The 56105-nt window shown below is 66.7% G+C and carries 49 protein-coding genes and 1 tRNA gene (1 of these 50 cut by a window edge); 29 read left to right on the top strand and 21 right to left on the bottom strand.

Annotation, left to right across the window (positions count from 1 at the left end; genetic code table 11):
• The first annotated feature begins 173 nt into the window (after positions 1-173).
• Positions 174-353: a hypothetical protein gene (locus ACWIEX_RS10525; RefSeq protein ID WP_454032985.1), complete on the top strand. Its 180-nt coding sequence runs from the start codon at positions 174-176 to the stop codon at positions 351-353.
• 119 nt (positions 354-472) lie between these two features.
• Here the strand turns inward: ACWIEX_RS10525 and ACWIEX_RS10520 are convergent.
• Positions 473-562, bottom strand: a tRNA-Ser gene (locus ACWIEX_RS10520).
• A 440-nt stretch (positions 563-1002) separates the two neighbouring features.
• On the opposite strand from ACWIEX_RS10520, the gene ACWIEX_RS10515 reads away from it, so the two are divergent.
• The 7 genes from ACWIEX_RS10515 (at position 1003) to ACWIEX_RS10485 (ending at position 8400) form a co-directional block, all read left to right on the top strand.
• Positions 1003-2106 (top strand): septal ring lytic transglycosylase RlpA family protein, encoded by a 1104-nt coding sequence (locus tag ACWIEX_RS10515; protein WP_454032984.1) that lies wholly within the window; start codon positions 1003-1005, stop codon positions 2104-2106.
• A 45-nt stretch (positions 2107-2151) separates the two neighbouring features.
• Positions 2152-3372, top strand: a complete 1221-nt coding sequence (locus tag ACWIEX_RS10510) for a D-alanyl-D-alanine carboxypeptidase family protein (RefSeq protein WP_454032983.1) — start codon at positions 2152-2154, stop codon at positions 3370-3372.
• Positions 3373-3382: 10 nt separating this feature from the next.
• Entirely contained in the window at positions 3383-4048 is a 666-nt protein-coding gene (tmk, locus tag ACWIEX_RS10505; RefSeq protein WP_454032982.1) for a dTMP kinase, read from the top strand.
• 87 nt (positions 4049-4135) lie between these two features.
• Entirely contained in the window at positions 4136-5206 is a 1071-nt protein-coding gene (locus tag ACWIEX_RS10500; protein ID WP_454032981.1) for a DNA polymerase III subunit delta', read from the top strand.
• Between the two features lie 21 nt (positions 5207-5227).
• A complete protein-coding gene (metG, locus tag ACWIEX_RS10495) occupies positions 5228-6787 on the top strand; it encodes a methionine--tRNA ligase (protein WP_454032980.1) in 1560 nt (519 codons plus the stop codon).
• On the top strand, positions 6787-7587 hold the full coding sequence (locus ACWIEX_RS10490) for a TatD family hydrolase (protein ID WP_454032979.1): 801 nt from the start codon (positions 6787-6789) through the stop codon (positions 7585-7587). Before metG ends, ACWIEX_RS10490 begins: the two co-directional genes overlap by 1 nt.
• A 9-nt stretch (positions 7588-7596) precedes the next feature.
• Positions 7597-8400, top strand: a complete 804-nt coding sequence (locus ACWIEX_RS10485) for an MBL fold metallo-hydrolase (protein ID WP_454032978.1) — start codon at positions 7597-7599, stop codon at positions 8398-8400.
• 136 nt (positions 8401-8536) lie between these two features.
• Here the strand turns inward: ACWIEX_RS10485 and hmgA are convergent, their stop codons facing one another.
• Complete coding sequence (gene hmgA / locus ACWIEX_RS10480) at positions 8537-9889, bottom strand: homogentisate 1,2-dioxygenase (protein WP_454032977.1); 1353 nt, start codon at positions 9887-9889, stop codon at positions 8537-8539.
• A 76-nt stretch (positions 9890-9965) separates the two neighbouring features.
• Between hmgA and ACWIEX_RS10475 the strand changes: the two genes are divergently transcribed.
• A complete protein-coding gene (locus ACWIEX_RS10475) occupies positions 9966-10400 on the top strand; it encodes a MarR family winged helix-turn-helix transcriptional regulator (protein ID WP_454032976.1) in 435 nt (144 codons plus the stop codon).
• A 76-nt stretch (positions 10401-10476) separates the two neighbouring features.
• On the opposite strand, the gene ACWIEX_RS10470 is transcribed toward ACWIEX_RS10475, so the two are convergent.
• Positions 10477-11169 carry a GntR family transcriptional regulator gene (locus tag ACWIEX_RS10470; RefSeq protein WP_454032975.1) on the bottom strand — a complete coding sequence of 231 codons (693 nt, stop codon included), beginning with the start codon at positions 11167-11169 and terminating at the stop codon, positions 10477-10479.
• Between the two features lie 181 nt (positions 11170-11350).
• On the opposite strand from ACWIEX_RS10470, the gene ACWIEX_RS10465 reads away from it, so the two are divergent.
• Positions 11351-11845 carry a type II 3-dehydroquinate dehydratase gene (locus ACWIEX_RS10465; protein ID WP_454032974.1) on the top strand — a complete coding sequence of 165 codons (495 nt, stop codon included), beginning with the start codon at positions 11351-11353 and terminating at the stop codon, positions 11843-11845.
• A 34-nt stretch (positions 11846-11879) separates the two neighbouring features.
• Here ACWIEX_RS10465 and ACWIEX_RS10460 read toward each other — a convergent pair whose 3' ends face one another.
• Entirely contained in the window at positions 11880-12545 is a 666-nt protein-coding gene (locus tag ACWIEX_RS10460) for a TetR/AcrR family transcriptional regulator (protein ID WP_454032973.1), read from the bottom strand.
• Positions 12546-12869: 324 nt separating this feature from the next.
• Between ACWIEX_RS10460 and ACWIEX_RS10455 the strand changes: the two genes are divergently transcribed.
• The 10 genes from ACWIEX_RS10455 (at position 12870) to pcaG (ending at position 21894) form a co-directional block, all read left to right on the top strand.
• The gene (locus ACWIEX_RS10455; RefSeq protein WP_454032972.1) at positions 12870-13538 is read left to right on the top strand and encodes an amino acid ABC transporter permease; all 669 of its coding nucleotides are present in this window, start codon (positions 12870-12872) and stop codon (positions 13536-13538) included.
• A gap of 7 nt (positions 13539-13545) precedes the next feature.
• Positions 13546-14187 carry an amino acid ABC transporter permease gene (locus ACWIEX_RS10450; protein WP_454032971.1) on the top strand — a complete coding sequence of 214 codons (642 nt, stop codon included), beginning with the start codon at positions 13546-13548 and terminating at the stop codon, positions 14185-14187.
• Positions 14188-14238: 51 nt separating this feature from the next.
• On the top strand, positions 14239-15072 hold the full coding sequence (locus ACWIEX_RS10445) for a transporter substrate-binding domain-containing protein (protein ID WP_454032970.1): 834 nt from the start codon (positions 14239-14241) through the stop codon (positions 15070-15072).
• A 68-nt stretch (positions 15073-15140) separates the two neighbouring features.
• Positions 15141-15872 carry an amino acid ABC transporter ATP-binding protein gene (locus ACWIEX_RS10440; RefSeq protein ID WP_454033493.1) on the top strand — a complete coding sequence of 244 codons (732 nt, stop codon included), beginning with the start codon at positions 15141-15143 and terminating at the stop codon, positions 15870-15872.
• A gap of 46 nt (positions 15873-15918) precedes the next feature.
• Complete coding sequence (gene aroQ / locus ACWIEX_RS10435; RefSeq protein ID WP_257732860.1) at positions 15919-16368, top strand: type II 3-dehydroquinate dehydratase; 450 nt, start codon at positions 15919-15921, stop codon at positions 16366-16368.
• 11 nt (positions 16369-16379) lie between these two features.
• Positions 16380-17444 carry a Gfo/Idh/MocA family protein gene (locus ACWIEX_RS10430; protein ID WP_454032969.1) on the top strand — a complete coding sequence of 355 codons (1065 nt, stop codon included), beginning with the start codon at positions 16380-16382 and terminating at the stop codon, positions 17442-17444.
• Positions 17441-18271 (top strand): shikimate dehydrogenase family protein, encoded by an 831-nt coding sequence (locus ACWIEX_RS10425; RefSeq protein ID WP_454032968.1) that lies wholly within the window; start codon positions 17441-17443, stop codon positions 18269-18271. The genes ACWIEX_RS10430 and ACWIEX_RS10425 overlap by 4 nt, the downstream gene beginning before the upstream one ends.
• Before the next feature lie 14 nt (positions 18272-18285).
• A complete protein-coding gene (locus ACWIEX_RS10420; protein WP_454032967.1) occupies positions 18286-20193 on the top strand; it encodes a bifunctional sugar phosphate isomerase/epimerase/4-hydroxyphenylpyruvate dioxygenase family protein in 1908 nt (635 codons plus the stop codon).
• Positions 20194-20474: 281 nt separating this feature from the next.
• Positions 20475-21194, top strand: coding sequence for a protocatechuate 3,4-dioxygenase subunit beta (pcaH, locus tag ACWIEX_RS10415; RefSeq protein WP_454032966.1), 720 nt, complete (start codon positions 20475-20477; stop codon positions 21192-21194).
• Complete coding sequence (gene pcaG / locus ACWIEX_RS10410) at positions 21178-21894, top strand: protocatechuate 3,4-dioxygenase subunit alpha (RefSeq protein WP_454032965.1); 717 nt, start codon at positions 21178-21180, stop codon at positions 21892-21894. The genes pcaH and pcaG overlap by 17 nt, the downstream gene beginning before the upstream one ends.
• 164 nt (positions 21895-22058) lie before the next feature.
• Here pcaG and mfd read toward each other — a convergent pair whose 3' ends face one another.
• Both mfd and ACWIEX_RS10400 read right to left on the bottom strand, forming a co-directional pair.
• Positions 22059-25607 (bottom strand): transcription-repair coupling factor, encoded by a 3549-nt coding sequence (gene mfd / locus ACWIEX_RS10405; RefSeq protein ID WP_454032964.1) that lies wholly within the window; start codon positions 25605-25607, stop codon positions 22059-22061.
• 179 nt (positions 25608-25786) lie between these two features.
• Positions 25787-26083 carry an FAD assembly factor SdhE gene (locus ACWIEX_RS10400; RefSeq protein ID WP_377848387.1) on the bottom strand — a complete coding sequence of 99 codons (297 nt, stop codon included), beginning with the start codon at positions 26081-26083 and terminating at the stop codon, positions 25787-25789.
• A gap of 156 nt (positions 26084-26239) precedes the next feature.
• Between ACWIEX_RS10400 and recG the strand changes: the two genes are divergently transcribed.
• The gene (gene recG / locus ACWIEX_RS10395; RefSeq protein ID WP_454032963.1) at positions 26240-28339 is read left to right on the top strand and encodes an ATP-dependent DNA helicase RecG; all 2100 of its coding nucleotides are present in this window, start codon (positions 26240-26242) and stop codon (positions 28337-28339) included.
• On the opposite strand, the gene ACWIEX_RS10390 is transcribed toward recG, so the two are convergent.
• A complete protein-coding gene (locus ACWIEX_RS10390; protein WP_454032962.1) occupies positions 28326-29057 on the bottom strand; it encodes a DUF502 domain-containing protein in 732 nt (243 codons plus the stop codon). The genes recG and ACWIEX_RS10390 overlap by 14 nt on opposite strands.
• Before the next feature lie 186 nt (positions 29058-29243).
• Between ACWIEX_RS10390 and ACWIEX_RS10385 the strand changes: the two genes are divergently transcribed.
• Complete coding sequence (locus tag ACWIEX_RS10385) at positions 29244-29630, top strand: YbaN family protein (RefSeq protein ID WP_454032961.1); 387 nt, start codon at positions 29244-29246, stop codon at positions 29628-29630.
• A gap of 7 nt (positions 29631-29637) precedes the next feature.
• Here the strand turns inward: ACWIEX_RS10385 and glmS are convergent, their stop codons facing one another.
• Both glmS and glmU read right to left on the bottom strand, forming a co-directional pair.
• Entirely contained in the window at positions 29638-31464 is a 1827-nt protein-coding gene (gene glmS / locus ACWIEX_RS10380) for a glutamine--fructose-6-phosphate transaminase (isomerizing) (protein WP_454032960.1), read from the bottom strand.
• 120 nt (positions 31465-31584) lie between these two features.
• A complete protein-coding gene (glmU, locus tag ACWIEX_RS10375; protein WP_454033492.1) occupies positions 31585-32952 on the bottom strand; it encodes a bifunctional UDP-N-acetylglucosamine diphosphorylase/glucosamine-1-phosphate N-acetyltransferase GlmU in 1368 nt (455 codons plus the stop codon).
• 308 nt (positions 32953-33260) lie between these two features.
• Here glmU and ACWIEX_RS10370 point away from each other — a divergent pair, with 308 nt between their 5' ends.
• Both ACWIEX_RS10370 and mdoH read left to right on the top strand, forming a co-directional pair.
• Entirely contained in the window at positions 33261-34820 is a 1560-nt protein-coding gene (locus ACWIEX_RS10370; protein ID WP_454032959.1) for an OpgD/OpgG family glucan biosynthesis protein, read from the top strand.
• Positions 34808-36991 carry a glucans biosynthesis glucosyltransferase MdoH gene (gene mdoH / locus ACWIEX_RS10365; protein ID WP_454032958.1) on the top strand — a complete coding sequence of 728 codons (2184 nt, stop codon included), beginning with the start codon at positions 34808-34810 and terminating at the stop codon, positions 36989-36991. The genes ACWIEX_RS10370 and mdoH overlap by 13 nt, the downstream gene beginning before the upstream one ends.
• Positions 36992-37177: 186 nt before the next feature.
• Here mdoH and ACWIEX_RS10360 read toward each other — a convergent pair whose 3' ends face one another.
• The 4 genes from ACWIEX_RS10360 to ACWIEX_RS10345 all read right to left on the bottom strand — a co-directional run bounded on the left by ACWIEX_RS10360 (position 37178) and on the right by ACWIEX_RS10345 (position 40324).
• A complete protein-coding gene (locus ACWIEX_RS10360; protein ID WP_454032957.1) occupies positions 37178-38059 on the bottom strand; it encodes a VOC family protein in 882 nt (293 codons plus the stop codon).
• A 70-nt stretch (positions 38060-38129) separates the two neighbouring features.
• Positions 38130-39299 carry a glutathionylspermidine synthase family protein gene (locus tag ACWIEX_RS10355; protein ID WP_454032956.1) on the bottom strand — a complete coding sequence of 390 codons (1170 nt, stop codon included), beginning with the start codon at positions 39297-39299 and terminating at the stop codon, positions 38130-38132.
• Between the two features lies 1 nt (position 39300).
• A complete protein-coding gene (locus tag ACWIEX_RS10350) occupies positions 39301-39915 on the bottom strand; it encodes a DUF1190 domain-containing protein (RefSeq protein WP_454032955.1) in 615 nt (204 codons plus the stop codon).
• A gap of 7 nt (positions 39916-39922) precedes the next feature.
• A complete protein-coding gene (locus tag ACWIEX_RS10345) occupies positions 39923-40324 on the bottom strand; it encodes a DUF350 domain-containing protein (protein WP_454032954.1) in 402 nt (133 codons plus the stop codon).
• Between the two features lie 105 nt (positions 40325-40429).
• Between ACWIEX_RS10345 and ACWIEX_RS10340 the strand changes: the two genes are divergently transcribed.
• Positions 40430-40855: a GFA family protein gene (locus tag ACWIEX_RS10340; protein ID WP_454032953.1), complete on the top strand. Its 426-nt coding sequence runs from the start codon at positions 40430-40432 to the stop codon at positions 40853-40855.
• Here the strand turns inward: ACWIEX_RS10340 and ACWIEX_RS10335 are convergent.
• The 3 genes from ACWIEX_RS10335 to tpiA form a co-directional block, all read right to left on the bottom strand.
• Entirely contained in the window at positions 40818-42446 is a 1629-nt protein-coding gene (locus tag ACWIEX_RS10335; RefSeq protein WP_454032952.1) for a CTP synthase, read from the bottom strand. The two genes, ACWIEX_RS10340 and ACWIEX_RS10335, sit on opposite strands and share 38 nt — an antisense overlap.
• A gap of 152 nt (positions 42447-42598) precedes the next feature.
• On the bottom strand, positions 42599-43012 hold the full coding sequence (secG, locus tag ACWIEX_RS10330; RefSeq protein WP_061967913.1) for a preprotein translocase subunit SecG: 414 nt from the start codon (positions 43010-43012) through the stop codon (positions 42599-42601).
• 141 nt (positions 43013-43153) lie between these two features.
• Complete coding sequence (gene tpiA / locus ACWIEX_RS10325; RefSeq protein WP_454032951.1) at positions 43154-43918, bottom strand: triose-phosphate isomerase; 765 nt, start codon at positions 43916-43918, stop codon at positions 43154-43156.
• Positions 43919-44095: 177 nt separating this feature from the next.
• Between tpiA and ACWIEX_RS10320 the strand changes: the two genes are divergently transcribed.
• On the top strand, positions 44096-46009 hold the full coding sequence (locus ACWIEX_RS10320) for a peptidylprolyl isomerase (RefSeq protein ID WP_454032950.1): 1914 nt from the start codon (positions 44096-44098) through the stop codon (positions 46007-46009).
• A gap of 2 nt (positions 46010-46011) precedes the next feature.
• Complete coding sequence (gene trpE / locus ACWIEX_RS10315; protein WP_454032949.1) at positions 46012-47526, top strand: anthranilate synthase component I; 1515 nt, start codon at positions 46012-46014, stop codon at positions 47524-47526.
• Positions 47527-47602: 76 nt separating this feature from the next.
• Here the strand turns inward: trpE and ACWIEX_RS10310 are convergent, their stop codons facing one another.
• Positions 47603-48178 (bottom strand): TIGR00645 family protein, encoded by a 576-nt coding sequence (locus tag ACWIEX_RS10310; protein WP_454032948.1) that lies wholly within the window; start codon positions 48176-48178, stop codon positions 47603-47605.
• Positions 48179-48416: 238 nt separating this feature from the next.
• Here ACWIEX_RS10310 and ACWIEX_RS10305 point away from each other — a divergent pair, with 238 nt between their 5' ends.
• Positions 48417-48878: a BA14K family protein gene (locus tag ACWIEX_RS10305; RefSeq protein WP_454032947.1), complete on the top strand. Its 462-nt coding sequence runs from the start codon at positions 48417-48419 to the stop codon at positions 48876-48878.
• Between the two features lie 136 nt (positions 48879-49014).
• On the top strand, positions 49015-49794 hold the full coding sequence (xth, locus tag ACWIEX_RS10300; protein ID WP_454032946.1) for an exodeoxyribonuclease III: 780 nt from the start codon (positions 49015-49017) through the stop codon (positions 49792-49794).
• A 116-nt stretch (positions 49795-49910) separates the two neighbouring features.
• On the opposite strand, the gene ACWIEX_RS10295 is transcribed toward xth, so the two are convergent.
• The 4 genes from ACWIEX_RS10295 to ACWIEX_RS10280 form a co-directional block, all read right to left on the bottom strand.
• Positions 49911-50825: a tetratricopeptide repeat protein gene (locus ACWIEX_RS10295; RefSeq protein ID WP_454032945.1), complete on the bottom strand. Its 915-nt coding sequence runs from the start codon at positions 50823-50825 to the stop codon at positions 49911-49913.
• A 25-nt stretch (positions 50826-50850) separates the two neighbouring features.
• The gene (gene ilvD / locus ACWIEX_RS10290) at positions 50851-52581 is read right to left on the bottom strand and encodes a dihydroxy-acid dehydratase (protein WP_061967925.1); all 1731 of its coding nucleotides are present in this window, start codon (positions 52579-52581) and stop codon (positions 50851-50853) included.
• Between the two features lie 288 nt (positions 52582-52869).
• Positions 52870-53451: a YqaA family protein gene (locus ACWIEX_RS10285; RefSeq protein ID WP_061967927.1), complete on the bottom strand. Its 582-nt coding sequence runs from the start codon at positions 53449-53451 to the stop codon at positions 52870-52872.
• Between the two features lie 302 nt (positions 53452-53753).
• A protein-coding gene (locus ACWIEX_RS10280) for a valine--tRNA ligase (RefSeq protein WP_454032944.1) crosses the window boundary here: on the bottom strand, positions 53754-56105 show its 3' portion. The gene runs 480 nt beyond the window's last position; only the last 2352 of its 2832 coding nucleotides appear in the window; its start codon lies off the right edge, out of view — the gene reads right to left on this strand; it ends in the stop codon at positions 53754-53756.

Raw genomic sequence — 56105 nt, 5'->3', positions numbered from 1 at the left:
GCAGTCCTATTCGCCCACGCGGCATCGAGTCCGCCTCGGGACGGGTGTTCCGATGCGCGATCGCTGCACCGAGCGCCCTCGACGACCGTTCGAAGATCATCTCTGTCCTTGCTCCAGCGCAAAGACGCTTCCGGCCGGGCCGCTACATCTGCCTCGACCAAAGGGGGCACATCATGACTCTGTCCGAAGCAACGCGAAACAAAGCGATATTGGCCGTTCTGATTCTTGCCGGAGTGACCGCGGCGATTGCCGGCGCCACATTCGGCTCCGGCCTATTCCAGGCCATCCTGTTTTCGGTCTTCGCCCTGTCGGCGGTGATCTTGTCGACGTTCCTGATCGTCGCCCTGAATTAGGCATCCGCATGAAGAGGCCGCGCCCGCCATGGCGGAGCGGGCGATCATGGTTTGGCAGCTTGCAGGGTTTCTCTCGCGTCGCGAGCGCCTGGAACGAAGCCGTTGGCCTGGCGGCGTGCTGGCGGAAGGGGTGGGATTCGAACCCACGGTGGGCTTGCACCCACGGCGGTTTTCAAGACCGCTGCCTTAAACCACTCGGCCACCCTTCCGTGCGGCCGTTCAATGCCGCCCGGTGAGAGGATTTGCAAGTGGAAGATGGGGGTGAATGATTCGAGGGACGACGCCCCCGGAAGGTAGGGGATGCGGGCTACCGGTCGTCTGACCGCTTGCTTCCATTTGAGATCCGGACTGGCTCCGGAGCGTGTTCTGTCGGCCACGCTGCACAGAAAAATGATGCCCGCGATCGCCTCGGGTTGACATACGACACTTTTCGAACACTTCTGTGGCCGCCCGACGGCGCAGGGATGGCCTGTTAGCGGTCCGCTTTCCAGCGGATTTTAGCGACTTAACGATCCCTTAATGGAATTGGCCGAAGACTCGGCTCTTCCGCCTATGGCGGCGAGTCGGCAGACTTGTTTTTGGCGCAGAAAGCGGAACTGGCGGTATGACACGAGACGCTCGTTTTTCGACCGAGGAGACCGCCTCCACGATGTCCAGGTCGATGCCGGCGTTCTCTTCCGCTCCCACTGTTGCCCGCGTCGGATGTGTCATCCTCGCCGGTCTGTTCGCCGCGAACTGCGCCGGCAATCAGACGGCCGGGCGCCGTTCCAAGGAGATCGGCGCCTTCTCGCACGCGAAATACGGTACGGCCAGTCCGCGCGTGGTCGCCGAAGGCGAGGAAGTGCCGAAAGGCGGCGGCCGGCAGCTCGTCGGCAAGGCCTATTCGGTCGCCGGCAAGCGCTACACGCCCTTCCAGAAACCGGTGGGTTATTCGCAGGTCGGTACCGCCTCCTGGTATGGCGAGGCGTTCCATGGCCGTCGCACCGCCAATGGCGAGGTCTATGACCGTTTCAGCGTCTCGGCCGCGCATCCGACCATGCCGCTGCCGGCCTATGCCCGCGTCACCAATCTGATGAACAATCGCTCGATCATCGTGCGCGTCAATGATCGCGGCCCCTTTCATGGCGGCCGGATGATGGACGTTTCCCAGAAGACTGCCGACGCGCTCGCTTTCCGCCATCTCGGCACGGCGCGGATCAAGATGGAATATCTGGGCCAGGCCTCGCTCGCCGGCTCCGACGACAAGCTTCTCCTGGCGACGCTGCGCACCGATGGTTCGCCCGCGCCGATCCCGGGCACCAGCGCGCCGACGATGGTCGCGAGCGCCGATCCGGTCGCCACCACGCGCACCCGCAGCGTCGATCTCGACGCGCAGCCGGCAGTCGAGCCGGAGCCGGCTCCTGCCGCCCTGCCGCCCGTCGTGCAGGCCTACGCTCCGCCGCAGCCGCGGACGATCACGCCCTCGACGCCCGTCGTCGCGACCCTGGCCTCGGCCGTCTCCACGCCGGTCGACGAAGCGCCTCTGCGCGCCGCGCCGCTTCCGCCCAGCCGGCCGTTCGATCTCGACACCATTGCCAACGCGGCAAGGCCCGTCGTGGTTCCGGCAGCCCTGCGCACCACCTTGCCGCCGACGCGAGCCAGTGTGGCGAGCCTGTTCGCAGCGCCGGAAAAGAGCGCGGGCGAGCGCCTCGCCAAGACCCATCCGCTCAACCGGCTCGCGCCGCAGACCCTGCAGCCGCTCGCGCGGAACTGATCTCCAGCTTGACCTGATGGCGGGCGCTCTGCTTCACATCGAGGCATGAGCGCCTTTTGCCGTCAGCCAGGGATTGCCGCGTCGCTCCGGGTGGCCAGCCGGTTCGCTGCCGGCCTTGTTCTGACCCTGGGATTGCTCTCGTCAGGCCCTGCCGCCCTGGCCCAGAATTTCCAGTCGCAGGCGCCCTTCGCCGTCCTGCTCGATTCGGATACCGGGGCGGTGCTCTACGAGAAGGCGGCCGACGAGTTGATGGTGCCGGCGAGCATGGCCAAGCTCGCGACGGTGCTCGTCGCCTTCCAGGATCTCAGTGCCGGCCGGCTCTCGCTCGACAGCGAGATCGGCATCTCCGAAAATGCCTGGCGCAAGGGCGGCGCTCCGTCCGGCGGCTCGGCGATGTTCGCCATCATCAACAGCCGGATCAAGCTCTCCGACATCCTGCAGGGCATCATCGTCCAGTCCGGCAACGATGCCTCGATCGCTCTGGCGGAGGCCATTGCCGGCGACGAGGCGACCTTCGCCCGGATCATGACCGAGCGGGTGAGGGGGCTCGGCCTGACGAAATCCGTCTTCCGCAATGCCACCGGCATGCCCGATCCGCAGCAGCGGGTGACGGCGCGCGAGCTCGCGCTGCTCGCCGACCACATCATCAAGACCTACCCCGAGCTCTACAGGATATTCGGCCAGCGCGAATTCACCTGGAACAAGATCCGCCAGCAGAACCGCAACCCGCTGCTGGCGATGGATATCGGCGCGGACGGGCTGAAGACCGGCAATATCGATGAATCCGGCTTCGGCCTCGTCGGCTCCGCCGTGCAGAACGGCCAGCGCCTGATCGTGGTGGTCAACGGCCTGAAGACCGGGCGCGACCGGGCGACGGAGGCCCGCAAGCTGCTCGAATGGGGCTTTCGGGCTTTCGAGCGGCGCGAGATCTTCGCCGCTGGCGAGACGGTGGGCGAGGCCAGTGTCTATGGCGGCGCGAAAGGCCGGGTCGCGCTTCGGAGCAAGGGCGCGGTCAGCCTGCTGTTGCCGCGGGGCGGCACGGAGCGGCTCGCGGCCCGGATCATCTATCGCGGCCCGCTCACGGTTCCCGTTCAGGAGGGGGCGGAGGTGGCGCGGCTCGTGGTGACGCGCGGCGACATCAAGACGCTGGACATTCCGCTCTACGCGGCCGAGAGCGTGCAGGCCGGCACCTTGCAGAGCCGGGCGCTGGATGCGTTGTTCGAGGCCACGACCGGCTGGGTTCGCAAGGCGCTGAGCCGGAGCTGAGCAGGCCGTCATGGGCAAGGGACATTTCATCACGCTCGAAGGCGGGGAGGGCGCCGGCAAGTCGACGCTGGCGCGCGCGCTGAGCGAACGCCTCGACGCGACCGGCCTCACAGCGCGGACGACGCGCGAGCCCGGCGGCTCGCCGAAGGCCGAAGCGATCCGCGAGGTGATCCTCGCGGGGCAGGCGCGCGACTATGGCCCGTTCGCCGAGGCGCTGATGTTCTCGGCCGCGCGGATCGACCATATCGACAGCCTGATCCGCCCGGCGCTGGAACGCGGCGAATGGGTGATCTGCGACCGCTTCATCGATTCGACGCGGGTCTATCAGGGCGTGCTCGGCAAGCTCGACCAGGCCGTGCTGGCCGAGCTGGAGGTCGTGACGATCTCGGGTCTGATGCCTGAGCTTACATTGATCCTCGACCTCGATCCCGAGATCGGATTGGCCCGTGCCGCCAAGCGCCGCCGGCCGGGCGAGGCGATCGACCGCTTCGAAGGCGAGACGCTGGCCTTCCATCGCAATCTGCGCCAAGCCTATCTCGACATTGCAAGCGCCGAGCCGCGGCGCTGCGCCGTGCTCGATGCGGCGCTGCCTCCCAAGGCGCTTGCGGAAGCTGCGTGGCATATCCTGCGCGAGCGCCTGCCCCTAGATCATCGCGCGTCCTATCGGACGCGATAACGATGATCTATCATATTGTTATCGCATCGGATTTGTCCGAAAAGTGGAATCCACTTTTCGGTCCGATGCCATAGACCCGGACACCTGATGCTAGCGACCAGCGACGAACCCGACCGGCTGCCAAACGCGCCGCATCCGCGCGAGACGCTGGCGCTCGTCGGCCATGCCGCGCGCGAACGGACCTTCCTCGATGCGCTGGCCTCCGGCCGGATGCATCATGCCTGGCTGCTCGGCGGGCCGGAGGGCATCGGCAAGGCGAGCTTCGCCTATCGCGCCGCGCGCTTCCTGCTCGCAACGGGCGATCCGCAGGCGAGGGCGGCAAACAGCACCGATCTCGCCATGCCGGAAAACGATGCGGCGACGCGGCGGGTGATGGCGCGATCGCATCCGGACCTGCATGTGCTGCGCCGTATTCCGAAGCCGGACGGCAAAGGCTACACGAGTAACATTCCCGTCGATTCCATCAGGCGCGTGATCGATCGTTTCGGGTCGAGCGCGGCCGAGGGCGGCTGGCGCGTCTGCATCGTCGACTCGGCCGAGGACATGGAGCGTTCGGCCGCCAACGCCCTGCTCAAGCTGCTGGAGGAGCCGCCGCCACGGGCGCTGTTCCTGATTGTCGCCCATGCGCCGGGACGGATGCTGCCGACGATCCGCTCGCGCTGCCGGCTGCTGAGCTTCGATCCGCTGACCGAAGCTGATGTCGCGGAGGCCGGCCGGCTCGCGCTGGAGCGCATGGAAATGCCCTTCGACAGCTCGGCCCTGCGCCGCGCTGCGAGCCTGTCCGAAGGCTCGGTGCGGCGTGCGCTGACCTATGTCGATCCCGAGACGCTGGCGCTGGTCGAGGCGGTGAGGGCGCGGCTCGACGCCCTCCCGCAGATCGACCTCGCCGCCCTGATGGCGCTGGCCGAGGATGTCGCCGGCAAGGCGGGCGAGCGCGATTTCGCGGTAATGATCGAGACCATACAGGGCTGGATTTCCGACCACCTCCACGCGCATGCTGCGGCGCAACCGGCGCGCCTTGCACCGCTGGCGGAGGTATGGGAAAAGCTTGGCCAGCAGGCGCGCGAGGTCGAGACCTATAATCTCGACCGCCGCCCGCTGGTGATGACCCTGTTTCATGATCTGTCGTCTGCGGTGTCCCGCTCGCGCGCAGCGTGAAGCGAAGCTTTCGGACAGACGATGGCCACGGCCCCGAAATTCTATCTGACGACCGCGATCCATTACACCAATGGCCCGCCGCATATCGGCCACGCCTATGAGATGGTGGCGTCGGACGCGATCGCGCGCTTCAAGCGGCTCGACGGCTATGACGTCTTCGCCATGACCGGCACCGACGAGCACGGCCAGAAGGTGCAGCGCACGGCGGCCCAGAACGGCCTCTCGCCGAAGGAATTCGTCGACAAGATCGCGGCACGCTTCGAGGAGATGGAGCAGCGTCTCGGCTGTTCCTTCGACCGGTTCATCCGCACCACCGATGCCGACCACCTGCCCTCGACCCAGGAACTCTGGCGGCGGATGGAGGCCAATGGCGACATCTATCTCGCCAAATATGCCGGCTGGTACTCGGTCCGCGACGAAGCCTTCTACGGCGAGGAGGAGACCACCCTCCAGCCCGACGGCACGCGCCTGGGCGGGCAGGGGACTCCGGTCGAGTGGGTCGAGGAGGAAAGCTATTTCTTCCGGCTCAAGTCCTATCAGGATCGCCTCCTGAAGCTCTACGAGGACGTGCCGGACTTCATCTCGCCGGAGACGCGCAGGAACGAGGTCGTCTCCTTCGTGAAGGGCGGGCTCGAGGATCTCTCGATCAGCCGCACGACCTTCGACTGGGGCCTGCCCGTGCCGGGCGACCCGAAGCACGTCATGTATGTCTGGGTCGACGCGCTCAACAACTATGTCACCGGGACGGGCTTCCCCGATCCGGCGAACCCGCGCGCGCATTACTGGCCGGCCGATGTCCATATCATCGGCAAGGACATCGTGCGCTTCCACGCGGTCTATTGGCCGGCCTTCCTGATGTCGGCGGGGTTGCCGTTGCCGAAGCGCGTCTTCGGCCACGGTTTCTTGCTGAACAAGGGCACGAAGATGTCGAAGTCGCTCGGCAACGTGGTCGATCCGTTCGCCCTCGCCGAGGCCTATGGCGTCGACCAGTTGCGCTATTTCTTCCTGCGCGAGGTCTCCTTCGGCCAGGACGGTAATTACAGCCACGACGCCATCGTCGGGCGGATCAATGCCGATCTCGCCAATGATCTTGGCAATCTTGCGCAGCGCTCGCTGTCGATGATCGCGAAGAACTGCGAGGGTAGGGTGCCGCCGCGCGGGACGCTGAACGAGGCCGACGAAGCCATGCTCGCCATGGCCGATGCGGCGCTCGCGAAGGCGCGCGAGGCGATGAAGGATTTCGCCCTTCACACCGTGCTGGCCGATCTCTGGGCCGTCATTGCCGAGGCGAACCGCTATTTCGCCAATAACGAGCCCTGGCGCCTGACCAAGACCGATCCGGCCCGCCGTGACACCATCCTCTATGTCACGATCGAGGTGCTGCGTGAGGTCGCGATCCTGGTGCAGCCGGTGATGCCGGTGGCTGCAGGCAAGCTGCTCGACCTGCTCGGCGTCGCACCCGAGGCCCGCAGCTTCGTGGCGCTCGGTGCGGAGCATCGTCTCGTCAGCGGTACCGCCCTGCCGGCGCCGAGCGCGATCTTCCCGCGTTATGTCGAACCCGAGGACGGCCAGGCGGCGTGATGGTCATCGATACGCATTGCCATCTCGACTTCCCGGACTTCGCCGAGGACTTGCCGGCCTATGTCGCGCGGGCGGAAGAAGCCGGCGTCGGCCGGATGGTGACGATCTCGACGCGGGTCGCGCGCTATGCCGAGTACGCCGCGCTGGCGGAGCGCTTTCCGTCGGTCTGGTTCTCGGTCGGCACGCATCCGCACAATGCCCATGAGGAACTCGACGTCACGGCCGAGCGCCTCGTGGAACTGTCGCGCCATCCGCGCTGCGTCGCCATCGGCGAGGCCGGGCTCGACTATCACTACGATTCGAGCCCGCGCGCGGCGCAGGCCCAGGGGTTGCGCACGCATATCGCCGCGGCGCGGATCACGCAGCTACCGCTCGTCATCCATTCGCGCGAAGCCGATGACGACATGATCGCGATCCTGCGCGAGGAGACGGGGAAGGGCGCCTTCCCCGCCATCCTGCACTGCTTCACGGCCGGCGAAGCGCTGGCGATGACCGGCGTCGAGCTCGGGCTCTACGTCTCGTTCTCGGGCATCCTGACCTTCAAGACCTCGGAGAACCTGCGCCGGATCGCCCGGATGGTCCCGCGCGAGCATCTGCTGGTCGAGACGGATGCACCCTATCTCGCACCCGTTCCGTTCAGGGGCAAGCGCAACCAGCCGGCTTATGTCGTTGAAACGGCGAAGGTTCTCGGCGAGACGATTGGCGTGTCCTTCGACGAGATCGCCAAGATCACCACGGAGAACGCGCGGCGCTGTTACTGGAAGATGGACCACGCCGCGCCGGTCGCGCAGGTGGCCTGACCCGGCGCCATGACGCTCACCGTCACCATTCTCGGCTGCGGATCGTCCGGCGGCGTGCCGCGACCGGGCTCCGGCTGGGGCGCCTGCGATCCCAACGAACCGAAGAACCGGCGCCGTCGCTGCTCGGTCCTGGTCGAGCGCACGGGTCCGGACGGTACGACGCGAGTCCTGGTCGATACCTCGCCGGATCTGCGTGAGCAGCTCCTGTCAGCGCAGGTGCCGGCGCTGGACGGCGTGCTGATGACGCATGACCATGCCGACCATACCCACGGCATCGACGACCTGCGCGCGCTCGTCCTGCATATGCGCCAGCGCATCCGGGTCCATGCCGACAAGACGACGCAAGCCTCGCTGCATTCGCGCTTCGGTTATCTCTTCGAGACGCCGCCCGGCAGCTATTATCCGCCGATCCTCGATCTCGACGAGATCAGCGCCGGCCGGCTGCAGACCATCGACGGCGCCGGTGGGCCGATCGCGGCATTGCCGTTCCGGGTCGAGCACGGGCCGAACTATGAGGCGCTCGGCTTCCGCTTCGGCGATCTCGCTTATCTGCCCGACGTCAATCTGATCCCACCGGCCGCGATGGAGGCCATGGCCGATCTCGACGTGCTGATCCTCGACTGCCTGCGCGAGACGCCGCATCCGAGCCATTTCCATCTGGCGCAGTCGCTCGAGGCGATCGAGCGTCTGAAGCCGCGCCGCGCGATCCTGACCAATCTCCATGTCGACCTGGATTATGCCAGCCTGAGCAAGCGCTTGGCTGGCATTGCAGAGGTGGCGTTCGACGGCATGACGGTTTCGGTTCCGGCCTGACATGCAGGCGTTCCGGGCTGCATTCGCATTCAGATAAGTTCCATAATATACCTTATGCGAATCAGAGCTGGGCGGATTTCGGCCCTCTCCTCAGCTTGTCCAGGATGACGCCTATGTCTCCAGGCGTCGCCTACGCTCAAGGCCTGTTCGGATCGAAGTGCTTGGTCAGCTTGTGGCCGTAGCCGCCATAGTCGCGCTGGAGCGCATCCGAGCCGGCGGCGAAGGCCGTGACCTGCTGCGGAAAGCGCGTCTCGAACATGAAAGCCAGTGTGCCCTCGAGCTTGTGCGGCTTCAATTCGACATTGCTCGCCTTTTCGAAGGCATCCATGTCCGGCCCGTGCGGCAGCATGGAGTTGTGCAGCGAGATGCCGCCCGGCACGAAGCCGCCGCCGGTCTTGGCATCGTAGACGCCGTAGACCAGGCCCATGAACTCGCTCATCACGTTCATATGGTACCAGGGCGGCCGGAAGGTGTTCTCGGCCACCAGCCAGCGATCCGAGAAGATGACGAAGTCGATATTGGCAGTGCCGGGCGTCTCCGAGGGCGAGGTCAGCACCGTGAAGATCGACGGATCGGCATGGTCGTAGAGGACCGGCCCGACCGGCGAAAAGCGCCTGAGATCATACTTGTACGGCGCGTAGTTGCCATGCCAGGCGACAACGTCGAGCGGCGAATGTTCGATATCGGCGGCCCAGAGATTGCCGCCCCATTTCACATACATCTTGGAGGGCGCGTCGCGATCCTCGTAGGCCGCGACCGGCGTCAGGAAATCGCGCGGATTGGCGAGGCAGTTGGCGCCGATCGGCCCGCGCTCCGGCAAGGTGAAGGCGCCGCCATAGTTCTCGCAGATATAGCCCCTCGCCGGCCCGGCCCTCAGCTCGACGCGGATCTTGACGCCGCGCGGGATCACGGCGATTTCGCCGGGCTCGATATCGATGATGCCGAACTCGGTCCAGAGCCGTAGCGCCCCCTGCTGCGGCACGAACAGCATCTCGCCATCGGCATTGTAGAAATACGCATCCACCATCGAGCGCGTGATCAGGTAGACATGCGCCCCCATGCCGCCTTGGCTGCCGGCGTCGCCCGCAGTGGTCATACTGTGGATGCCTTCGACGAAAGAGATCGGCTCCGACGGGATCGGGATCGGGCTCCAGCGCAAGGGCGCGATCGGCATGTCGACCTCGCGGGCCGGCGCGGTGCGCCAGAACCCGGCATCGACCTTCCGGAATGCGTTCCAATGCGCCACGGTCGGGCGGATGCGATAGAGCCAGGAGCGCTCGTTGGTGGTGCGCGGCGCGGTGAAGGGCGAGCCGGAGAGCTGCTCGGCATAGAGACCGTAAGCGCATTTCTGGGGCGAGTTGCGCCCGAGCGGCAGAGCACCCGGCAGCGCCTCGGTCTCGAAGCCGTTGCCGAAGCCGGACATGTAGCCCGCCTGGATCGCGCTCCGGGCCTTTGAGCCTGCGGCATCGCCCGGGTTCTGAACGGTCATGGGGCGCCCTCTCCTCGCGACGGCCTTCGCTCAAGATGGTTGCTTTGGTAACTGTCGATTTTGTAACTAACAAGGCATGTCGAAACTCGCGCTCGAGCACTTCCTGCCCTATCGCCTGAACCGCCTGAGCTCGGCGGTCTCGCAGCAGTTCCGGGCGGTCTACGGTCCGCATCACGGCCTGTCCGTGCCGGAATGGCGGGTGCTGGCCACCCTCGCCCAGTTCGGGACGATCACGGCGAAGGCCATCGGCAAGCATTCCTCGATGCACAAGACCAAGGTCAGCCGGGCCGTGCGGGCGCTGGAGGAGCGGCGCTGGCTGGTCCGGCGCGAGAACGCGCAGGACAGGCGCGAGGAAAGCCTGTCCCTGACGCCGCCCGGGCTGCACGCCTATCGCGAGATCGTGCCGCGCGCGCTGGCTTTCGAGGCGTCCATTCTCGCCGCACTCGGCCTCCATGCCGAGCCCTTGCTGGAAGCGCTCGCGCTGATGGAGGCGCGTTTTCCTGTCGAGTGAGGCACCTCCCCAGGCTCTGGCGACAGCGCCCGGGCGGCTCTGCAGCGCCTGAGGCGGCAACTCTCGGCCGGCCGTTTCAGTCGACCAGGCCGCGCTCCAGCGCCATATCGATGCAGCCATGGATATGGCCGTGCAGCAGTCGCTGAGCCTCGGCTGCGTCGCGGCGCAGGGCGCAATCGAGCAGGGCCTTGTGATCCTCGGTCGAGGTCGGCCCCCAGAAGACGAAGAAGACCATCTGATAGCGCAGATAGCGGTCATAGATGCCGGCATGGAGATCGAGCAGCGCCCTGGAGCCGCAAGCCGAGACCAGCGCCTGGTGGAATTCGAAATCGTAGCGCTTCCAGGCTTGCGTGCCCGACTCGTCGCCGGCGAGCAAGCGCTGCTCCATCCGCGCGAGCTTGTGATGGGCGGCGACGACGCGCCCCTCCCACTCGACGTCGCCGGCCTGGAAGGACTGCGCCAGGGCATTGCTCTCGATCAGCAGGCGCAGATCCGCCAGTTCCTTCAGATCCGTCACCGAGCAGGGCGAGACCTGAAAGCCGCGCTGGCCTTCAGCGACCACGAGCCCCTGCGGCGCGAGCCGGTTCAGGATCTCGCGCAACGTGCTGATGCCGACGCCGTAGACTGATTTCAATCGGTCGAGCGGCAGGCGCTGCCCGGGCTGGAGCACGCCGAACACGATGTCGTGCCGGATGCGTTCATAGGCCTGCTCGCCGGTCGACAGAGCCGGGATGTCATCGCCGCCGAGATCGAATGCCGCGTCCGTCATGATGCTCCGCCTCGTCTCGCCGCTTTCCTGCCAGCCGCCACCGCGGCGTACAAGCGGGAACAGCAATCTCATAAATCAACTGATGATTGATAAATTATCAGTTGATCTCTGTTTCGTCTTGTATCACGCTTCCCTCAGGAAATGCGAGCGAGGTCAGAGAACCTCGCCCTGGGAGAACGTCATGTCGGAGAAGGAAGGGCCGGCCCGCGCCTCGGCGGGAGGCACGGCCGTATTGCGCCGCCTCTACATCCTGAACGGCCCCAACCTGAACCTGCTCGGGCAGCGCGAGCCACATATCTACGGCTCGACCACGCTGGCCGAGATCAGGGAGCGCTGCGAGGCGAAATCGGGTTCGCTCGGGTTTTCGGTGGATTTCCGCCAGACCAATTTCGAGGGCGAACTGGTCGAGAGCGTGCAGCAGGCGCGGCTAGAGGCCTGCGGGATCATCATCAACCCGGCCGGCTACACCTTCACCTCGGTCGCGCTGCTCGATGCGCTCAAGATGTTCGACGGCCCGAAGATCGAGCTGCACATCTCGAATGTGCATGCGCGCGAGAGCATCTATCACAACTCGCTGGTCTCGCGGACCGCGACCGGCATCATCATCGGGATGGGCGCCGCCGGCTATGAGCTCGCCATCCAGGCGATGGCCGGCCTCGTCGCGGCGCGGAGCTGACGGGATGCCCTCGCCTGCCCGCCCCGGGAAGGCTTCAGGCGCGCAGCATGCGCAGAACCGTGTCGATCGCGGCGGCGCGGCGACGGGCCAGCGCTTCGGGCGCGCCCATGTCGTGGCCGAAGACCTGGCGGATGCTCGCGCGGTTGGAGACATTGTAGAAGGCGAGCGCGCTGATCGTCAGGTGGATATCGAGCGCCTCGATCCCCGGCCTGAACAGCCCGGCTGCCACGCCGCGCTCATAGGCCTCGCGGATCATGTCGATGGCCGAGAGGTTGAGCGACGCGATCCGGTCCGAGGTCGCGAGATGGCGGCCATGGTGGATGTTCTCGACCATGACGAGTCGCACGAAATCCGGGTTCTCGGCGTGGTAGTCGAAGGTGAAGCCCGCCAGCAGCGTCATCGCCTCGACCGGTGGCAGGCTGGCGAGGTCGAGGCTGCGCTCGAAGCCGCGGATGCGTTCGTACATCTCCTCGAGGACGGCGCGGTAGAGCCCCTCCTTGTCCCCGAAATAATAGTAGATCATCCGCTTGCTGGTCGCGGTCCGGGCCGCGATCTCGTCGACGCGCGCACCGCTCAGGCCGTTCTCGACGAATTCCTCCTTCGCCACCGCCAGGATGTTGCGGCGAACGCCTTCCGGGTCCTGCGTCCAGGAGGCCGGCTTGCGTCCCGCTGGCTTCGGCGCCGTCGCTGCCTTGCTCATGTTTCCCTCGTCGGAAGCCAGCTGAAAGCCGGATCGCGGGCATTGAAATGGACAAGGCGGTACATTGCGCTTGACCAAATGAACTATCCGGTACATTTAACATGTCGTCGGCGCAGCGCAAGCCGGCGAGCCTGACGGCCAAGGCACCCGGGAAGAGGTGCCGAGACTGCAGACGGGAGCCGGATCGACCCTGCCAAGAAGGTCGACCGCAACTGCATCGGACCGAGAAGCGGAAGCCGCTTTCCGGACGAATCCGATGCAACACCAAGGAGATAGATCATCGTTCCCGCGCCCCGTGGGGCGCGCGATGATCTAGGGAGCGCCATGAACTATAAGCTCGATTTCACGCCGGTGATCGACGGGATGCCGGCCCTGCTGATGGGCTGCCTCGGCACCTTCCTGCTTGCGATCTGCGGTATGGCGCTGGCCATCGTCATCGGCATCGGCGGCGTGATCCTGCGCGACTCCAGGATCGCTCCGGTGCGCTGGCTGGTGAAGGCCTTCGTCGAGATCATCCGCAACACGCCCTTCCTGGTCCAGATCTTCTTCATCTATTTCGCCCTGCCGCTGGCGGGTTTGCGGCTCGACCCGACGCCGACCGCGATCATCGCGCTCGGCATCAATGGCGGCGCCTATGCGATCGAGATCATCCGCGGCGGCGTGCAGTCGATCGGCAAGGGCCAGATCGAGGCGGGCCTCGCGCTCGGACTGCACAAGGCGCAGGTCTTCCGGCTGATCGTACTGAAGCCGGCGCTGCGCGCGATCTTTCCGTCGCTGACCAGCCAGTTCGTGCTGCTGACGCTGACCACCTCCATCGCCTCGGCGATCTCGGCCTACGAGCTGACCTCGGTGGCGCAGCGGATCGAGTCCGACAGTTTCCGCTCCTTCGAGGTCTACGGCACGATCACGTTGTTCTACCTCGTGATCTCCTGGGTGATGATGCGCTTCTTCGCGGCGATCTCGACCCGTTACTTCAGCTATCCGGTGAAGTGAGGGCGCGATGGGATCGAACGAATTTCTCTTCCTGCTCACCGGCCTGAAATGGACCGTGCTGCTCTCGATCGTCGGTTTCATCGGCGGCGGCGTGTGCGGGCTCGCGATCGCGCTGATGCGCGTATCCGGCCGGCCGCTGATGGAGCGGATCACCTCCGGTTACATCGCGCTGTTCCAGGGCACACCGCTCCTGATGCAGCTCTTCGTGGTCTATTACGGACTGGCGCTGGTCGGTCTGAAGCTCGATGCCTGGGTCGCGGTCGCGATCGGCTTTACGCTCCATGCCAGCGCCTATCTCGGCGAGATCTGGCGCGGCTCGATCGAGGCCGTGCCGAAGGGCCAGACCGAGGCCGCCAAGGCGCTGAGCCTGAAATACGTCTCCCGCATGCGCGATGTCATCCTGCCGCAGGCGATCCGAATCTCGCTGCCGGCGACGATCGGCTTCCTGGTTCAGCTGATCAAGGGCACCTCGCTTGCGGCGATCGTCGGCTTCACCGAGCTGACCCGGGCCGGCAACATCGTCTCCAACCAGATCTTCCAGCCGCTCCTCGTCTTCGGGATCGTCGGCATCCTCTACTTCCTGCTGTGCTGGCCGCTCTCGCTCTACGGCTCGCATCTGGAGCGGCGCATGGCCATCGCCTCGCGCTGACAGACCCGTTCACCGCCTGACCAACCACCAAGCACAAAGAGGGAGAGAAACATGACCAAGATGAAGACCACCCGCCGCAGCGTCCTGATCGCGGGCGCGGCTGCTTTGGCCCTGCCGGCCGTACTGGGCACCCCTGCCCTCGCCGTCACCCCGGCCGAGATCAAGGCGAAGGGCAAGATCGTCGTCGGCATCCAGGGCGACAACCCGCCGTGGGGTTTCGTCACCAGCGCCGGCAAGCAGGACGGCCTCGACGCCGATATCGCGACGCTCTTCGCCAAGGAGCTCGGCGTGCAGGTCGAGTTCGTGCCGCTCGAGGTCAATAACCGCATCCCGGCCCTGACCACCGGCCGCGTCGACGTCCTGTTCGCGACCATGGCGATGCTGCCGGAGCGCGCTAAGGCCGTGCAGTTCTCCAAGCCCTATGTCGCCAACACCATCGTGTTCATCGGGCCGAAGAAGGACAAGATCACCACCAACGAGGATATGGGCCGCTACACGATCGGCGTCGCCAAGGGCGCGGCGCAGGACACGCAGGTGACCAAGAACGCGCCCGCCAACACCACGATCCGCCGCTATGACGGCGATGCGCCCTCGATCCAGGCGCTGGTCTCCGGCCAGGTCCAGGCCATCGGCGGCAACATCTTCTACATGCAGCGCATCGAGCAGGCCCGCCCCGGCGAATTCGAGAACAAGCTCGACTTCCAGAACCTCTATAACGGCGCCTGCACCCGCCTCGGCGAGAAGGAGATCAACGCCGCGATCAACAGCTTCATCGACAAGATCAAGGCCAATGGCGAGCTGCAGAAGATCTACGACAAGTGGATGAAGGTGCCGGTGCACAAGTTCCCGGACAGCCTCGAAGGCATCACCTTCACCGCGAGCTGAGCGCGCGAAGAAACGAGGTCAGGGCCATGAACCAGCCAGCCGTCCAGAGCGCCGCTTCAGCGGATGCCATGATCGCCATGACGCATGTCGAGAAATGGTATGGCGAGTTCAAGGCCCTGACCGATATCAGTCTCACGGTCCGCAAGGGCGAACGCATCGTCCTGTGCGGGCCGTCGGGCTCCGGCAAATCGACGCTGATCCGCTGCATCAACCATCTGGAGAGCTACCAGGAGGGCGAGATCAGGGTCGGCGGCATGCGGCTCGGAGACGATGCCAAGACCATCGACGCGGTGCGTCGCGAGGTCGGCATGGTCTTCCAGCATTTCAACCTGTTCCCGCATATGACCGTGCTGCAGAACTGCATGCTGGCGCCGATGCGTTCGCTCGGGGCCAGCAAAACGGAGGCCGAGGCCACCGCCCGCCAACTGCTCGGCCGCGTGAAGATCCTGGAACAGGCGGAGAAATACCCGGCCCAGCTTTCGGGCGGACAGCAGCAGCGCGTCGCGATTGCCCGCGCACTCTGCATGAAGCCCAAGGTCATGCTGTTCGACGAGCCGACCTCGGCCCTCGATCCCGAGATGGTCAAGGAGGTGCTCGACACCATGATTGCGCTCGCCGAGGAGGGCATGACCATGATCTGCGTCACCCACGAGATGGGCTTCGCCCGGCAGGTCGCGAACCGCGTGATCTTCATGGCCGAAGGCGCCATCGTCGAGGAGGCCCCGCCGGAAGAGTTCTTCCACAACCCGCGCCATGAGCGCACCCGGAAGTTCCTCGGCGAAATCCTGCACAAGCACTGAAACGCCCGTCCGGCATGGTACCGGATGCCTCAACGGAATGCGATCGATGTCCCGCCTCGTCTATGTCCTGAACGGCCCGAACCTGAACCTGCTCGGCAAGCGCCAGCCGCATATCTACGGGCATGAGACCCTGGCCGATGTCGAGCGCGACTGCCGCAAGCTCGCCGAGGAGCTGAAGCTGGAACTGCGCTTCCACCAGTCCAACCGTGAATACGAATTGATCGACTGGATTCACGAGGCGCGCGAGGACGGCGCCGGCATCGTCATCAATCCGGCCGCTTTCACGCATACCTCGGTCGCGCTGCTCGACGCGCTCAACACCTTCGAAGGGCCGGTGATCGAGTGCCATATCTCGCAGGTGCATAAGCGCGAGGCCTTCCGCCACCACTCCTATGTCTCCATGCGTTCGGACGGCGTCATCGCCGGCTTCGGCACGCAAGGCTACCAGCTCGGCCTGCGGCGCATCGCCAAGCTGATCGACGATCAGGCCGCGTGAGGATCAACCCGATGGCTCCGGTGAAGATCGCGGTGATGGGGGCGGGTCTGATCGGCAAGCGCCATGCCGCCCATGTCCGGGCCGAGCCCGGCGCCAGCCTCTCGGCGATCATCGATCCGGCTCCGGCCGGCAGGGCCTTCGCCGAGGAGATCGGCGTCGCCTGGTATCCCGCCTTCGACGCCCTCCCCTCAGCCGAGAAGCCGGACGGCGTCATCGTCGCGACGCCGAACCAGCTTCATGTCGCCAACGGGCTGGAGCTGGTTGCGGCCGGAATCCCGATGCTGGTCGAGAAGCCGCTGGCGGACAGCGTCGACAGCGCCCGCGAGCTGGTCCAGGCCGCCGAGGCGGCAGGCGTGCCGCTGCTCGTCGGCCATCACCGCCGCCACAACCCGATGATCCGGAAGGCGCGCGAGGCGATCGTTGCTGGCCGGCTTGGCCGCATCCTGACGCTCAACGGTCAGTTCTGGCTGGTGAAGCCAGATGATTATTTCGACGTCGACTGGCGCCGGCAGGAAGGCGCCGGCCCGGTCCTGATCAACCTGATCCACGATATCGACCTGTTCCGCTACCTCTGCGGCGAGATCGTCGGGGTGCAGGCGCTGAGCTCCAATGCCGTGCGCGGCAACCCAGCCGAAGAGACTGCCGTCGCGATCCTGCGCTTCGCCAATGGCGCGCTCGGCACGGTCAGCGCCTCCGATACCGTGGTCTCGCCCTGGAGCTGGGAGCTGACGACCGGCGAGAACCCGGCCTATCCGCGCCAGGACCAGTCCTGCTACCAGATCGGCGGCACGCATGGGGCGCTGACGATCCCGGCACTCGAACTCTGGAGCCACAGCGACAAGCGCGGCTGGTGGGAGCCGCTGCGGCGCGAGCGCATCCCCTTCGTCCCCGAGGATCCGTTGCAGGCGCAGGTCCGGCATTTCTGCGCGGTGATCCGCGGCGAGGAGGCTCCGCTCGTCTCCGGCCGCGAGGGGCTTGCGACGCTCGCCGTCATCGAGGCGGTGAAGCGGGCGGCGCGCAGCGGCGCTCCGGTCGAGATCGCCCCCGAGCCTGCCCCTGCGAGGGCCGGCGCATGATCAAGGGCACGACGCGATTGATCGGCCATCTCGGCTACCCGACCGAGAGCTTCAAGGCGCCGATGATCTACAATCCCTATTTCCGGCGCGAGGGGATCGATGCCGTCGTCGTGCCGATGGGCTGCCGCAGCGAGGATTATCCCGATTTTCTGAAGCTGTTCTTCCGCTTGTCCAACGCTCATGGCGCGCTGGTGACGATGCCGCACAAGGTCACCACGACCGGGCTCGTCGACAGGCTCTCGCCGACCGCCGCCATCGCCGGCGCCTGCAATGCCGTGCGCCTTGAACCAGATGGCCGGCTCAGCGGCGATATGTTCGATGGCGAGGGCTTCGTGCGCGGCGTCCTGCGCAAGGGGCGCAAGCTCGCTGGCGCGCGCACGCTCGTCGTCGGCGCCGGCGGTGTCGGCTCCGCGATCGCGGCCTCGCTGGCGAAAGCCGGCGTCGCAGAGCTTGGCCTGTTCGACAGGCTGGCATCCGCAACCGAGGAATTGGGGCAGCGCTTGCTCGCGCACTACCCTGCCCTGCGCGTCACCACGGGTTCGAACGACCCCGACGGCTTCGACATCGTCATCAACGCGACCCCGCTCGGCATGAAGCCGGGCGATCCGCTGCCGGTGGACGTCGAACGTATCTCTCCGTCCGCGCTCGTCGGCGAGGTGGTGATGGCGCAGGAGATCACGCCGTTCCTTGCCGCGGCCCGCGCGCGCGGCTGCGCCGTGCAGGTCGGCACCGACATGCTGTTCGAGCAGATCCCCGCCTATCTGGAATTCTTCGGCCTGCCTTCGACCACGGCCGAGGACTTGCGCGCCGTCGCCAAGCTGGCCTGAGAGGAGGCACTCCCGTGATTCCATCGATCGCCACCGTCTGCGTCTCCGGCACGCTGCAGGAAAAGCTCGAGGCCATCGCGGCCGCCGGCTTCAAGGCCGTCGAGATCTTCGAGAACGACCTGATTGCCTTCCCCGGCTCGCCCACGGAAGTACGGCGCATCTGCGGCGATCTCGGCCTGACCATCGTGACCTGCCAGCCCTTCCGTGATTTCGAGGGCATGCCGGAGGGGCGCCGCCAGCGCGTCTTCGACCGGGCCGAGCGCAAGTTCGATCTCTTGCAGGAGTTGGGCACCGACCTGCTTTTCGTCTGCTCCAGCGTCTCACCGGAGGCCCTGCCGGGTATCGACCGGCTTGCCGCCGATTTCGCCGAGCTTGGCGAGCGGGCCGGACGACGGGGTCTGCGCGTCGGCTACGAGGCGCTGGCCTGGGGACGCCATGTCTTCGACTATCGCGACGCCTGGGAGATCGTGCGCCGCGCCAACCGGCCGGAGGTCGGAATCATCCTCGATTCCTTCCATATCCTGGCGCGCGGGCTCGATCTTGCGGCGATCGGCACGATCCCGCGCGACAGGATCGCGATGGTGCAGATGGCCGATGCGCCGCTGCTGCAGATGGACCCGCTCTCCTGGAGCCGGCACTGGCGCTGCCTGCCGGGCCAGGGCGATCTCAATCTCTCCGGCTTTATGCGCGCGCTGGCCGCGACCGGCTATGACGGCGTGCTCTCGCTGGAGATCTTCAACGATCGATTCCGCGCCGGCTCGGCCCGCTCCGTCGCGCTTGATGGCCATCGCTCGCTGATCTGGCTGCTCGACGAGACCGCGCGGCAGGTCGGCAAGCCGGTGCCGGGCGCCGTGCCAATGCCGCCGCCGGCCCCGGTCGAGGCGGTCGAGTTCATCGAATTTGCGGTGTCGGAGGCCGAGCGGCCGGGCTTCGAGCGTTTGCTGCGGGCGCTCGGCTTCGCACGCGCCGGCGCGCATCGCTCCAAGGATGTCGACCTCTGGAAACAGGGCGATATCCGCATCGTCCTGAACAGCGAGGCCGACGGCTTCGCCCATAGCTACCAGATCACCCATGGCACCTCGGTCTGCGCGCTCGCCCTGCGTGTGCCGGATGCACAGGCCGCGATCGCCCGCGCAAAAGCCCTGCTCGACGTGCCCCATGCCGGCGCGATCGGGCCGGACGAACTCGACATCCCGGCCGTGCGCGGCCTCGGCGGCAGCCTGCTCTATTTCCTCGACCAGGCCTCGGCGCTCGGCCGCTGGGCCGAGGTCGATTTCGAGGCGACCGGCGAAGCCACGGACGATGCCGGGCTCACCGGCGTCGACCATGTCTCGCAGAGCATGCAGTACGAGGAGATGCTGACCTGGCTTCTGTTCTATTCCTCGCTGTTCGAGACACGGAAGACGCCAAGCCAAGCCGTGCTCGACCCTGGCGGCGTTGTCCAGAGCCAGGTCATCGAAAGCGGGCTCAACGGCAGGAACGGCCACGGCCTCAGGCTCATCCTCAACGGCTCGCAGAGCCATCGCACGCTGTCGGCCCGCTTCATCACCGATTTCTTCGGCTCGGGCGTGCAGCATATCGCCTTCGCGACCGACGACATCGCCGCGACCGTCAAGCGGCTGGTTGCCAATGGCGTCGCTATGCTACCCATCCCCGAGAACTACTATGACGACCTCGAAGCCCGCTCCGATCTGACGGGCGAGGAGATCGACGCGATGAAGGCGCTGAACATCCTCCATGACAGCGATGCTGGCGGTAACTTCCGGCAGGCCTATACCCAGACGCTGGATGGCGGGCTGTTCTTCGAGATCGTCCAGCGCGACGGCTATGCCGGCTATGGCGCCGCCAATGCCGGCATCCGGCTTACCGCGCAATCAAGGCTCGCGCGCCCGATCAGCGTTCCCGCGCCGAGCCATGGCTAAGAGCCTCTAATAAAACCCGGAGGGGTCTCGATGGGCTTTGGAGGAGCCGAATGCCAGGAGGAGCGCGCAGCCGATATCCATCGATATCGGCAAGTCGTTCCGACGCCGCAAGCGGCCCTCCAAAGCCCACCTTCGGCGCCGGGAATTCGGCCGCCCGCGGCGTCGCGGCGCTTGCCGATACCAACGGTATCGGCTTCACCCCGCTCCTGGCGGAGCGGACGAATTGCCGGCGTCGAGACCCCTTCGGGTTTTGTTAGAGGCTCTAAGGAGAGAGAAGCCGCATGAGCAGCCTGATCCTTCCCTATGCGGGGCTCGATGCCGGGCAGCCGGCCTCGCTCTCGCCGGATTACCGCTCGACCGGGGCGCGCAGCCCGCGCCAGGCCCCGATCGCGATCCCGCAGACGTTGACCGAGGTGACCGGGCCGAGCGACTGGTCGCGCCTGATGGGGCCGGCAATGGCCGACCTCACGACCCAGCACAAGGCGGAGCCGCAGGGTCAGCGCATCGTCGTGACCGGCCGCGTTCTGGACGAGGACGGAAGACCCGTACCCAACACCGTCGTCGAAATCTGGCAGGCCAATGCCGCCGGCCGCTACATCCATGCCAAGGACGACTGGCCGGCGCCGCTCGATCCGAATTTCACCGGCGTCGGTCGCGTGATCACCGACGAGCAGGGCCGCTATCGCTATGTCACGATCCGGCCCGGCGCCTATCCCTGGGGCAACCACAAGAATGCCTGGCGCCCGGCCCATATCCATCTTTCGCTGCTCGGCCCGGCCTTCGCGACGCGGCTGGTCACGCAGATGTATTTCCCCGACGATCCGCTGATCGAGATCGACCCGATCGCGAATGCCGTGCCGATGCCCTATCGTCAGCGCATGGTCTCGCGCTTCGATATCGGTACCACCGAGCCGAACTGGGCGCTGGGCTATGTCTTCGACATCGTGCTCAAGGGCCGCGACCAGACGCCGTTCGAGGACGACCATGACGACGACCACTGATCTGGCAATCACTGATCTGGAGAGCCGCAACGCGGCGCCACGGCAGGACAGCCAGGACCCGTCGATATTCGGCCAGACGCCGTGGCAGACGGTCGGCCCCTATTTCCATTACGGCCTGCCATGGAAGGGCGGCGCCGATCTCGTCGGCCGTTCCGAGATGGGCGCCCGCCCCGACCTGATGCCGCCGGAGCATTTCCTGCTCTCGGGCTCGAATGTCTCGGGTACGCCCGAGGGCGAGGTCATCGCGCTCGCCGGCTGCGTCTACGATGCCGCGGGCGCGCCGATCGAGGACGCGATGATCGAGATCTGGCAGGCGAACGCCAAGGGCCGCTATGCCAGCCCGGACGATGATCGCGCGGATGTGGCGCTAGACCGGCATTTCGTCGGCTTCGGCCGCGCCTCGACCGACAAGGACGGCGTCTTCCGCTTCCGCACGATCCGTCCCGGCCGCGTGCCTGGCCCCGGCAACAGCTTGCAGGCGCCGCATATCGCGCTCTCGGTCTTCGGCCGCGGCCTGCTGAAGCGCCTGCCGACCCGGCTCTATTTCGCCGATGGCGAGGGCAACGAGACCGACCCGATCCTCGCGCTCGTACCCGAGGCGCGCCGCCACACCCTGATCGCCCAGCGCAAGCCGGACGGCACCTGGTGGCTCGACATCAACCTCGCCGGCGAAAACGAGACGGTGTTCTTCGATCTTTAGGGGATCAACCCAACGCGTGTCATCCCGGGCGACCGAAGGAGACCCGGGATCCATTCCGGAACCTTTACTCGATAGGCTCCGGAATGGATCCCGGATCGGCGCGGCTTCGCCGCTTGTCCGGGATGACCTGCGGGGGGCTATGACTGGAGAGGTTCGGCGCCTGCTCAAGCCGCCTTCTTCCTTTCCGCGATCCGCGCGAGATCGGTCAGCAGCCGGCGTGTCGCCTTGAGTCGCTGCTCGACCGTGTCGAAATCGTCGATGAAGACGACGCGCATATCGGGGCGCACTTTCGCCAGCGTGCCCTGCTTGGCGACGAAGCCGACCAGCCCTTCCGGATTGGCGAACTCGTTACCGCGGAAGGCCACGATGATGCCCTTCGGCCCGGCCTCGACCTTCTCGACATTGGCGCGCTTGCAGAGCGCCTTGATCGCGACGATCTCCAGGAGCTGGTTGACCTCCTCCGGCAGCGGACCGAAGCGGTCGACCAGTTCGGCGCCGAAGGATTGCAATTCGGCATCGTCGTCCATGGTCGAGAGGCGCTTGTAGAGGGTGAGCCTCAGCGTCAGGTCGGCGACATAGTGCTCGGGGATCATGACGGGCGCGCCGACCTGGATGGCCGGCGACCATTGCGTCTCGGTCTCGAACTCGATGCCGGCCTTCAGCGCCGCCACGGCCTCTTCCAGCATCTGCTGGTAGAGCTCGTAGCCGACCTCCTTGATATGGCCGGACTGCTCGTCGCCGAGCAGGTTGCCGGCGCCCCGGATGTCGAGATCGTGGCTGGCGAGCTGGAAGCCGGCGCCGAGCGTATCGAGCGACTGCAGGACCTTGAGGCGCTTGTCGGCCTGCTCGGTCAGCTTGCGGTTGGCCGGCACGGTGAAGAGCGCATAGGCGCGCGTCTTCGAGCGGCCGACGCGGCCGCGCAGCTGATAGAGCTGGGCGAGGCCGAACATGTCGGCGCGGTGGACGATCAGCGTGTTCGCGGTCGGGATGTCGAGGCCGGATTCGACGATCGTGGTTGAGAGCAGGATATCGTACTGGCCCTCGTAGAAGGCCGTCATCACGTCTTCCAGCGTGCCCGCCGCCATCTGGCCATGGGCGATGCCGACCTTGCATTCCGGCACCTGCTTGTCGAGGAAGTCCTTGACGTCGGCGATGTCCTCGATGCGCGGCACGACATAGAAGCTGCGCCCGCCGCGATACCTCTCACGCAGCAGCGCCTCGCGCACGATCAGCGGGTCGAAGGGCGTGACGAAGGTGCGCACGGCCAGGCGATCGACCGGTGGCGTTGCGATGATCGAGAGCTCGCGCACGCCGGTCATGGCGAGCTGCAGCGTGCGCGGGATCGGCGTCGCCGAGAGGGTGAGCATATGCACCTCGGCGCGCAGTTCCTTCAGCTTCTCCTTATGAGCGACGCCGAAATGCTGCTCCTCGTCGACGATGACGAGGCCGAGATCCTTGAAGTCGACGCCCTTGCCGAGCAGCGCATGCGTGCCGACGACGATATCCATCGTGCCGTCGCGGGCGCCCTGCTTCACCGCCTTGAGATCGGCCGAGCCGACGAAGCGCGAGGCCTGTCCGACATGGACCGGCAAGCCGGCGAAGCGATCGGCGAAGTTGCGGTAGTGCTGGCGCGCGAGCAGCGTCGTCGGCACGACGACCGCGACCTGCTTGCCGTTCAGCGCGGCGGCGAAGGCGGCTCGCAGCGCGACCTCCGTCTTGCCGAAGCCGACATCGCCGCAGACCAGCCGGTCCATCGGCCGCCCGGCCGCGAGATCGTCGAGCACCGCGTCGATCGTGTTCTGCTGATCCTCGGTCTCCTCATAGGGGAAGCGGGCGCAGAACTCGTCATAGACGCCACCGGGCGGGATCAGGCGCGGCGCATCCTTGAGCGCGCGGGCCGCCGCGATCTGGATGAGCTTGCCGGCCATCTCGCGGATGCGCTGCTTGAGCTTGGCCTTGCGCGCCTGCCAGCCGCCGCCACCCAGCCGGTCGAGCTGGACTTCCGTATCCTCGGAGCCGTAGCGCGACAGAAGTTCGATATTCTCGACCGGCAGGAAGAGCTTGGAATCGCCGGCATAATGGATTTCGAGGCAGTCATGCGGCGCGCCGGCGGCGGTGATTGTCTGCAGGCCGATAAAGCGGCCGATGCCGTGATCGACATGGACGACGAGATCGCCCGGCGCGAGCGAGGACAGCTCGGCGATGAAATCCTGAGGCCGCTTGGTCTTGCGCCGCGGCCGGACGAGGCGGTCGCCAAGGATGTCCTGCTCGCCGATGACGGCGAGGCGCCCGGCCTCGAAGCCGGTCTCGAAGCCCCAGACCGCGAGCGCGATCGTGCCGGGCTTCAGATCGAAGGCGGCGCGCAGCGAGCCGGTCAGTTGCGTGCTCTTCAGGCCATGGTCGGCGAGCACATGCGCCAGCCGCTCGCGCGAGCCCTCCGACCAGGCGGCGAGGATGACGCGCTTGCCCTCAGTCTCCAGCGCCTTCACATGGGCCACGGCAGCGTCGAAGACGCCGCCGGCATCGGCGGTGCGCTCGGCCGCGAAGCTGCGGCCCTGCTTGCCGCCGAGATCGAGGATGAGTTTGCCCTCGCTGTCGGGCAACTGGAACGGCGTCAGGCTGGCGACACCGGAGGCGTCGATCACCGCGCACCAATCGGCCGGCGAGAGATAGAGCGCGTCGGGCGGCAGCGGCTTGTAGGGAATGCCGCCGCCCCCGCCCTGCTCCAGCGCGGCCTTGCGGGCGTCGTAATAGTCCTTGATCAGGCTGATGCGTTCAGCCGTGGCATCCTCGGCCTGATGGTCGAGCACCAGCGGCACGTCCGGCAGATAGGTGAAGAGCGTGTCGAGCTTTTCCGCCAGCAGCGGCAGCCAGTGCTCAAGACCGGCCGGGCGGCGACCTTCGCTGACGGCTTCATAGAGCGTGTCGTCACGGCCGGGCGTGCCGAAGGTCGAGATATAGGACTGGCGGAAGCGGCGGATGCTCTCGCTCGTCATCTGCGCTTCGGACATCGGCACGAGATCGAGCCCACGGAGCTGCCCGGTGGTGCGCTGCGTCTCCGGATCGAAGGTGCGGATCGATTCCAGCGTGTCGCCGAAGAAATCGAGCCGGATCGGCGCCGGCATGCCCGGCGGGAACAGGTCGACGATGCCGCCGCGCACGGCGAATTCGCCGGTCTCGCGCACGGTCGAGGTTCTGAGATAGCCGTTGATGTCGAGCCAGCGCGCGAGCTGCTCGATATCGACCATGTTGCCGGGCGCGGCCGAGAAGCTCTCCGACGCGACCTTGCTGAAGGCCGGCACGCGCTGGAGCGCCGCATTGACGGTGGTCAGCAGCAGGCGCGGCCGCTCGCCTGACCTGGTCTTGGCGAGGCGCGACAGCGTCGTCATCCGGTGCGCCACAATGGCCGGCGCCGGCGAGACACGGTCATAAGGCTGGCAGTCCCAGGCCGGGAAGCTCATCACCTCGAGGTCGGGCGCAACGAATTGCAGCGCGTTCTCGAGCACCTGCAGGCGCTGGCCGTCACGCGCGATGAAGACGAGCAGCGCCGGCCCTTCCGCCTTTTTGGCGCGGGCGCGGGTCAGGTCGGCGAGCACGACGGCGTCGAAACCATCCGGCACGCCGGCAAGCGTCGGCTTGTCGCCACGGTTCAGCGCATCGAGCAGGCGGTCGAGCTGGGGCTTGGCGATTTGGCTGGGAGGAGGAATGCTCATCGGTACGCTTCAGTTTTGACTATCGCTTGTCATTCCGGGGCGCGCCGCAGGCGCGAACCCGGAACCCACGGCTCGGTGCGACTGTGGTGTTCGGCTGCAAGCGGCTCACTCGGTCGTGGGTTCCGGGTTCTTCGCTGCGCGAAGCCCCGGAATGACAACGGTGGGAGCCGGCCGAGCCTTCACACATGGATCGGCTTGTCGTGATGGTGGAATGCCCGAAGCTTGCGAAACAGGTCCGTGTCGTAATTCGCGGGAACGGGAGCCTCCCCGGTCACCCAGCTGAGAAGGTCGCGGTCCAGCACCTCGATCAGGCGCTCGAATTCGTCGAGCTCGGCATCGCTGAAGCCGGCGATCGCGTCGTCGGCGAAGCGGCCCATGATCAGGTCCATCTCGCGCATGCCGCGATGCCAGGCGCGGAACAGGATCTTGCGACGGCGCGGGTCGAGATCGGCGCTGGAGCGGGTCGAGCCGGACATGGGAACCTCGGGCGTAAAACCTGGGGGATGGCGCAATGAGTACAGGGCCGGCCCCGTCGCGGAGCCTGCCTGAGCAGGCTATATAGCGATGCAACCCGGCGAAGTCAGCGGCGAAGCGGCTGCGATCTTCGCGCTCCTGACAATTGCCGAGACGTCTTGCGCCCCTCGATCCTCGATCCGCTGTTCGCCCCCGTCACGACGCTGTCCGGCGTCGGGCCCAAGCTCGGCAAGGTGCTGGACAAATTTCTCGGCGACGAGACGAGGCCGGCGCGCGTCATCGACCTGATGTTCCAGCTCCCGACCGGTGCGGTCGACCGCCGGCCGAGCCCCTCGATCGCCGATACGCCGATCGGCGATGTCGCGACCTTCACCGCCCGCGTCAGCGAGCATCGCGCCGCCCCCGCCGGCAAGAAGGCGCCCTATCGCATCATCGTCGAGGACGAGACTGGCGACGTCACGCTCGTCTTCTTCCACGCCGATTCGCGGCATCTGGCACAGACCCTGCCGATCGGCGCCTACCGGCTGATCTCGGGCAAGCTTGAACTCTGGGAGGGCATGCGCCAGATGGTGCATCCCGAGCGCATCCTCGATCCCAAGCTCGCGGCGACGCTGCCGGCCTTCGAGCCGGTCTATCCGCTGACCGAGGGCATCGGCCAGCGCATGATGATGCGGACCGTGCAGGCGGCAGCCGAGCGCTGCCCGGAGATGCCGGAATGGCAGGACCCCGCCTTCCTCGCCAGAAGCGACTTCCCTTCTTTCCACGCCGCGATCGAGGCGCTGCATCACCCGGTCGATCGCAAGGCGGCGGAAGGCGACACGGTTGCGCGGCGGCGCATCGGCTATGACGAGTTGCTGGCGAGCCAGATCGCGCTCGCCCTCGTGCGCCGCCAGCAGAAGAAGATCGCCGGGCGGGTCACTACCGGTGACGGAGGCGTGCGCTTCCGCATCCAGTCCGCCCTGCCCTTCGAACTGACGGAAGGCCAGCGCAAGGCGATCGCCGATATCCATTCCGATATGGCCAAGCCCGAGAAGATGCTGCGCCTGCTCCAAGGCGATGTCGGCTCGGGCAAGACGGTGGTGGCGCTGATGGCGATGGCAGCCGCCGCCGAGGCCGGCCGGCAATCGGTGCTGATGGCACCGACCGAAATCCTCGCCCGCCAGCATGCCGAAAGACTGGCGCCATTGGCCGAGCAAGCTGGGCTGAAGCTCGCCTTGCTGACCGGCCGCGAAAAGGGCGCCGGCCGCAAGCAGGTGCTCGCGGGGCTGGCCGATGGCTCGATCGACATCGCGGTCGGTACCCATGCGCTGTTCCAGGAGGGGGTCGCCTTCCATGATCTCGCGCTCGCCGTCGTCGACGAGCAGCACCGTTTCGGCGTGCATCAGCGCCTGCTGCTCGGCTCCAAGGGTGAAGCGGTCGACGTGCTGGTGATGACCGCGACGCCGATCCCGCGCACGCTCTCGCTGACCTGGTTCGGCGATATGGATATCTCGATCCTCTCGGAGAAACCGGCAGGCCGGAAACCGATCGTCACCCGCGCCGTCTCCTCGGAACGCTATGACGAAGTCGTCGGCGCCATCGGCCGTGCGGTCGAGAGCGGCGCGCAGGCCTATTGGGTCTGCCCGCTCGTGCAGGAATCCGACACGCTCGACGTCGCCGCCGCGCAGGAGCGCTATGAGGCCCTGCGCGACATCTTCGGCGACAAGGTCGGCCTGCTCCACGGCCAGATGCCCGGCCGCGAGAAGGACGCCGCCATGGCCGCCTTCGTCGCCGGCGAGACGCGCATCCTCGTCTCGACCACTGTGATCGAGGTCGGCGTCGACGTGCCCAATGCCAGCGTCATGGTGATCGAGCATGCCGAACGCTTCGGCCTCGCCCAGCTCCATCAGTTGCGCGGGCGAATCGGGCGTGGCTCGGCCGCCTCGACCTGCCTCCTGCTCTACAAGGGGCCGCTGGGCCCGGTCGCCGAGGCGCGGCTCACGATCATGCGCGAGACCGAGGACGGCTTCCGCATCGCCGAGGAGGATCTGCGCCTGCGTGGCGAAGGCGAGGTGCTCGGCACCAAGCAATCGGGCTCGCCGGACTGGCGCATCGCCCGGCCGGAGATCGACGGCGACCTGCTGGCAGCCGCACGCGACGATGCGCGATTGCTGATCGAGCGCGACCCGCATCTGGAAACGCCGCGTGGTCAGGCGCTCCGGGTCTTGCTCTATCTGTTCGAGCGGGACGTCGCGATCCGTCTGCTCAGGGCGGGCTGAGCGGCGGCTTCCCCTCGAGCTTCGGCTTGCCGTTCTGTTCGCCGGGCTGGATCAGCCCAGCCGACATGATCAGCTTGGCGCCGTCCTCGACCGAGATCGAGAGTTCGACGACCTCGCGCCGCGGCAGGTAGAAGAAGAAGCCCGTGGTCGGGTTCGGCGTGCAGGGCAGGAAGACGCCGATCTGCTTGTCGCCCGGTTCCTGGCCATTCGGCAGGCGTTCGGCGATCTCGGGCGCCGCCTCCTGTGCGATGAAGACGATCGACCACATGCCCGGCTGCGGGAACTGCACCATCCCGACCTTGCGGAACGAGGTGCCGGACTGCGAGAAGATGGTCTCGAAGACCTGCTTCACGCCCTTGTAGAGGCTGCGCACCACCGGCATGCGGTCGAGGATCGCCTCGCCGGCATTGAGGAGCGAGCGCCCGACGAGATTGGCGGTGAGGAAGCCGAGCAGCGTCAGCCCGACAAGCGCGATCACGAGCCCGAAACCCGGAACCGGATAGGGCAGATAGGCATCGGGCAGGTAGGAGTTCGGGATGAGCGGCTTCACCAGCCCGTCGACGAAATTGACGAACCACCAGGTCACCGAAGCCGTAATGGCGAGCGGCGCGGCGATGACCAGCCCGGTCAGGAAATAGCGGCGCAGGCGAGCGCCCCAGGTCGGGCGCAGGATTTCCGTGGGCAGGATGAGGCGGGGATCGGGCGGGCCGGCTGTCATCGTTTCTCCCAGAACACCGGCGCGACCTCCCGCCTGCTTGCGGCGGCTCGCATGGGCCGCGATATGACACGATAAGCGAGGCGGCGCCATCCGCCAGCCCCTGGAGCATTCTCGAGCGAAGTGGGTACCGGTTCGCGTGAAGAAAATGCGACAACACAAAGAGATAGCGCAAGCAAGGATGAGGCCGTGAGCCAGGACGATCAGCCGCGACGCCGATGGTCACGGCCGCTGCTCTTCGCCGCGGGCTGGGTCTTCACGGCGCTCGGCGTGATCGGGCTGATCCTGCCGCTGATGCCCGGCACGATCTTCCTGATCGCGGCGGCCTGGTGCTTCTCGCAATCCTCGCCGCGATTCGAGGGCTGGCTGATCGGCCATCCGAGGCTCGGTCCGCATGTCCTGCGCTGGCGCGAGACCGGCGCCATCGCCCGGCGCGCGAAATATCTCGCCTGCGGTTCGATGGCGCTAAGCTTTGCCATATTGACGCAAACAAGCGCGCCGCCGATCGCTCTTGCGACGGCGGCGCTCTGTATGGTCGGCGCGGGCCTCTACGTTTCGACCCGGCCTGAATCCTGAACGATCGTCACTCCACCGTGACGGATTTGGCCAGGTTGCGCGGCTGGTCGACGTCCTTGCCCATGAAAACCGCCGTCTGATAGGCGATCATCTGGATCGGCAGGGCGTAGACGACCGGCGCGAAGGTCGGGTCCATGTCCGGCATGATGATCGTCGCCTCCGGCTCGATGCCGCATTCGGCGGCGCCTTTCGCGTCGGTGACGAGGATGATCCGGCCGCCGCGCGCCGCGACCTCCTGCATGTTGGAGGCGGTCTTCTCGAACAGCGCGTCATAAGGCGCGACGACGATGACCGGCATGTCCTCGTCGATCAGCGCGATCGGCCCGTGCTTCAGCTCGCCCGCCGGATAACCTTCGGCGTGGATGTAGCTGATTTCCTTGAGCTTCAGCGCGCCTTCGAGCGCCAGCGGGAAGCTCGTGCCGCGGCCGAGATAGAGCACGTCCTTGGCGCGCGAGAGCTTGTGCGAGAGCTGCTCGATCTGCGGCTCGAGCTGCAGCGCTCGCGCCATCAGTCCCGGGAGCGAGATCAGATTCTGCACATGGCGGGCCTCGTCCTGCGCCGAGAGCGTGCCGCGGGCGCGGGCTGCGGCGAGTGCGAGCGAAGCGAAGACGGCAAGCTGGCAGACGAAGGCCTTGGTCGAGGCGACGCCGATTTCGGGACCGGCGAGCGTCTGCGCGACCGCATCGCTCTCGCGCGCGATCGTCGAGGTCGGGACGTTGACGACCGAAAGGATGACCTGCCCGTTCTGGCGGGCGTAGCGCAAACCGGCCAGCGTGTCGGCGGTTTCGCCGGACTGCGAGATGAAGAGCGCCAGGCCCTGGTCCGGCAGAGGCGCCTCGCGATAACGGAACTCGGAGGCGACATCGATCTCGACCGGCAGGCGCGCCAGCTTCTCGAACCAGTATTTCGCGATGAGGCCGGCATAATAGGAGGTGCCGCAGGCGCTGATCGTCAGGCGCGACAGGCCCTTCCAGTCGATCTGGTCGCCGAAGGGCAGCCGTACCTTGCCGTTGGCCATGTCGAGATATTGCGTCAGCGTATGGCCGACGACCTCTGGCTGCTCGTAGATCTCCTTGGCCATGAAGTGGCGGTGGTTGCCCTTCTCGACCAGGAAGGCGCCGGCGGCGACGCGCTGGGCGCGGCGCTCTACGCGCTTGTTGGTCTGATCGTAGAAGGTCGCGCCGCGGCGGTGGAGCACGACCCAGTCGCCCTCCTCCAGATAGGCGATGAGATTGGTGAAGGGCGCGAGCGCCAGCGCGTCCGAGCCGAGATACATCTCGCCGTCGCCGACGCCGACGGCCAGCGGCGAGCCCTTGCGGGCGCCAATCAGCAGGTCCTCCTCGCCCTGGAACAGGAAGGCAAGTGCGAAGGCGCCGTGCAGGCGCGGCAGGCTGGCGGCAACCGCATCGACCGGGTTCTTGCCGCGGTCGAGTTCACGGGTGACGAGATGGGCGACGATCTCGGTGTCGGTCTCGGTCTCGAAGACGTAGCCGTCGGCCTGGAGCTCGGCGCGCAGATCGCGGAAATTCTCGATGATGCCGTTATGGACCACCGCGAGCTTCGGCGTCGCATGCGGATGGGCATTGGTCTCGTTGGGCTTGCCATGGGTCGCCCAGCGGGTGTGGCCGATGCCGACCAGGCCTCCGAGCGGTTCGTTCGACAGGCGAATCTCGAGATTCTTGAGCTTGCCCTCGGCGCGGCGTCGGGTGAGCTTTCCGGCTTCCAGCGTTGCGACGCCGGCGGAGTCATACCCGCGATACTCAAGCCGCCGCAGCGCCTCGACGACCTGCGTCGCCACTGCTTCCTTGCCCAGAATCCCGACGATGCCGCACATGGGCCAACCCCTCAAGCCATTGCTGTCGGCAAAGCGCATAGCCGCGATCGGCGCGCCTGCCCAATCAATCTAGATGACGAACTGTGAACGGCGGATGGCGCGATCCGCCCCGATTCCCGGCTATTCGGCCGCTTTCTTGGCTGCTCTCTTGGCAGCAGCGGCGATGCGGAAGGTCACCGCCCAGCCTTCCTTCTCGACCTGGCGGCCGCGGCCGAGGGCGAGCGCGTCGGGCGCGACGTCGCTGGTGATGACCGAGCCTGAGCCGATAATGGCGCCCTCGCCGATCGTCACCGGGGCCACCAGCGAGGAGTTCGAGCCGACGAAGGCATTGGCGCCGATCGTCGTCCTGGACTTGTTGAAGCCGTCATAATTGCAGGTGATCGTGCCGGCGCCGATATTCGCGGCCGCGCCGATCGAGGCATCGCCGATATAGGTCAGGTGGTTGACCTTGGCGCCGGGGCCGATATCGGCCGCCTTCACCTCGACGAAATTGCCGACCTTGGCCTTCTCGGCGAGCTTCGCGCCCGGCCGCAGGCGGCCATAGGGACCGACGCTGGCATCGGCACCGACCGTGGCGCCCTCGAGATGCGAGAAAGCGTGGATCACCGCGCCGTCATCGACACGCACGCCCGGCCCGAAGACCACGTTCGGCTCGATCACGACATCGCGGCCGATCTGCGTGTCATAGCTGAAGAAGACCGTCTCGGGCGCGACCAGCGTCGCGCCGCCGAGCATCACGGCGAGGCGCTTGCGACGTTGGAAATCCGCTTCCACGGCGGCGAGCTGGACGCGGTCGTTGACGCCCTGGACCTCGCTTTCGGGCGCCCGCAGCGCGATGGCGTCGAGCCCGCGCTTGCGTGCGACTTCGACCGCATCGGTGAGATAGAATTCGCCCTGGGCGTTGTGGCTGCCGATCGCTTCCAGGATCGAGAGGGCGTGCTCGCCGGAGAGCGCCATCAACCCGGCATTGCAGAGCGTGATCGCGCGCTGCTCCGGCGTCGCGTCCTTATGCTCGACGATCGCCTCGAGATGCCCGTCCTTCTCGACAAAGCGACCATAGCCTGTCGGGTCCTTGGCCACGAAGCCGAGCGCAACGACGGCGGCGCCGTCTCTCAAGCCGCGGCGAAGGGCCGCAAAGGTCTCCGGACGCACAAGCGGCGTATCACCAAAGGCGATGATGACGTCGTCATGGCCGGTTGCGATGGCGGCCTTCGCGGCGAGCGCGGCATGGGCGGTGCCCCGGCGCTCGTGCTGGATCGCGATCTGCGCATGCGGAAGCTGCTTGCGCGCCGCTTCACCGACTTCGGGGCGTTCCGAGGAAATCACGACGGCGACGGCATCCGCGCCAGCCTTCGAAACCGCCGCCAGCGCATGGCCGAGCAGTGACCGGCCGGCCACGGCATGGAGCACCTTCGGCCCCCGCGATTTCATGCGGGTGCCCTCTCCGGCGGCCAGGACGATCGCGAGGCAGGATCGGGCCGACTGCATTTCGGTCATGTTTCTCGTTTCCCCTGCAGGCATGTCTGAACCACGGCCCGCGCATCACAGCCCACTTCACGCAAGCAGGCGTCGCAGGCGCCGTGGATAGCTGATCCGCGCGCCTTTTGCCAAAGTTCAATCGCGGCGAAAAGGCTCCATCCGAGGACGGCCGCTGCCGCAGGCTGGCTCCAGCCTGAATTCTCAGGATCGCACCATCCGAAAGACGTGCATCTTCCCGATTGGAAAGGCTTTTCAGGCGAACTGGAAATGCTCTAGAAGCGCGAGGGGCGAGGGCGTCGCCGCGTAGTTTGGATCCCATGTCGACACCGTTGAATCGCAGGCAGTTTCTGGAAGGCGCCGCCGGCGGCGCCGCGCTGCTCTCGCTGGCCGGCCCGGCCGCGGCGCAGGCGCCGACCGGCGCAGCTTCCTTCAACATCCCCTCCCTCGTGGACGGGCAGCGTTTCGACCCCGCGCTGGTGGTCGATGCTGCCAGGGCGCTGGCCCAGCGCCCACTGATTCCGCTCGCCGCCAACGACCTGCCGGAGGGCTACACCACCCTCCCCGCCGATCAGTATGCGGGCATCCGGATGCAGCCGGGCGCCACGGTCTGGGCCGGTGAGAATCGTGGCTTCACCGTCGAACCTCTGCATCGCGGCTATGTCTTCTCCAATCCGGTGAGCCTGTTCACGATCGAAGAGGGAACGGTGCGCCGCATCGGCTTCGATCGCAGCAAGTTCGACTACGGGCGGGTCGCGCCGCCGACGGGCAATGCCGACCTGCAATTCTCCGGCATGCGGATCGCCGCCGGGCTGGAGCGCCCCTTCGAGGTCGCGGTCTTCCAGGGCGGCACCTTCTTCCGCGCCCTCGCCCGCGGCCAGAATTTCGGCGCGATGGCGCGCGCGCTGATCCTGCGCCCCGGCGAGACGCGCGGCGAGGAACTGCCGTTCTTCCGGGCGTTCTGGATCGAGCGGCCGAGCCCGGCGGTGGGCTCGCTGGTGATTCACGGCCTGCTCGATTCCGAGAGCGTCGCCGGCGCCGTGCGGATGACGCTGCGGCCGGGCGACGTGACTTTCGTCGATGTCGAGATGACGCTGTTCGCGCGGCAGGCGCTCGACCATGTCGGCTTCGGCTGCACGAGCGCGACCTTCCTGTCGGGCCCGCAGAGCCGGCGCGTCTTTGACGATATCCGCCCCTCGATCGGCGAGGTCTCGGGCGTCCAGATGCAGTCGGGCGGCGGCGAATGGATCTATCGCCCGGTCAACAATCCCGCGACCTTGCAGGTTTCCTCCTTCGTCGACGAGAATCCCAAGGGCTTCGGCCTGGTCCAGCGCGAGCGCGACCCCGCCGCCTTCCAGGACGACGACCAGCGCTTCGAGCTCCGGCCGAGCGTCTGGATGGAGCCGCTGGGCGACTGGGGCGCCGGTTCGGTGCAGCTCATCGAGATCCCCAGCGATTCCGAGCCGAACAAGAACATCATCATGTACTGGCGGCCGAAGCAGCCGCTTGCGGCCGGCAGCGAGACGTCGGTGAGCTATCGCCAGGCCTGGTGCTGGCAGCCGCCTGAGCGTCCGCCCTTGGCGCTCGCCACCCGTTCGCGGCAGGGCAAGGGCTCGCAAGGGCGCCGGCGGCGCTTCATCGTCGAATTCACCGGCGACAAGCTGGCCGATGCGGCGCTGATCGCCTCGACGCGGGCGACGATCACGGCCCAGCCCGGCGCCGTGCACAACGTTCGCCTCTGGCCCTATCCGGAGCGCAAGCTGATGCGCGTCGGCTTCGAGGTCGATCCCGGCAACGACAATCTGTCCGAGCTCCGGCTCGTCCTGCAATCGGGCGGCCAGCCCGTCTCTGAAACCTGGTTGAATCGATGGACCTGGTAACGGCAACCCGCCGCGACGCCATGGAAATGGAACAGCGCGGCTACAGCGCGGCCCGCGAACCGGCCACGCCTCCGGAAGAGCCACTGGTCATGCCGGTGCAGTCGTTCCGGAGCTGGACGGATTCGGATCGTCGCGCCCCGGCCGCACCGCGCGACTGGAAGACGCCGTGGCTGAAGCGCCTGTTCGTCTTCGGCGGCGGGCTCGCGCTCACCGGCTTCGGCGCCTGGGAAATGTACAATGTCGTGTCGGTCAGCCGCACGACCTCGCTGCAGTACGCCCTGCTCGTGCTGTTCACGATCAATTTCTCGTGGATCGCGCTCGCCTTCACCAGCGCGCTGCTCGGCTTCTTCGGCGTGCTCTTCGGCGCCGGCCGGGCGGACCGGGCCGAAACCTTGAAGCACCGCACCGTCGTGGTGATGCCGATCTACAACGAGTCGTCGGCGCGGATCTTCGCAGCGGTGGCGGCGATCCGCGAATCGGTCGAGGCGACGGGGCTCGGCGACCATTTCGATTATTTCATCGTCTCCGACACCACCAATCCGGATGTCTGGGTGGCGGAGGAGCGGGCCTTCCTGGCGCTGCGCGAGCGGCTTGGGCCGAATGCCCGAGTCTATTACCGCCACCGACCGAAGAACCATCACCGCAAGGCCGGCAATATCGCGGACTTCGTCACACGTTGGGGCGGGCTCTACGAGCACATGGTCGTGCTCGATGCCGACAGCCTGATGACCGGCACCTGCATCGTGCGCCTCGCCGCCGCGATGGAGAATGATCCCGATGCCGGCATCATCCAGTCGCTGCCGCTGATCATCAACCGCAACACCTTCTTCGCCCGGCTGCAGCAATTCGCGGCGCGGGTCTATGGCCCGGTCATCGCCACCGGTCTCGCGATGTGGTCCGGCCGCGACGGCAATTACTGGGGCCACAACGCGATCATCCGGACCAAGGCCTTCGCCGACCATTGCGGCCTGCCGGACCTGAAAGGCAAACCGCCCTTCGGCGGCCATGTGCTGAGCCATGACTTCGTCGAGGCGGCGCTGATCCGCCGTGCCGGCTGGTCGGTCTACATGCTGCCGGACCTGACGGGCTCCTATGAGGAAAGCCCGCCCTCGCTGATCGATATCTCGGTGCGCGACCGGCGCTGGTGTCAGGGCAATCTCCAGCATTCGCGGATCATGGGCGGCAAGGGCTTCGTCATGCCGACGCGCCAGCATTTCGCCACCGGCATCATGGGCTATCTCGCCTCGCCGCTCTGGCTGATGCAGCTCGTGGTCGGCATCCTGATCGTGTTGCAGGTCAATTACGCTCGCCCTGAATACTTCACGCAGGAATTCACGCTCTTCCCGGTCTGGCCGCGCTTCGACCCCGAGCGCGCCTTGCGCCTGTTCGCCGTGACCATGGCGATCCTGCTGGCGCCGAAGCTGTTCGGCCTGCTGCTGACCCTGTTCAACACCAGGCTCCGGCAGGCCGGCGGCGGCGCGATCCGCCTGATCGTCTCGGCGTTGATCGAGGTTCTGTTCTCGGCGTTCTTCGCGCCGATCATGATGCTGATCCAGTCCGGCTCGGTCTTCCAGATCCTGCTCGGCCGCGACACCGGCTGGAATCCGCAGCGGCGCGACGACGGCTCGATCCCGTTCAAGGACATCGTGCGCCGGCACCGGACCCATACCGTGCTCGGTGTCGTCACCGGCCTCTCGGCCTTCATGATCGCGACCTCGCTCTTCGCCTGGATGTCGCCGACGATCGTCGGTCTCGTGCTGGCGATCCCGCTGTCATGGGCCTCGGGTCAGCTCGCGATCGGCCTCTGGCTCAAGCGCCACAAGCTGCTGATGACGCCGGAGGAAGGCGCCCCGCCCGCGATCGCGACGCGCGCCAACGAATTGCAGGCCGAGTTCGAGAAAGCCGGCTACGACGATGCCGACGGCATCAAGGCGCTCCACGCCGATGCGGAACTGCGCCACGCCCATGAACTGATGCTGCCCTATGGCCAGTCACGCCGGCGCGGCGAGATCGAGCCCGACCGCGCCGTGGCCCAGGCCAAGCTCGTCGATGCCGAGACGATCGAGGATGCCGCGATCTGGCTGAAGCCGAAGGAGCGGATGGTCGTGCTGCATGACCGGGCGCTGATCGGGCTCCTGGCCTCGCTGCCGCCGGTCGAGGCGAAGGGCTGAGCCAGCCGTTCCGGCCCAGAACCACCCTTGTCATTCCGGGGCGCGCCGAAGGCGCGAACCCGGAACCCACGACCGGGTGAGACATCTTACGCTCCGTTGCAGGCCGTCTACCCAGTCGTGGGTTCCGGGTTCTTCGCTACGCGAAGCCCCGGAATGACAAGACTGGCGCCGACGGACTGCCGCCCCTCACCCCTGCTCGAAGGCCACCATGCAGCCGAAGGCTTCCTCGGCCGGGACGAAAAGCCGCTCGTCGCCGCGCTGGAACGACACTTCGTTCTCGGTCAGGCGTTCCGCCACGGCTTCCAGATCGGGCACCGAGACGCAGAAGCCGAGGAAGCGCGCCGGGGTCGTATCGGGCTCGACGAGATAGGCGCCCTGCGCGGCTTCGGGATCGAGCACGTCGATGCGTCCACGCGGCAAGGCGAGCACGTAATCCTCATTGCCCTCCAGCACTTCGGCGCCCCCGCTGAAGGCCGAGAGGAAGGCGCGGTGGAAGGCGGGTTCCTCCGCCAGCATCACGACGGCCGAGAGCGCGGTGGCACCGTTGGGGTGATGTTGGAATTCCGGGTTCCAGAAATTCTGCGGCTCGAATTGCTGGCAGACGAAGAAGCCGCATTCCGGCGCGCGCGAATCGGCGGCGAAGGCCAGTTCGAAAGCGACGCGGACATCGCTGCCATCCGGCCGCCTCGCCCGGCGTTCGAAGAAGAAGGGCTCGAAATCGCCGATGCCCTGCGCCTTGAACGTGGCCGCATCGGCCTTGGCGTCGGTGCTCTCCAGCACCAGCATCGAGAGCCCCTCGCCCTGCCCTGTCAGAGATTCGCGGACGAAGGCGCCGAAGGAGAAGCGGCGTTCGCCATGCGGCGGGATGGCGGCATCGTCGGCGATCGTCACCAGCTCGAGGAAGGAGCCGGGAAACTGCACGATCCGGTTCTCGGTGCCCCAGGGATGTCGGTTGCGGGCGCCGACGCGGAAGCCGAGCTTCTCGTAGAAATGCCAGGCGGCGTCGAGATCGCGGACGCCGATGACGAGATGGTCGAGACCGCGGGGCGTTGAGGCTGTTGCAGGCATGGCAGGCTCCGTCGACAGGCGTATCGGGGCCCAAGGCTAGCACAGATCAGGGCGTGGTCATGTCGTGCGTTCAGGGCTCGATATAGTGCGGCAGGAAGCGCGAGGTGTTTTTGGTGATCGGCGAGGCATCCTCGCGCAGGCACAGGCCGCAGGCCTGCGAGGCGACGAGCCAGGAACCGAGGACGGCGTATTTGCCATCGGCAGAGAACAGGTTGGTCGCGGCATCCTGCAGGATATGGCCCTCGGCGCCATAGGGGCCGTCGTCGCTATCGACCACGCGGCCGCGCTCCATCAGCGTGACATTGGCGCCCTCGCGCGAATAGAGCGGCTTGCGGACGTGCCTGCCTGAGAGCGTCGCGCAGCGTTGGTCGCCCTCGAAGAAGGCCGGCAGCAGGTTGGGATGGCCCGGCTCCATCGCCCAGAGACAGGCGAGCAGTCCCTTGTTGGAGAGGATCGCCTTCCAGGGTGGCTCGATGAACTGGCAGCCCGAGCCGGCGAGCGCGCTGCCGTAACTCTCGCGGAACATCCATTCCCACGGATAGAGCTTGAACAGCGTCTCGATCGGCTGGTTGGCGCCGTCGCAGAAGCGCCCGTCGGTCAGCAGGCCGAGCTCCTCGATATAGGTGAAGCGGGCATCGAGCCCGGCCTGCACCGCGCAATCGGCGAGGTAGTCGACCGTGCCCTTGTCCTCGGGGCTATCCTGTACGCAGGTCAGGTGCAGGCGGTAGGGCGAAGGCTCGCGCAGACCGGCGAAGGCTGCGATCAGGCGCTCGTGCAAAGAGTTGAACTGGTCGCTGCCCTTCGGGATTGCGCCGCGCGCCATCGCCTGCTCCAGCCAGTCCCATTGGACGACGCTCGATTCGAACAGGGCGGTCGGGGTATCGGCATTGTATTCGAGGAGCTTCGCCGGTCCGCGGCCGTCATAGGCGAGATCGAGCCGGCCGTAGAGGTTGCGGTCGCCGCGCCGCCAGCTTTCGCGGATATAGTCCCAGTGCTCGGCGGGAATCGCGAGCCTGTTCAGCGTTTCCTCGCTGTCGAGCGCCTTCTCGATGAAGGCGAAGCAGAGCTGCTCGATCGCCTCCGTCGGCCCCTCGATATCGCGCTCGATCTCCTCCAGCGTGAAGGCGAAGGCGGCGCTCTCGTCCCAATAGGTCTCGCCGTCGATGGTGTGGAAGGCGAAGCCGAGGCGCTCGACCTGTTCGACCCAGTCCGGACGCGGCGGAAGCGTGACGCGGCGCATCTCAGGACGAGGAATGCGAGGAGAAGGAGCGCGCGATCGAACCGAATCCGCCGCGTGAGGCCGTGCTGGTCGCCGCCGTGCCGCCGCTGCGGGAGCCCGCCGCGAAAGCCGCCGTGATGCTGCGGCCGGATGTCGTCGAATAGGCGCGCGAGCGGCTGCTGCCGCCGCCATAGGAGCTGCTGCCTGAAGAGCCCGACGAGCGTGCCTGCTGGCATTCGGGCTGCGTCGAGCCCGGAGGGCAAGCGGCGGCGGTCGGCGGCATCAGGGGCTGCGCCTGCGCCTGTCCACCGGACAGGCCGCGCGCCAGCATGAAGCCTGCCAGCGCCGGAATGAAGTATTGCGCGCCGCCGATCGTGGCGGAGCTGCAGCCGCTGGCGCCGTATTGCGTCTCGCAGGCACTCTGGCTCTGGAATTTCGGCGCGTCCTTGAGTCGCGCGGCGGTCGCCTCGGCAAAGGCGGTCTCGCATTGCTGGGCCGTGAGCTGCCCGGCGGCCCGGCAATCGCTCAGGCTGTTGTAGACGAGGTTCTCCTGTGGGTCCTCTGATGTCATCGACCAGACGGTGGCGACGAGGAGGAGGCCGGCGGCCGCGAGCCCGATCTGCGAGGAGCGCTTCATGGCCGCCTCATGCCGTCATGCTGGCCGCGGCCAGCGTGCCCGAGATCACCGCGATCACCGCCAGCATCGCGGCGGCAGGCAGACGATCCTCCTCGATCTTGCGCGACAATTCGGGGATCGCGACCCGCGCAGCGCCGTAGGCGGCGAACTGGATAAGCATCGCCGCCACCGCCCAGAGCACGCAGTCGGGAATGCTGCTGGCCTGGGAGATCGCCTTCTCCAGCGGCACCGCGAACCCGACGAGGTTGCCGCCGAAGGCGATCGCGGCCGAGAGGTTGCCGGCCCGAATCAGCGCGATCTCGTCATGCGCGGTGAGCCGCAGATAGACCGCGGCGAAAGCGGCGATCAACAAGACGCCAACGGCGAAATAGAGGAGGAATGCGGGCAGGCCCGCCATCGAGATCGTCATGCGCCCTGCCCCCATGCCGCTGCGAAGACTCTGGATCAACGATGCCACATAGTCAGGCTAACGTGAAAACCGCACAAGCCGTCATCTAAAAGGAGGATGCGCCGCATGACGACCCGGGAGGCCCGCTGCAGTTGCGGGCAATTGCGCATCGCCTGCACCGGCGAACCCGTGAGCGTCTCGCTCTGCCATTGCCGCGATTGCCAGCGGCGGACCGGCAGCGCCTATGGCGTCGCGGCCTTCTATGCGCGCGGCGATATCGCCGTGACCGGACGCTTCAGCGACTACGAGCGCCCGTCCGATAGCGGATATCGGGTGCTGCACCATTTCTGCCCGGCCTGCGGCAGCACGGTGTTCTGGGAGCCGTCGCGCAAGCCGGAGATGGTCGCGGTGGCGATCGGTGCCTTCGCCGACCCGGATTTTCCCGGGCCGAGCAAGGCGGTATTCGAGCAGCACCGCCTGCCCTGGGCGACGGTGCAGCTCGACGAGCCAGAGATCAGACCAGGCGGCTCTGGGCCTTGGCCGCCTCGATGAAGCTGGCGAAGAGCGGGTGCGGCTCGAAGGGGCGCGACTTCAGCTCGGGATGGTACTGCACGCCGATGAACCAGGGATGGTCGGGATATTCGACCGTCTCGGGCAGCAGGCCGTCGGGCGACAGGCCGGCGAAGCGCATGCCCTTCGCCTCCAGCTTCTCGCGATAACCCATGTTGACCTCGTAGCGGTGGCGGTGGCGCTCGGAGATTTCGGTCGAGCCGTAGATCTCGGCGATCTTCGAGCCGGCTGCCAGCGTCGAGGCATAGGCGCCGAGCCGCATGGTGCCGCCGAGATTGCCGTTGGCCGCGCGCTGCTCCAGTTCGTTGCCGCGCATCCACTCGGTCATCAGGCCGACGACGGGCTCTTCGGTCGGGCCGAACTCGGTCGAATTGGCATCCGTGATGCCGGCGAGCGAACGCGCCGCCTCGATCACCGCCATCTGCATGCCGAAGCAGATGCCGAAATAAGGCACCTTGCGGTTGCGTGCGAAGGTCGCCGCCTTGATCTTGCCCTCGGCGCCGCGATGGCCGAAGCCGCCGGGCACGAGGATGCCGTGGACATGTTCGAGGAAGGGCGCCGGGTCCTCCTTCTCGAAGACCTCCGACTCGATCCAGTCGAGATTGACCTTGACGTTGTTGGCGATGCCGCCATGGGTCAGCGCCTCGATGAGGGACTTATAGGCGTCCTTCATGCCGGTATACTTGCCGACGACGGCGATGGTGACCTCGCCCTCGGGGTTCTTCACGCGCTCGGAGATGCGCTTCCAGTTGGTGATCTCGGGCTCGGGCTTGGCATCCATGCCGAAGGCGGCGAGCACCTCGGTGTCGAGTCCCTCGGCATGGTAGGAGAGCGGCACGTCATAGATCGAGGCGACGTCGCGAGCCTCGATCACCGCGGTTTCCCTGACATTGCAGAACAGCGCGAGCTTGCGGCGCTCCTCGCGCGGGATCTCGCGGTCGGTGCGGCAGAGCAGGATGTCGGGCTGGATGCCGATCGAGCGCAATTCGGCGACCGAATGCTGGGTCGGCTTGGTCTTCAGTTCGCCGGCAGTCGGGATATAGGGCAGCAGCGTCAGGTGCACGAAGATGCACTGGCCGCGCGGGAGCTGCTGGTTGGTCTGGCGGATCGCTTCCAGGAACGGCAGGCTCTCGATGTCGCCAACCGTGCCGCCGATCTCGACCAGGGTGAAGTCGTAGCCCTCGTTGCCGGTCAGGATGAATTCCTTGATGGCATTGGTGACATGCGGCACGACCTGGATCGTCGCGCCGAGATAATCGCCGCGGCGCTCCTTGGTCAGGATGTCCATGTAGATGCGGCCGGTGGTGATGTTGTCGCCCTTGTTGCAGGGCCGGCCGGTGAAGCGCTCGTAATGGCCGAGGTCGAGATCGGTCTCGGCGCCATCGTCGGTGACGAAGACCTCACCGTGCTGATACGGGCTCATCGTGCCCGGATCGACGTTCAGGTAGGGGTCGAGCTTGCGCAGGCGGACCGTGTGGCCGCGCGCCTGGAGAAGGGCTGCGAGAGCCGCCGCCGCCAGGCCTTTGCCAAGCGAGGACACCACGCCGCCGGTGATGAAAACATACCGCGTCATGGGAGGTCACCTCTATCGCCACGGGTTCGATTCGCTAAGCGCATTCAGTGCAGTCCCGCCTTGCCCTGCGCGCTTGTCCACAAAAGAGAAGGCCGGTCGCCCGGCCTCTCCCAACTCAAAAGAGAAGGGCCGGTTTCCCGGCCCTGTCTTGTCTACTGCTGCGGCGCCGCTGGCGGCGTCGGCGGCTGTGCGCCGCCCTGATTCTGGTTCTGCATCTGGCGGAGCTGGTCGAGGACGCCGCCGGCATTCGGGGCGCTCGGGCCGGCCGGTGCGCCGGGCGTGGCCGGAGCGGAGGTCGCGGGCGCGCCATCGATGATCGAGCGCTGGACGCGGCCACGCGTGGCCATCACAGCCAGAACGACCGAGGTCAGGAAGAACAGGCCGGCGAGGATCGCGGTCGCACGGGTCAGGGCATTGGCCTGGCCGCGGCCAGTCATGAAGCCGCCGACGCCGCCTCCCCCGCCCGAGCCCATGCCGAGGCCGCCGCCTTCGGAGCGCTGCAGCAGCACGACGCCGACGAGCGCGACGACGATGATCAGGTGGATGACGATGAGAACGTTCTGCATGGTCTCACGAAATGGGCATGGCGCGGGCCGCCGCCAAGGGCCACCCGCTCCTCCTCGAAGATCGAGGCGAATTCGGCGCGGCACATAACATGCGCCAGCCGGCAGCGCCACCCCTGCGTGCCAGCCGATTTACAGGAATGCTCAGCCGGCGCAGGCCCGGGCGATGGCCAGGAACTCCTCGGCCTTGAGGCTGGCGCCGCCGACCAGGGCGCCATCGACATGGGCGACGTTCATCAGTTCCGCCGCATTCGAGGGCTTGACCGAGCCGCCATAGAGCAAGCGGATGCCGGCCGCGGCCTGCTTGCCGAGCAGGCGGCCGAGCTCGATGCGGATCGCCTCATGCATCTCGGCGACATCGGCCGCGGTCGGCGTGAGACCGGTGCCGATCGCCCAGACCGGCTCATAGGCGACGACGAGCGTCGCAGGCGTCGCACCGTCCGGCACCGAGCCGCGCAATTGCTTCTTGACGACGGCGAGCGCCTTGCCGGCCTCGCGCTCGTCCTTCGTCTCGCCGACGCAGACGATCGGCACCAGCAGCGCCTTCTGGGCGGCCTCGGCCTTCGCCTTGACCGTCGCATTGGTCTCGCCATGCAGCGTGCGGCGCTCGGAGTGGCCGGTGATGCAGAAGCTCGCGCCGGCATCGGCCAGCATCGCGGCGGAAACCTCGCCGGTGAAGGCGCCGGCCCCTTGCGTGCTGCAATCCTGCCCGCCGGTGGCGATGCGCGAGCCGATCAGCGCGGCGGTCGCGGCGAAGAGCAGGCTGGCGGGCGGGCAGATCGCGAGGTCGACATTCGGCTTCAGCGCTACGTCGTAGCCCTTCGCCACCTCGGCCGCGATGGCGAGGTCGGCCTTCAGCCCGTTCATCTTCCAGTTGCCCGCCACCAGCGGCTTGATGCTGCGCGTCACGTCGATCCTCCTGAAATCAGCTCTTTCGGCTCTAGCAATGCCCGGCCGGCGCCGCAATCGCGTGCAAAGCCGCAGGGCGATTGCGGCTTTCGCCATCGGTTCCTATAAGCAGCGCCGAGAATTGCGCGCGCGGGCCCGCTCCCGCGCCACGGACAGGTTCAGGGAAAGACAGCTTCGATGATGATGCAGGGCATCCGCAAGGCGGGTCAGGGCTTATTTGGGAAGCTCGTCATCGCCATCATGTTCGGCTTCCTCATCATCTCCTTCGCGATCTGGGGCGTGGGCGACATCTTCCGCGGCTACGGCCGCAACGAGGTCGCCAGGGTTGGCAAGACCGAGATCGGCATCGAGCAGATGCGCACCGCCTATCAGAACGAGATCCAGAACCTGATCCGCCAGCAGCGCCGGCAGATTTCGCCCGAGATGGCGCGCGCGGCCGGCCTCGATCGGCAGGTGCTGTCGCGCATGCTCTCCGAGGCGACGCTCGACCAGACGGCGCAGGGCATGCGGCTGGCAGTGTCCGACGACACCATCCGCAACCTGATCTTCGACGACCCGACCTTCCGCGACGCCGCCGGCCAGTTCTCCGCGGCGCGCTTCAACGAGCTGCTGCGCTCGAACGGCTATACCGAGCAGAGCTATGTCGCGCTCCAGCGCTCGACGATCCTGCGCCAGCAGATCTCGGAGATGGTCGTGGGCGGCCTCTCCGCCCCGCTCGCGCTGCAGGAAGTCGGCAATCGCCTGCGCAACGAGAAGCGCTCGATCACCTTCGCCCGCATGCCGGCGAGCGGCGCCGGCGAGATCGCGGCACCGACAGAGGACCAGCTCAAGAGCTTCTTCAACGATCGCAAGATCGCGTTCCGCGCGCCGGAATACCGCACGGCCGCCATCCTCTCGATCACCGCCGAGACGCTGGCCGATCCGGCCAAGGTCACCGACGAGGAGGCCAAGGCCCGCTACGAGGCGACGAAGGCCCAGCGCTTCACCTCGGCCGAGACGCGCACCGTGCAGCAGATCCCGTTCCCGAACGTCGAGGAGGCGCAGGCCGCCAAGGCCAAGATCGACGGCGGCGAGACCTTCGACGAGATCGCCACCGAGCGGAACGTCGCCTTCAACGACCTGACGCTGGGCACCTTCACCCGCGAGCAGATCGTCGACCCCGCCGTGCGCGAGGCCGCCTTCGCGCTCGAGCAAGGCGGCGTGAGCGCCCCGGTCACAGGCGCCTTCGGCACGGTGCTGCTGCGCGTCACCCAGGTCGACGCTGCGCATGTGCGCCCGTTCGATGAGGTCGTGGCCGAGGTGAAGCAGGAGCTGGCGACGAGTCGCGCCGCTGCCCAAGTGACCGATCTGCACGACAAGATCGAAGACCAGCGCGCCTCCGCCAAGCCGCTCGCCGAGATCGCCAGGGAGCTCAATCTCAAGCTGCGCACCGCAGGACCGATGAATGCCGGCCTCGGCAAGCCCGACGGCTCGCGCGAAGAGGCGCTGCCGGGCGGCGATCCCACGCTGCAGGCGATCTTCCGTTCGGATATCGGCGTCGACAACGAGGCGATTCGTCTGCCCCGCGACACCGGCTATGTCTGGTTCGACGTCACCAAGATCGATCCGGCGCGGGAGCGCAGCTTCGACGAGGTCAAGGCCGAGGTCGAGACGCAGTGGCGCGCCGACGAGACGGCGACGAAGCTCTCGGCCAAGGCGCGCGAGCTCGTCGAGCGTCTCGACAAGGGCGAGAGCTTCGATGCCGTCGCGGCCTCGGCCGGCCTGACCATCGAGACGGCGGCCGATCTCGGCCGGCAGGACCAGCGGCCGGAGCTGCCGGGCACGGTCGTCGCCCAGGTCTTCGGCACCGCCGCCGGCAAGAGCGGCTCGGCTGCCGGCACGGATGGCGGGCGCATCCTGTTCAAGGTCGATTCGGCGACCGTCGCGCCTTACATCCGCACGACGCAGGAGGCCGGGAATTTCGAGCGGCTGCTGTCGTCCAGCGTCAGCGAGGACATCCTGCTGCAATATGTCGCGAAGCGGCAGGCCGAGCTTGGCGTCAGCCTCAACGAAGCCAATTTCCGCAACGCGACGGGTGGGGCGCAGAATTGACGATGCAGCCGCTCCAGGAGTTCGAGCGCTTCGCGCAGACCTATGAGACCGGCGCGCCGCAATTGCTGCGGCAGGTGCTGGTCGGCGATTGCGAGACGCCGGTCGCCGCCTTCCTGAAGCTGCGTCACGCCACGGCGGGCCCGGCCTTCCTGCTCGAATCGGTCGAGGACGGCGCCGTGCGCGGCCGCTACTCGATGATCGGGCTCGAACCCGACCTGATCTGGCGCTGCCATCACGGGCGGGCTTCGCTCTGCCGCACGGCTCTGGGCGAGACCTTCCTGGACGATCCGCGCCCGGCCTTCGAGAGCCTGCGCGCGCTTCTGGAAGAGAGCGCCATTCCGGAGGCCGAAGGCCTGCCGCCGATGGCCTCCGGCGTGTTCGGCTATCTCGGCTACGACATGGTCCGGTTGATGGAACGCCTGGCCGTGCCGAAGGAGACCGGAACCGGCGTGCCCGACGCCATCCTGACGCGGCCGACGCTGATGGTGGTGTTCGATGCGGTGCGCGACGAGATCCATGTCGTGACCCCGGTCCGGCATATGCCGGGCGTCAGTGCCCGCCACGCCTTTGAGCGGGCGCAGGAGCGGCTGGAGGCCGTGGTGAAGGCGCTGGAAGGTGCCCTCCCCGCCGAAGCGGAGATCGACATCGCCAACCTGCCGGTCCCGGCGACCACCTCGAACACCAGCGAGGCCGAATATCTGGAGATGGTTGACAAGGCGAAGGAGTACATCCGCGCCGGCGACATCTTCCAGGTCGTGCTGTCGCAGCGCTTCGAGGCGCCTTTCGCCCTGCCGCCCTTCGCGCTCTACCGGGCGCTCCGGCGAGTCAATCCGGCGCCGTTCCTCTGCTATCTCGATTTCTGCGACTTCCAGATCGTCTGCTCCAGCCCGGAGATCCTGGTGCGGCTGCGCGACGATACCGTCACGATCCGGCCGATCGCCGGCACGCGGCGGCGCGGTGCAACCCGGGCAGAGGACGATGCCCTGGCCGAGGAACTGCTGGCCGATCCCAAGGAGCGCGCCGAGCACCTGATGCTGCTCGATCTCGGGCGCAACGATGTCGGCCGCGTCGCCGAGATCGGCTCGGTCAAGGTCACCGACTCGTTCTTCATCGAGCGCTACAGCCAGGTCATGCACATCGTCTCGAATGTCGAGGGCAAGATCGACCCGAAGCACGATTCGCTCGGCGCCCTGATCGCCGGCTTCCCGGCCGGCACCGTGTCGGGCGCGCCGAAGGTCCGGGCGATGGAGATCATCGACGAGCTGGAGCGCGATGCGCGCGGCGCCTATGCCGGCTGCATCGGCTATTTCGGTGCCAATGGCGAGATGGATACCTGCATCGTGCTGCGCACGGCAGTGGTCAAGGACGGGCGCATGCATGTCCAGGCCGGCGCCGGCATCGTCTATGATTCGAACCCGGCCTCCGAGCAGGAGGAGTGCATCAACAAGGCCAAGGCGCTGTTCCGTGCCGCCGAGGAAGCGATCCGCTTCGCTGCCCGCAGCGGGCGCGGCCAGTAAGCGCACAGGCAACATCCCCAAAACGCAAAACGCCCCGCCGGTCCGGCGGGGCGTTTCTCGTTTCGGTGGACCTTGGTCAGTGGCCCTTGCCGGGCGTGGCCGTCATCTTGTCGACCCAGGCGATGCCGATGGCCGAGAGGATGAAGACGACATGAATCAGCGTCTGCAGCAGGACGCCGGTCTCGGTGTAGTTCGCGGTCCTGCCGGCGATGCCGATATTGCCGGCCTCGATGAAGGTCCTGAGCAGGTGGATCGACGAAATGCCGATGATCGCCATCGCGAGCTTGATCTTGAGGACGCTGGCATTGACGTGGCTCAGCCATTCCGGCTGGTCGGGATGGCCCTGGAGCCGCAGGCGCGAGACGAAGGTCTCGTAGCCGCCGACGATCACCATGATCAGCAGGTTCGAAATCATCACCACGTCGATCAGCCCGAGCACGACCAGCATGATCTGCTGCTCGCTGAAATCGAAGGCATGGGTGACGAGATGCCAGAGCTCCTTGAGGAACAGGAAGACATAGACGCACTGCGCCACGATGAGGCCGATATAGAGCGGCAACTGCAGCCAGCGTGAGCTGAAGATCAGGGCCGGCAGGGGCTTCAGGGGGCCAAGCGCGGCAGGCTGGGCGGACGGGTCGCGCGGTTGCGCCATGGGCGTCTCGATCCTTCGATCAGGTGAGGTGTGCGGTGCAACGCTAGATGGCGAGGAAATTCCGCCTGCGCAAGCGGTTCGACGTTGCTTTCGCGGTCAAAAGCGACGGGAGCATGACGGCCCATTTATGCCTGGATTGACTGCTAGCTTCCCCTGCGGTCACCGGACCGCTACATTCGAATCCAAACGGGGGAACATGCGGAGTTCCGCTCGCCTGGTATCGCAGAGGAGTTTCGTCATGATCAGGACGCTCGCCGTCGCTGCCGCCCTTGCCGGCGGCACCTTACTCGCCCTTCCTGCATCGGCCGCGCCTCTCGCTCCCGCTGCGTCCGCCGTCGCCACGGCGCAGGCCGGCAGCGACCTCGTCCAGACCGTGCAATGGCGCCGCTACGGCTACGGCCCGCGTTACTATGGTGGCTATCGCCGCGGCCCGGCGGTGGGCGCCGGTATCGCGGCCGGCATCATCGGCGGCGCGCTCGCTGCCGGTGCGCTGGCAGCCCCGCCCCCGCCGGTCTATTACGAGCCGGCGCCGGTCTATGTCGCGCCGCCGGTGGTCTATGCTCCGCCCGTGCCGCGCGCCTATGGCTACAGCATCGAGGATACCGACGCGGTCGCCTACTGCTCGCGCCGTTTCAAGAGCTACAACCCGGAGACCGGGACCTATATCGCCGCGCGCGGCGTCGTCCGCGCCTGCCCCTGACAGCAGGCGACAGTCCTTTCGCCGACAAGCACTCCCCGCAGCGATGCGGGGAGTTTTTTGTTTGCGGTCGAAACCGGCTTGCCATGGCCGCGACCGTGCCGCTTATCCTGCGGCTCGTCTTGAATCGGAGCGTCTCGTGCGGATCGCCACCTGGAACGTCAATTCGGTCAGGCAGCGCCTCGGCCATCTCCTCGATTTCCTGAAGGAGGCCGAGCCCGATGCGCTCTGCCTGCAGGAGATCAAATGCGTGGACGCCGATTTCCCGCGCGCCGAGATTGAGGCTGCCGGCTGGCAGGTCGAGACCCACGGGCAGAAGACCTTCAACGGGGTCGCGATCCTGAGTCGCTCGCGGCTGGAGGATGTCCGGCGCGGCCTGCCGGGCGACGATGGCGACGAGCAGGCGCGCTATCTCGAGGGCGTGCTGCCGCTCGGCGACGGCGTGGTGCGCGTCGCTTCGATCTACCTGCCGAACGGCAATCCGCCCAACACCGAGAAATATCCCTACAAGCTCGGCTGGATGCAGCGCCTGACCGCCCATGCCCGCATGCTGCTGGAGCATGAGGAGCCGCTGGTGCTGGCGGGCGACTACAACGTCATCCCCGAGCCGCGCGACGCCCGCGACCCGGCCGCCTGGGTCAGCGATGCGCTGTTCCTGCCGCCGACGCGTGCCGCCTTCCGCGGGCTGATCAATCTCGGTCTGACCGAGGCCCTGCGCAACACCACCGACGCGCCCGGGCTCTATACGTTCTGGGATTACCAGGCCGGTGCCTGGCAGCGGAACAACGGCATCCGCATCGACCATCTGCTGCTGTCGCCGCAAGCGGCGGACAGGCTGTCGGGGGTCAGGATCGCCAAGCATGTCCGCGGCTGGGACAAGCCCTCGGACCATGTCCCGGTGATGATCGAATTGCAGTGAGGGCAGCAACCGGACGTCATGCTCGGGCTTAAACCGAGCATCTCAGGACGGCGCCATCCTGCAGGAGATTCTCGGGTCTGCGCTTCGCTTCGCCCGAGAATGACGGCGTTTGCGGCTCAGTTCCGGACCGCGTTGCCGTTGTGCGAGTTCACCAGATGCTGGCGCTCGATCAGGGCCAGAGCCGCCGAGCGGTCGCTCGCCGAGGCGGCCGCGAAAGCCACGTCGTGCCGCTCGATGATCCAGGCCTCGCGGGTCGGATCGGCGCCCTCGCGGGCCATGGCGAGCCACATCAAGCCGAGAACCGGCTGGCGGGGCACGCCCTCGCCGCCACGCAGCAGCATTTCGCCGAAGGCGGCGCGGGCGGGCGCATGGCCCTTCTCGGCCGCGAGCTTCATCCAGCGGGCGGCCTGGCGCCGGTCGCGGCTGGCGCCCTGCCCGGTCATGTAGAGGCGGGCCAGATTGTACTGGCCGTCCGGATCGCCGAAATAGGAAGCGGCGTAATGGAACATGTCGAAGGCCCGGTCGGGATTGGGCTTCACATAGCTGCCCTTGATTCCGTCCGAAAAGTAATTGCCGAGAGCGACGAAGGCGCTGCCGACGAGCCGGGCATCGGCCGTGCCGGGCATCGCATCGGCATTCTCGTCCGCGATCTTCGAGAAATACTCGAAAGCCTTGAGATCATTGGCCGGGACGCCCTCGCCGCCGGCATACATCCGGCCCAGCTTGTACTGCGCCGTGAGGTGGCCCTGCGAGGCCGCGTATTCGAGCGCGCGGACGGCACCGACCTTGTTGCCGGCCGTGGAATCACGCATCCAGGCCTTGAGGGCGTCGCGCGCGCTGGTGAAGGGCACGAGCGGCAGCGCGGTATGGGCGGTCGGCGTATCGGGGCCGGGAGCGATGGCCGCAGCGTCCGAGCCGCCAGGCACGGAATCGTCAGGCTCCGGCAGCGCCCCGCCCGGAATGGCACGCGGCGGCAGCGGCTTGGCGCCTGAGAAATCCTGCGCCAGGGCGGCCTGATGGCCACCCAGCAACAGGAACAGGCATGCTATGGTTGAGCTAGATATCCGCATAGCAATGGGTTTCGGCCGCCCCTCCTGGGTGGGTGACGGCGCCGCCTTTGGCGGAGCCGACGGTCTGCGCGTATTTCCACAGCGCGCCGGAATTGTAGTCGGTCTTCCGCGGCGCCCAGCTCTTACGACGCGACTCAAGTTCGGCATCAGAAAGGCGGACTGCGAGCTTTCCTGTGATGGCGTCGAGCTCGATGATGTCGCCGTCGCGGATCAGGCCGATCGGGCCGCCGACGGCGGCTTCAGGCCCGACATGGCCGACGCAGAAACCGCGGGTGGCGCCTGAGAATCGGCCATCGGTAATGAGCGCGACCTTGTCGCCCATGCCCTGGCCGTAGAGGGCGGCGGTGGTCGAGAGCATCTCGCGCATGCCGGGGCCGCCCTTGGGGCCCTCGTAGCGGATGACGAGTACGTCGCCTTCCTTGTAGGTCCGGTTCCGGACGGCCTCGAAGGCATCCTCCTCGCGGTCGAAGCAGCGCGCCGGGCCGGTGAAGACGAGCTGGTCCTCGGGCATGCCGGCGATCTTCACGATCGCGCCTTCCGGCGCCAGATTGCCCTGCAGGCCGACGACGCCGCCGGTGACGGTGATCGGCTTGTCGGCGCGATAGACCACGTCCTGCTGGTCGTTCCACTTCACCGAGGCCATGTTCTCGGCGATGGTGCGGCCGGTGACGGTCATGCAGTCGCCGTGCAGGTAGCCGGCATCGAGCAGGCTCTTCATCACCAGCGGAATGCCGCCGACCTCGAACATGTCCTTGGCGACGTATTTCCCGCCCGGCTTCAGGTCGGCGATATAGGGGGTCTTCTTGAAGATCTCGGCGACCTCGAACAAGTCGAAATCGATGCCGCATTCATGCGCGATCGCCGGCAGGTGCAGCGCGCCATTGGTCGAGCCGCCGGTGGCGGCGACGACCATCGCGGCGTTCTCCAGCGCCTTGCGGGTGACGATGTCGCGCGGGCGGATGTTCTTCGCGATCAGCTCCATCACCATCTCGCCGGCGGTGTAGCAGAAGGTATCGCGGACATCGTAGGGCGCCGGCGCGCCGCAGCTATAGGGCAGCGCCAGGCCGATCGCCTCGGCGACGGTCGCCATGGTGTTGGCGGTGAACTGGGCGCCGCAGGAGCCGGCCGAGGGACAGGCAGCCTCCTCGAGCTCCTTCAGGTCCTCGTCGGACATCGCGCCGACCGAATGCTTGCCGACGGCCTCGAACACGTCCTGCACGGTCACGGGGCGGCCCTTGAAGGTGCCGGGCAGGATCGAGCCGCCATAGATGAAGATCGAGGGCACGTTGAGGCGCACCATCGCCATCATCATGCCCGGCAGCGACTTGTCGCAGCCGGCGAGGCCGACGAGCGCATCGTAGCAATGGCCACGCATGGTCAATTCGACGGAATCGGCGATGACTTCGCGCGAGGCGAGCGAGGACTTCATGCCCTGGTGGCCCATGGCGATGCCGTCGGTCACGGTGATGGTGCAGAACTCGCGCGGCGTGCCGCTGGCGGAGGCGACGCCCTTCTTCACGGCCTGGGCCTGGCGCATCAGCGAGATGTTGCAGGGGGCCGCCTCGTTCCAGCAGGAGGCGACGCCGACGAAGGGCTGCGCGATCTGCTTCGCGGTCATGCCCATCGCGTAATAATAGGAACGGTGCGGGGCCTTGGCCGGGCCGACGCTCACATGGCGGCTCGGCAGCCTCGACTTGTCGTACACACGCCCGTCCATCGCCACTCGCCCTGTCCCCCGATCAGCACGGCGCGAAGATGTGCCACGCCACGCCTACCGGGAGCAATCGCGCCCCCGAAAACCCGAAAACCGTCCGGAACCGTTCAAGGACCGGCGCGTTACTCCCGATTTCGATATATCTCAGGCACTTAACGCAGCGTTTTGCTGGGCTTCGTTTGTGGCGGCTTCGCGGCGATTGTGGTGTCGCTGGGGTGTCGGGCACCGTTCCCGTCCGGGTGTTGCGCCGATGTCACAAAGTTCAGGGCGGCGGCGTGACGTAACGGCGGTTTACAGCACCATCGGCAGCACGAAGAAGCCGCCGACGATGACCACGACAAGGGCCAACGCCGTCATCGGCAGATGCTTCTCGATGAAGATGCGGATGTCGTCGCCATAAAAGCGCAGCGCCACCGCGATCATCAGGAAGAAGGTCGCACGCGACACGACCATGCCGATGGTGAACTTCCACAGGTCGAAATGCAGGAAGCCGGACATGATCGTGACGATCTTGAACGGGATCGGCGTCAGGCCCTTGGTGACGAGCACCCAGAACCAGTAGTCCTGCGAGGTCGCGATCAAGGTCGCTGCCTTGTCCTGCAGGCCGTAGATGCCGATCAGCCAGGCGCCGACCGACTCGTAGAGCAGCGCCCCGATGGCATAGCCGAGATAGCCGCCGAGCACGGCGCCGAGCGAGCAGATACCGGCATAGAACCAGGCCCGGTCCGGCCGGGCGATGCACATCGGAATCAGCAGCGGAATCGGCGGCAGCGGGCTGAACGAGCTTTCAATGAAGGTGAGGCCGAAGAGCAGCCACGGGGCCGCAGGATGGGAGGCGTATGAAACGCACCAGTCATAGGCTCGCTTGAGCATGGGTTCTGAATAGCCGGTCCTTGTGCCGCCACACATTCTGCATGGCGGGTTTGCGTCGGGCGCATCTAAGCGGGGTCCGCGTGGGAATGCGAGTCCTCTCTTGGATCAGCGTCAATTTGACGACACGGGCGTGACCGGAATGCGATACCTGCGATCGGAAACCGAATTGCATCTCGTCATGGTCGGGCTTCTCCCGACCATCCACGTCTTCATTTATCGAATGCGGTGTTCAAGACGTGGATGCTCGCCACAAGGGCGAGCATGACGGTTAGATTTCACAGGCGCGTGCAATCACCGGCGCATTACGCCAGCCGCGCCAAGGCCTCCGCGACCTTGAGTTTGCGAGCCTCGGCCGCAGCCTTGCGCTCGCGATTTTCCTCGACGATCTCGTCGGGCGCGCGGGCCATGAAATCGGGGTTGCCGAGCTTCTTCTCGACGACCGCGATGTCCTGGTCGAGCTTGGCGAGCTCCTTGGTCAGGCGCGTACGCTCGGCATCGAGATCGATCAGCCCGGCCAGCGGCAGCGCCGCGACCTCGCCGCGCACGATGATCTGGGCCGACTGGGCCGGCGCGGCCGCCTCGAAGGCGATGTCGGAGACGCGGGCGAGGCGCTCGATCATCGGGCGCCAGCTCTCGATCGTCGCCCGCGTCGCAGCGGAGGCGTTGACGAGCACGAGCGGCGCCTGCGTGCCGGCGGGAACGTTGACCTCGGAGCGCACCGAGCGGATATCCGAGATCAGGTCGACGACGAAGCCGATCTCGGCCTCGGCGGCTGCATCCTTAAGGGCCGAGAGGTCCTGCCAGCGGGTCAGGCAGACCAGCGAAGCGTCGCCCTCAGCGAGCTTGCGCGGCGCGCCGGCCTCGGCCTTCTGCGCCCAGAGCTCTTCGGTCAGGAACGGCATAAACGGGTGCAGGAGCTGGCAGATCAGGTCGATGACATAGGCGACCGTCGCCTGGGTCTCGGCCCGGGCGGCGGCATCGACGCCCTCGCCCTGCAGCACCGGCTTGGCGAGCTCGAGATACCAGTCGCAGAACTGGTTCCAGACGAAGCGATAGGCGCCGCCTGCCGCCTCGTTGAACCTGAAGCTCGGGATGCCGGCCGCGATCTCCTCGGCGGCCTGCGCGGCTTCGCTGAGGATCCAGCGGTTGAGCGGCTGCTTGACGCTCGCCGGGTCGAAACCTTCGGCTCGCGCACAGCCGTTCAGCTCGGCGAAGCGCGCCGCGTTCCAGATCTTGGTCGCGAAGTTGCGATAGCCCTCGACACGCTGCGTGCTGAGCTTGATGTCGCGCCCTTGCGCCGCCATGGCCGACAGCGTGAAGCGCAGCGCGTCGGCGCCGTATTTGTCGACGAGCGTCAGCGGGTCGATGACGTTGCCCTTCGACTTCGACATCTTCGCGCCCTTCTCGTCGCGAACGATGGCGTGGATATAGACGTCCTTGAACGGCACCTCGTCCATGAAGTTCAGGCCCATCATCATCATCCGGGCGACCCAGAAAAAGATGATGTCGAAGGCGGTGACCAGCGTCGCCGTCGGGTAATAGTGCTTCAGCTCGGCCGTCTGCTCGGGCCAGCCCAGGGTCGAGAACGGCCAGAGCGCCGAGGAGAACCAGGTGTCGAGCACGTCCTCGTCGCGCGTCAGCGCGACGGTGTCGCCGTAATGCGCCATGGCGAGCGTCTGCGCTTCGGCCTCCGACTCGGCGACGAAGACCTCGCCGTCCGGCCCGTACCAGGCCGGGATCTGGTGGCCCCACCAGAGCTGGCGCGAGACGCACCAGGGCTCGATATTCTCCAGCCAGTCGTAATAGACCTTGGTCCAGTTCTCGGGCGTGAACCTGGTCCGGCCGTCCTGCACCGCCTTGATCGAGCGCTGCGCCAGCGGCTTGACGTCGACATACCACTGGTCGGTGAGCCAGGGCTCGATCACGACATCCGAGCGGTCGCCATGCGGGACGGTATGGGTGTTCGGCTCGACCTTCGCGAGCAGGCCCCGCTCGGCCATCATCTCGACCACGCGGCGGCGCGCGACGAAGCGATCGAGGCCGTGCAGGGCCATAGCGGTAAGCACTGCCGGAGGCGCTGGTGTAGCACCTCCGAGAAAATCGTCATTGCCTTCGAGAAGCAGGCGCGCCTCGCCGTCGAGGATGTTGACGACGTCGAGCTGATGGCGCTTGCCGACCTCGAAATCGTTGAAATCATGCGCCGGCGTGATCTTGACCGCGCCGGTGCCCTTCTCGGGATCGGCATAGTCGTCGCCGAAGATCGGGATGACGCGGCCGACCAGCGGCAGCACCGCCTTGCGGCCGATCAGATGGCCGATCTTTTCGTTCTCGGGATGAACCGCGACGCCGGTATCGCCCAGCATGGTCTCCGGCCGCGTCGTCGCGACGGTGATGAAGGTCGAGGCGTCGTCCGCATCGTAGGTCGCGCCTTCGAGCGGGTAGTTGAAATAGTAGAGATGGCCGTTCGGGTCGCGGTTCAGCGCCTTGTCGAGCTTGGCCGCGTCGAACGCGTCCTCGCCGCCGCGCTGCCATTTGAACGTGCCGGTCTTCTCGACCTGCAAGACCTCGAGATCCGAGATCGCGGTCTGGAACTTCGGGTCCCAGTTCACCAGCCGCTTGGCGCGGTAGACCAGCCCCTGCTTGTGCAGGCCGAC

The sequence above is a fragment of the Allobosea sp. NPDC055353 genome, assembly GCF_053644975.1.
Note: the sequence above shows the minus strand (reverse complement) of the source record. Positions and strands in the feature narration are given on the sequence as shown.

What these genes read in the sequence shown, in the direction of transcription:
- ACWIEX_RS10525 (WP_454032985.1), top strand. Translation starts at nt 174, where the DNA reads ATGACTCTGTCCGAAGCAACGCGAAACAAAGCGATATTGGCCGTTCTG.
- ACWIEX_RS10515 (WP_454032984.1), top strand. Translation starts at nt 1,003, where the DNA reads ATGTCCAGGTCGATGCCGGCGTTCTCTTCCGCTCCCACTGTTGCCCGC.
- ACWIEX_RS10510 (WP_454032983.1), top strand. Translation starts at nt 2,152, where the DNA reads ATGAGCGCCTTTTGCCGTCAGCCAGGGATTGCCGCGTCGCTCCGGGTG.
- tmk (WP_454032982.1), top strand. Translation starts at nt 3,383, where the DNA reads ATGGGCAAGGGACATTTCATCACGCTCGAAGGCGGGGAGGGCGCCGGC.
- ACWIEX_RS10500 (WP_454032981.1), top strand. Translation starts at nt 4,136, where the DNA reads ATGCTAGCGACCAGCGACGAACCCGACCGGCTGCCAAACGCGCCGCAT.
- metG (WP_454032980.1), top strand. Translation starts at nt 5,228, where the DNA reads ATGGCCACGGCCCCGAAATTCTATCTGACGACCGCGATCCATTACACC.
- ACWIEX_RS10490 (WP_454032979.1), top strand. Translation starts at nt 6,787, where the DNA reads ATGGTCATCGATACGCATTGCCATCTCGACTTCCCGGACTTCGCCGAG.
- ACWIEX_RS10485 (WP_454032978.1), top strand. Translation starts at nt 7,597, where the DNA reads ATGACGCTCACCGTCACCATTCTCGGCTGCGGATCGTCCGGCGGCGTG.
- hmgA (WP_454032977.1), bottom strand. Translation starts at nt 9,889, where the DNA reads ATGACCGTTCAGAACCCGGGCGATGCCGCAGGCTCAAAGGCCCGGAGC.
- ACWIEX_RS10475 (WP_454032976.1), top strand. Translation starts at nt 9,966, where the DNA reads ATGTCGAAACTCGCGCTCGAGCACTTCCTGCCCTATCGCCTGAACCGC.
- ACWIEX_RS10470 (WP_454032975.1), bottom strand. Translation starts at nt 11,169, where the DNA reads ATGACGGACGCGGCATTCGATCTCGGCGGCGATGACATCCCGGCTCTG.
- ACWIEX_RS10465 (WP_454032974.1), top strand. Translation starts at nt 11,351, where the DNA reads ATGTCGGAGAAGGAAGGGCCGGCCCGCGCCTCGGCGGGAGGCACGGCC.
- ACWIEX_RS10460 (WP_454032973.1), bottom strand. Translation starts at nt 12,545, where the DNA reads ATGAGCAAGGCAGCGACGGCGCCGAAGCCAGCGGGACGCAAGCCGGCC.
- ACWIEX_RS10455 (WP_454032972.1), top strand. Translation starts at nt 12,870, where the DNA reads ATGAACTATAAGCTCGATTTCACGCCGGTGATCGACGGGATGCCGGCC.
- ACWIEX_RS10450 (WP_454032971.1), top strand. Translation starts at nt 13,546, where the DNA reads ATGGGATCGAACGAATTTCTCTTCCTGCTCACCGGCCTGAAATGGACC.
- ACWIEX_RS10445 (WP_454032970.1), top strand. Translation starts at nt 14,239, where the DNA reads ATGACCAAGATGAAGACCACCCGCCGCAGCGTCCTGATCGCGGGCGCG.
- ACWIEX_RS10440 (WP_454033493.1), top strand. Translation starts at nt 15,141, where the DNA reads ATGATCGCCATGACGCATGTCGAGAAATGGTATGGCGAGTTCAAGGCC.
- aroQ (WP_257732860.1), top strand. Translation starts at nt 15,919, where the DNA reads ATGTCCCGCCTCGTCTATGTCCTGAACGGCCCGAACCTGAACCTGCTC.
- ACWIEX_RS10430 (WP_454032969.1), top strand. Translation starts at nt 16,380, where the DNA reads ATGGCTCCGGTGAAGATCGCGGTGATGGGGGCGGGTCTGATCGGCAAG.
- ACWIEX_RS10425 (WP_454032968.1), top strand. Translation starts at nt 17,441, where the DNA reads ATGATCAAGGGCACGACGCGATTGATCGGCCATCTCGGCTACCCGACC.
- pcaH (WP_454032966.1), top strand. Translation starts at nt 20,475, where the DNA reads ATGAGCAGCCTGATCCTTCCCTATGCGGGGCTCGATGCCGGGCAGCCG.
- pcaG (WP_454032965.1), top strand. Translation starts at nt 21,178, where the DNA reads ATGACGACGACCACTGATCTGGCAATCACTGATCTGGAGAGCCGCAAC.
- mfd (WP_454032964.1), bottom strand. Translation starts at nt 25,607, where the DNA reads ATGAGCATTCCTCCTCCCAGCCAAATCGCCAAGCCCCAGCTCGACCGC.
- ACWIEX_RS10400 (WP_377848387.1), bottom strand. Translation starts at nt 26,083, where the DNA reads ATGTCCGGCTCGACCCGCTCCAGCGCCGATCTCGACCCGCGCCGTCGC.
- ACWIEX_RS10390 (WP_454032962.1), bottom strand. Translation starts at nt 29,057, where the DNA reads ATGACAGCCGGCCCGCCCGATCCCCGCCTCATCCTGCCCACGGAAATC.
- glmS (WP_454032960.1), bottom strand. Translation starts at nt 31,464, where the DNA reads ATGTGCGGCATCGTCGGGATTCTGGGCAAGGAAGCAGTGGCGACGCAG.
- glmU (WP_454033492.1), bottom strand. Translation starts at nt 32,952, where the DNA reads ATGCAGTCGGCCCGATCCTGCCTCGCGATCGTCCTGGCCGCCGGAGAG.
- ACWIEX_RS10370 (WP_454032959.1), top strand. Translation starts at nt 33,261, where the DNA reads ATGTCGACACCGTTGAATCGCAGGCAGTTTCTGGAAGGCGCCGCCGGC.
- mdoH (WP_454032958.1), top strand. Translation starts at nt 34,808, where the DNA reads ATGGACCTGGTAACGGCAACCCGCCGCGACGCCATGGAAATGGAACAG.
- ACWIEX_RS10360 (WP_454032957.1), bottom strand. Translation starts at nt 38,059, where the DNA reads ATGCCTGCAACAGCCTCAACGCCCCGCGGTCTCGACCATCTCGTCATC.
- ACWIEX_RS10355 (WP_454032956.1), bottom strand. Translation starts at nt 39,299, where the DNA reads ATGCGCCGCGTCACGCTTCCGCCGCGTCCGGACTGGGTCGAACAGGTC.
- ACWIEX_RS10350 (WP_454032955.1), bottom strand. Translation starts at nt 39,915, where the DNA reads ATGAAGCGCTCCTCGCAGATCGGGCTCGCGGCCGCCGGCCTCCTCCTC.
- ACWIEX_RS10345 (WP_454032954.1), bottom strand. Translation starts at nt 40,324, where the DNA reads ATGACGATCTCGATGGCGGGCCTGCCCGCATTCCTCCTCTATTTCGCC.
- ACWIEX_RS10340 (WP_454032953.1), top strand. Translation starts at nt 40,430, where the DNA reads ATGACGACCCGGGAGGCCCGCTGCAGTTGCGGGCAATTGCGCATCGCC.
- ACWIEX_RS10335 (WP_454032952.1), bottom strand. Translation starts at nt 42,446, where the DNA reads ATGACGCGGTATGTTTTCATCACCGGCGGCGTGGTGTCCTCGCTTGGC.
- secG (WP_061967913.1), bottom strand. Translation starts at nt 43,012, where the DNA reads ATGCAGAACGTTCTCATCGTCATCCACCTGATCATCGTCGTCGCGCTC.
- ACWIEX_RS10320 (WP_454032950.1), top strand. Translation starts at nt 44,096, where the DNA reads ATGATGATGCAGGGCATCCGCAAGGCGGGTCAGGGCTTATTTGGGAAG.
- trpE (WP_454032949.1), top strand. Translation starts at nt 46,012, where the DNA reads ATGCAGCCGCTCCAGGAGTTCGAGCGCTTCGCGCAGACCTATGAGACC.
- ACWIEX_RS10310 (WP_454032948.1), bottom strand. Translation starts at nt 48,178, where the DNA reads ATGGCGCAACCGCGCGACCCGTCCGCCCAGCCTGCCGCGCTTGGCCCC.
- ACWIEX_RS10305 (WP_454032947.1), top strand. Translation starts at nt 48,417, where the DNA reads ATGATCAGGACGCTCGCCGTCGCTGCCGCCCTTGCCGGCGGCACCTTA.
- ilvD (WP_061967925.1), bottom strand. Translation starts at nt 52,581, where the DNA reads ATGGACGGGCGTGTGTACGACAAGTCGAGGCTGCCGAGCCGCCATGTG.
- ACWIEX_RS10285 (WP_061967927.1), bottom strand. Translation starts at nt 53,451, where the DNA reads ATGCTCAAGCGAGCCTATGACTGGTGCGTTTCATACGCCTCCCATCCT.